Here is a 55787-nt window from a genome sequence, read left to right as displayed (position 1 = left end):
CACTGGCCATCGTCCATGTTCTCCACCACTTCGGCGACGACGCCGGCCTCCAGTTTCAGCCGCGTCCCCACCTTGATCGCCATCACGTCAATCATCGCTACCCTTGCAATCCTTGGACCCGCTCAAAAGAACGTCGTGAGATTCTTGGCCAGCAGGATATTCTGTTCAAGCAATATCTCGCGCCGCGCGATCTTCCAGCCAGTGTCGGTCAGGCGTAGCGCGTCGTTGCGACGGCCGACGAAGATGTAGGTCTCGTACTCGACGCGGTTCTGATAGACGAGGAAGCGGCTGGTGACATCGAGCTCACGGGCTGCATCGATGTCGGGCCGCGCGCCCTTGATCTGCGCATTGCTGACCATATGCGTGATCCGCGACAGCGGCTCCTCAGCATAGTGCACCCCGGTCAGGATCTGCTCGACCCGTTTGGTCAATGTCCATTTGTCCTCGTCGAACCAGCTGATGCCTTCGCCGCGTTTGGTGTTCTCGCGCGCGGCCTGCTGGCCGAACTTCACGTTGCGGCGGATCGGCATGAAATAGCTGATGTCGTCGGTGAGTAGCTCGAGCCAGTCGCGGAAGCGCCGGTCGTCGAGCAAATCGGCCTCGTGGTAGTAGAAATCCTCGACATCGGCCTTCAGCCGGTAGTAGGCCGCCGATCGCTCGATCGCGGCGTTGCCGGCGTGTTGTTGTTGGTCCTGATCCTGAACGGTCGTCGTCATCGCTATCTCCTCATCAGGCATCGCAGGGGTTGTCAGAGCGCCGGCTTGGGCGGGATCGGTCCGCCCTGCTGGGCGAAGCAGCCGACATCGATCACGGTGCCGGACAGCGTTTCGGCTTCCGGCGACAGCAGGAAGGCGACCACATTGGCGATGTCGTCACCGGCGGCGACGCGGCCCGCGGCGGTGCCCGGCGCGCCCTTGCCGAAACGCGCCGCATCGCCGCCGACACGACCGAGGCTCATGCCGCTGACGATGCCGCCGCCGCCGGGAATCACGGTGTTGACGCGAATGCGCTGGTGGAAGAAGTCGTAGGCCATCGCTGCGCTCAGCGCGACAACGCCGCCCTTGCTCGCGCTGTAGACCGCCATGTTCGGCTTGCCCCAGCCGGCGCCGGATCCGATGTTGACGATCGAGCCGCCGCCTTGCGCGATCATGTGCGGGATCGCGGCGCGGCTAGTCAGATACGGTCCTTTCAGATTGACGGCGATGATCCGGTCGAACAGCGCCTCGTCGGTGTCGAGCACTGTGCCGAGCGGGCCGATCGCGGCGTTGTTGACGACGCCGTCGATGCGTCCGAACCGCGCCATCGTGTGGGCGACCACCTTGGCGACATCGCCGGCCCGCGATACGTCGGCTTCCATCAGTTCGGCGGAGAGGCCTTCGCGATCAAGCTCGTCGCGCAGGGCCGGAATGGCGTTCTGCGCGGTACTCGAGACCTGCGCCGCCTCGAGACCGAAGGCGACCACCGCGTGGCCGCGCCGCGCGAGGCCGAGCGTGATCGCGCGGCCGATGCCGAAGGTGCCCCCGCTGACGAGGACGGTTTTTGCGGGCGCGCTCATTCTGCGGCCTGCCGGTTGCCGGCGGGTGATCCGAGCAGTTCGTGCCAGTCGCCGCCCTGCATGTAGGTGGTCCAGCGGCGATAGAAGCCGCGCGCGATCTGCTCAGTGACTTGCGTGGAGACATCGCCGCCGAGCGGATGATCGGTGACGTAGGCGCCCATCGACTGCTGATAGTTGAAGGGATAGCGCCGCGCCACCGTGCCGGTGCTCGCCGCGGTCGCATAGAGCCAGTTCTCCATGTCGTCCTGTTCGGTCATGCCGGCGGGGCCGGAGTAGCGCATGTAGTAGCGGCGCAGATATTCCTTGGCTTCGTTCGGCGCGTCCTTGTCGACCAGGAAGAAGCGCCAGCCTTCGGTCGAGGTCGGGCTGTGCGGATGCCAGGCGCAAAGTCCGCGCGGCTGACGGCCGTGATAGGAGGTGTTGGGGAAGATCGTGCCGACGAACGGCAGCAGCCGCGCCCCTTCGCCGAGCCGCCGCTTGCGCTCCTCGAAACAGTGTCGGAAGTATTTTTCGAGGATCGGGTTGTCGAGGAAGGACTCGATATATTCATTGGCCTCCGGCTGGATCGCGCTGTGCACGCCATGGCCTTCCGGAAAGCTGATCCAGACGTGCTGTGCTTTCTCCAGCTCGTCGTCGCGGCGACCCTTCTTGCCGGCGGCAGCGCTCGGCCCGATGCCGATCAGGTCGACCGAGCGATGGCTCGGGTTGTGATAGGTGTCGCCGAGGAAATTCTCGGCGGCGAATTTCCAGTTGGCGGGGAATACCCATTTGTGGACGCCGATCACCTCGGAGCCGCCCTCGCGGCCGTCGCGGCAGTCGAGCGCCTGGTCGAGATGGATCTTGGCATCGCCGAGATAGGTGATGAAGTCGGGCGCGTCCTTGTCCCAGGTCGCCCAGATTGAGCCCTTGTAGTTGCAGAGCTTCGCCACCGAGACCAGCGAGTTGGCCTCGCGGTCGAGCACCCCGTCATACAGCGTCCGGTGCAGCGGAACGCCCTGCAGCTTGCCGTCGGTGGTGTAGGTCCAGCTGTGATAGGGGCAGGTGAACAACGACGTGTTGCCCTGCTCGTAGCGGCACACCTTCATGCCGCGGTGCCGGCACGAATTGAGAAAGACGTGGATCTCGCCCTTCTTGTCGCGGCAGAGGATGACGGATTCCTCGCCCATCCGCGAGGTGTAGAAGTCGCCGGGATTGGGCACCAGGCTTTCGTGGCCGACCAGCAGCCAGGCGCGGGTGAAGACCTTGTCGAGCTCCTGCCGATAGATATCGGCATCCACGAAGATCTCGCGGCTGATGAAGCCACCCTTGACGTCAACAAGCTGATCGAAATCGTTGCGAAGCGGCATCGGCTCCTCCTTGATCTTGCATGCGCGACCGCGCGTCGCGGCGATAATGGTGCGTCCTACTTGTCGAGCTTGCAGCCGCCCGTTCCCTCCGGGCGGAAGGCCTTGTCGCCGGGGATGGCCGCGATCTTCTGGTAGTAGTCCCAGGGATATTTGCTCTCATCCGGCTTCTTCACGCGGTAGAGCGAGAGGTCGTAGACGACGCGGCCGTCCTTGCGAATGTGCGCGGGGCGGCCGAAGAAATCGACCGGCAGCTTGCGCATCTCGACGTTCACCGCCTTCGCCTCGTCGCTGCCGCCGGCCTCGATCGCCTTCAGATAGTGGCGCACGGCGGCGTAGGTCGCGGCCTGCAATTTGGTCGGTTCACGCTTCTCGATCTCGATGAAGCGCTTGGCGAAGGCGCGGGTGCCGTCGTCATCATCCCAGTAGTATTGGGACGCGATGTACATGCCCTGCGCGTCGCGCAGGCCGATCGAATGGACGTCGGAGATGAAGGTCAGCATGCCGACGATGGTCTGCCCGCCCTGTTGCAGGCCGAATTCGTGGGTCTGCTTCACCGCGTTGACGGTGTCGGCGCCGGTGCCGGCCAGCGCCACCACCTTGGCGCCGGAGCTCTGCGCGGCCAGCAAAAAGGATGAGAAGTCGGTGGTGTTGAAGGGATAGCGCACCGCGCCGATCACCTTGCCGCCCGTATCGGTCACCGCGCGCGAGGCATCCTTCACCATCGCGGTGCCGAATGAGTAATCGACCGCGACGAAGAACCATTCCTTGCCGACGCGGCGGCTCAGCTCGCCGACCAGGCCGGCCGACAGTGCGTAGGTGTCGTCGGCCCAATGCGTGACGACGGGCGAGCATTTGTCGCCGGTCAAATCGGACGTCGCGGCGCCCGAGACCAGCGCGGTGCGGTTGCTCTGCGTTGCAAGGCCGGCGACGGCGAGTCCGACCGAGCTCACGGCGAGATCGGTCACCGCGTCGACATGCTCGACGTCGAACCATTGCCGCGCGATTCCGACCGCGACGTCCGGCTTGTTCTGGTGATCCGCCGAGATGATCTCGATCGGCTTGCCCAGCACCTTGTTGTGAAAATCCTCAGCGGCAAGCTTGGCGGCGGTCACCGAGCCCGGCCCGCCGAGATCGCGGCCGCTGCCGTAGTCACCCAGCACCGCAATCCGCACTACGCCGTCCGAGATGCCTGAGCCGTCGGGTGCGGCGTACGCCAGCGGCGCTGTGAGCCATCAGCGTGGCGATCGCGGCGGCGGCCCATCTGCGCGAGGTGTTTGTCTCCAGCAATTCCAATCCTCCCGTCGATTTTTCGCATGTCATGTCCATCTAGTGGACATTATTCTCATAATTTGCGATACTATCCGCGCGGGCCGCTTGGTCAAGCGCGCTGGATGCAGCGCGCCCCTGCCGATTTTGCGGATGTGGACGGATGGCAAAGAAACCGAAGGCGGAGGTTCTGGACGCGGAGCAGGGGGCGTTAGGCGTGCGGGCCGTCGACCGCGCCATCGCGATCCTGCAATGCTTCACGCCGGATCAGCCGGCGATGAGCGTGATCGAGATCCAGAAGCGGGTCGGGCTAAGCCGGCCGACGCTCTATCGCCTGCTGCAGACGCTGGCGCAGCGCGACCTGATCCAGGCCGAAGGCGACCCGCAGCGTTTCCGGTTGTCGCACGGCGTGATGAAGCTGGCCCATGTCTGGCTGAAGGGTCTCGAGGTGGTCGCGATCGCGCGCCCGGTCGTCGAAGGCCTGCGCGAGGCGACCGGCGAGACCGCAGCGTTGTTCCGCGAGCAGGACGATCGCGGCATCTGCATCCTCGAATGCGAGAGCCGTCACGTGCTCTCGATCAGCCGCGGCGTCGGCCACAGTCTGAGCCTGATCCAGGGATCGACCGGCAAGGCGATGCTGGCCTTCATGGACCCGAAGCGGCAAGCCGCGCTTCTTGCCAGCATTGCAAAGAGCGCAGACCGTGCGCGGCTCGAGGACGCGCTGACCTTTGCGCGGCGCAACGGCTATGCGACCAGCCATGGCGAGATCTTCGCCGGCGCGGTTGCCGTCTCCGCGCCTTGTTTCGATCACCGCGGCGAGGTGGTCGGTTCGGTCGGCCTCTACGGACCGAGCGCGCGCATCGACGAGCGGAAGCTATTGGAATATTCAAAGCTGGTGCGCGAGGCCGGCCGGCAGATTTCGGTTCTGCTGGGCTATCAGGACGGCGCGCCCATCGCATAGGGCTTCAACACCGCATAGAGCATGTCGTGCGTCGGCGTCGGGACGCCGAGCTTGCGGCCGAACTCGACCACCTTGCCGTTCAGCCACGGCAGTTCGAGCCGGTTGCCACGCTCGAGATCGAGCGCCATCGAGGCCTTCATCGCCGGCGGCGCGTGTCCGATGAAGTCGAGCACTTTCGTCAGCGCATCCGGCGGCAGCCTGATGCCGTTGGCGTGCGCGATGGCGATGATCTCCTCGCAAGCCGATACGAAGAGCGGGCGCAAATCGGGATCGTCGCGCAGCTTGCCGATCGGCAGCCTGGTGACCGCGGTCATGCCGGCATTGGTGGCGAGGCCGACGAACTTCATCCAGAGCTCGGTGTTGATCTGCTCGCTCAAGGTCGCGTCGAAGCCGGCCTTCAGGCAGAGATCGAGCAGCGCCTTGCCGCGCGGCGTGATGCGGCCGTCGAGCTCACCGAAGATCATGCGCATGAAGGTGCCGACCTGGTTGATGACGCCAGGCTTGATGATCGAGGCCGAGATCTGTGCCACGCCGCCCATCACCGCGTTGCGTCCCAGAATCGGGACCAGCCTGTCGGGCGCGTCGATGCCGTTCTGCAGCGGGATCACCGCGGTGTCGGGGCCGACCATCGGCCTGATGTGTTGGCCGGCGCTCTCGACGTCCCACAGCTTGACGCAGAACAGCACGATATCGACCGGGCCGACGCTTGCCGGATCGTCGGTCGCCTGGGTCGGGACCAGATGGGTTTCGCCGCGGCCACCCTGAACCTTCAGCCCCTCGCTGCGCATGGCGGCCAAATGAGCGCCGCGCGCGATAAAGGTGACGTCGGCGCCGGCATGCGCGAGCGCCGCACCAAAGCCGCCCCCGACGCCTCCGGCGCCCACCACTGCGATCCGCATGATTGTCTCCTTGTTCGTCGCTTTGGGCTGCAGCCTCGACGATGTCGGCGCAATGCGCAACCCGGTTGCGCAATTGCGCAACCCCGGCCTGTCTGAAAATCGCGTGACCACAGCCTTGTTTGCTACGCCATCTTCCTGCGTTGAACTTGCCTGCCCGAACCGCTAAGCCATCTCGGAAAGTTCGGGAGGGATGCGTGGCGATGACGGAGCCGACGGCGGTCGCGCTTGACAGTGCGACGGTGGCGTTTCGGTTGGCGGATGGACGCGTCTATACCGCGGTCGAACGGGCCAATCTTTCGGTTGATCATGGCGAGTTCGTCGCCATTGTCGGTCCGACCGGATGCGGGAAGTCGACGCTGCTGAACGTCACGGCTGGGCTGCTCAAGCCCGCGGCCGGAACAGCAAGGATCTTCGACAAGCCGCTGAGCGGCCTCAACCGTGATGCCGGCTACCTGTTCCAGGCCGATGCGCTGTTCCCCTGGAAGACCGCGATCGACAATGTCGCGATCGGGCTCGAGATATCAGGCACGCCGCGCGCCGAGGCGCTCGCGCGCGCGCAGAAATGGCTGACCTCGGTCGGGCTCGGCGCCTTCGCCAATCGCTATCCGCACATGCTGTCGGGCGGCCAGCGCAAGCGTGTTGCGCTGGCGCAGGTCCTGATCCGCGATCCGAAGATCCTCCTGATGGACGAGCCGTTCGGTCCGCTGGACGCCCAGACCCGGCAGATCATGGGCAATCTGCTCTTGGAATTGTGGAGCGCCGACCGCAAGGCGGTGCTGTTCGTCACCCACGATCTCGAGGAGGCGATCGCGCTGGCCGATCGCGTCGTGATCATGTCGGCCGGTCCTTCCGCGCGCATCATCGGCGACTGGCGCATCACGCTGCCGCGGCCGCGCGACATCGCCGAGATCCGGATGGAGAAGGATTTCCATGCCCTGCACCGCGAGATCTGGGGCGTGCTGAAGGACGAGGTGATGAAGGGTTATGTCCAGTCGACGCAGGCGGGAGCTGCCTGATGTCGCGCGTCACACTGTTGTCCCTGCAGGTTCTCGTCGCCGTCGTCACGCTGGCGCTGTGGCAGGTCTTTTCCACCGTGTCGGTGTTCGGCAAGGTGCTGTTGCCGCCGTTCTTCTTCTCCAATCCGCTCGACGTCTTCAGCCAAATCGTGAAATGGTTCTCGACCGGGGTGATCTGGAAGCATCTCGCGATTACGCTGTGGGAATCCATCCTCGCCTTCGTGATCGGCTCGGCCGGCGGCATTCTGGTCGGCTTCTGGTTCGCGCGGCAGCCGCGCGTCGCCGCGGTGTTCGATCCCTATGTGAAGATGGTCAACGCGCTGCCGCGCGTGGTGCTGGCGCCGATCTTCGCGCTGTGGTTCGGGCTCGGCGTCTGGTCCAAGGTCGCGCTCGGCGTGACCTTGGTGTTCTTCATCGTGTTCTTCAACGTCTACCAGGGCGTCAAGGAAGTGCCGACCACGGTGCTCGACAATGGCCGCATGCTCGGCATGAACGAGCGGCAGCTGATGCGCCACGTCTACTGGCCGTCGGCGCTGTCCTGGATGTTCTCCTCGCTGCACACCTCGGTCGGCTTTGCCGTGGTCGGCGCGGTGGTCGGCGAATATCTCGGCTCCGCCGCCGGCCTCGGCTACCTGATCCAGCAGGCCGAGGGCGTCTTCGACGTCGCCGGCGTGTTCGCGGGCATGTTCGTGCTGTCCGCCTTCGTCATCCTGATCGACATGGGCGTGACGATGGTCGAGAATCGGCTGCTGGTGTGGCGGCCGACGCCGGTGACGCATGATTAGGGTACTGCCTCGATCAACCCGCGGATATTCTCCGTCACCTCCGGGTCAATCGGATTGTAGACGATCATGCTGAGGTCGGGCCGGCCATCGACCGCGAACGCCGAATATTCGAACTTGACCTGACCCAGGATCGGGTGCCGCAGCTGCTTGACGCCCTCGCCATGGGCTCGCACGTCATTGTCGCGCCACAGCGCCGCGAATTCCGGGCTGAGCCGGCACAACTCGTCGACGAAGGGTTGCACCTCGGCAGCTGCGCCGGCGCGCGCAGCGTCCACCCTGAAGGCGCCGACCACGAAGCGCGCCACGCTGGCCCAGTCATGTTGTGCCGCGCGGACGCGCGGATCGAGGAACATGAAGCGCAGCACGTTGCGCTCGCGCGCCGGCAGCGATCCGTAGTCCGTCAGCATGACGGTCGCGGCCCGGTTCCAGGCGACGATATCCCAGGTTGCGGTGCGTATCACGGCGGGGCGCGGCTCCAGCGCGTCGAGCACGCGCTGCAGCCGGGGGGTGACGCCTTCGCTCTTCTGGTAGCGCACCTCGGGCGTGCGGCCGAGGCCGAGCAGGAACAGATGCTCGCGCTCGACATCGGTCAGCATCAGCGCACGCGCGATGCGGTCGAGCACATCGGCCGAGGGCGCGCCGCCGCGGCCCTGTTCGAGCCAGGTGTACCAGGTCGCGCTGATGTTGGCGCGTTGCGCCACCTCTTCGCGGCGCAGGCCCGGCGTGCGCCGCCGCTCCGGCGGAAAGCCGAACACGGCCGGATCGAGCTTGCTGCGGCGGTCCTTCAGGTAGGCGCCGAGCAGGTTCTCTTGCGCGAGCGGTTCGCTCATCCTGTTAGCTATTATACCATGATAAGGTCACTACTTTAACAGGATAGCGCGCAGGGCCAGATTTGTCTCCAACGAAACCTGGAGACTTCCTCATGCGTGTGTTCGTCACTGGTGCCACCGGATTCATCGGCACGCCCGTCGTCAAGGACCTGATCGCCGCCGGACATCAGGTTCTTGGTGTGGCCCGTTCGGACGAGGGGGCGAACGCGATCTCTGCCATTGGCGCGGAGGTTCTTCGCGGCTCGCTCGAGGACCTTGATAGCTTACGCAAGGGGGCAAGCGCTTCGGATGCTGTCATTCACCTGGGCTTCGTTCACGACTGGTCTAATTTCGCGAAGAGTTGCGAGATCGACCGCCGCGCCATCGAAGCCTTGGGCTCTGTTCTGGCTGGATCGGACAGGCCATTGATCGTAACCGGAGGCTTGGCGGGATTGGCCAAGCCCGGCCAGATCGCGACTGAGGACCAAACGATATCGCCGGATTTCCCATTCCCCCGCGTGTCGGAACAGACGGCCCTGTCGCTGAACGGCGTCCGCGCGTCGGCCATGCGTCTTCCCCAGGTTCACGATCCTGTCAGGCAGGGTCTCATCACCCCCTTGATCGCGGTGTACCGCGAAAAGGGCGCGTGCGCCTATCTCGGCGATGGGCAAAATCGCTGGCCGGCGGCGCATGTTCTCGACGTGGCGCGTCTCTACCGGCTGGCCATCGAAAAGGCTGAGCCGAACGCAAGGTATCACGCCGTCGCGGAAGAGGGGGTCTCGATGCGCGATATTGCCGAAACGATCGGACGGCGGCTGAAGCTGCCGGTCAAATCCATCGCCCCGCAAGAGGCGCAGGCCTTCTTTGGCTGGCTCGGCACGTTCGCGGCATACGACATCGCGGCTTCCAGCGAGCAGACGCGCAGGAAGCTTGGATGGCAGCCGACCGGGCCGGGGTTGATTGCCGATCTCGAACAGCTGATCGATTCCGCGCAGTAAGAAGCAGCGCAGTAGGATGCGTAGGGTGGGATAGCCGAAGGCGTAAGCCACCCTACGCATCTACGCTGCGGCTCAGAGCGGGAAGCACCGCATGTAGGCGGCGAACAATGCTTCGTCGCTGTAGCTCACCAGCTTCGCGGCAATCGCGTCGGCCAGTTCGAGGTCGCGGTTCTGCACGCGCAGCCAGGCCTGGGTATCGGCGGTGATGGTCAGAGCCGCCTCTCCGACATGCCGTCCCGGCACGACCTGGAGATCCTTGCCCTTGATCGCAACGGTCATGTCCAGCGCGCTCGTGCCGGTGAAGCGCAGATGCGTCACGAAATCCAGACCTCGGGCCCTGCCGCGCTGAAATCCGAGCGAGAGCGAAAAGATATAGGCCTGCAGGCTGCCGGTATGGCGGCCAGACGTGACATGCTGAAGCTTTTTGTGCGGAAAGCGCCGCGTCACCGTGTCCTCGGCGTCGGTATCCGGGATCACGTAGACGAACTCGTCCTTGTCGATCAGCGGCTGCACCACATCGGAGAAGTGGGCGTCGCGATCGTGGAGGAAGGGGCCGATCACGTCTTCGCCGGCCGGGCAGGCCGAAATGCAATAGGCCGCCTTGTAGCCAGGCTTGAACGACAGCGATTGCCAGATGTTTAGCGTCTCGGTGCGGGGAACGCGGGCGCGATAATCCCTTGCGTCCTTTGCATCCGCGACCTTCTCCACCCACTGCGAGAAGTTGCCGAGAAAGTCGTGATAGTTGTGGGTGTGGCAGGACAGGAAATCGAAGCCGCCGTCCGGCTTGATGGCGCCGACCGGGCAGGCCGCGACGCACAGTTTGCACTCCAGGCAGGGATTGTAGTCGATCGGGTGGTCATGCGCGTCGACCTCGCATCCGAGCAGGATGGTGCCGAGCAGGACGAAGCTGCCGAATTTCGGGTGGATGACGCTGCGATGGATTCCCATGCGGCCGAGACCGGCTTCCACCGCGATCGGCTTGTGCTGGACCATCATGATCCTGGGCAGGTCCATCTCCATCGGGAACGCGGCAACCGAGTTGCAGGCCGGGATGCCGTGCTCGTCGAGCGCGCGAACGATGGCACGCGCGGTTTCGTTGACGTGATCGTAGGTGCTGTGGAATTCCTCGTTGGCGACCGAGCGCGAGGGCGAGCGCACCGGCTCGCGGTTCATGTGGCAGACGATCGCGAGCAGGGAGCGCGTCCGGCCATAGACCTTGCGAATGAAGTCCCGCTGCGGCGCGATGGCGGCCCGTTCGAACTCGATGATGCCGACATCATCGGCTCCGCATCTGCGCGCGATGTCCTTGATCAGTTCCGATGAAACCGGGACGTCGCGGACCGGTTCGCTGCTGCGAGCGCGCACAGCCCTGACCGTGGGGTGATCGTCCAGGCTCATGGGTCTAGCTTTCTATTAAATGACGATCGTAATACTATGGAGCGAACGAACTTGAGGCAAGTGAATTATCTGTCAAGTGTCATGTCATGGAACCGGCGCTGGCGCGCGCGCGACTTTCGTCATTGCGAGGAACGAAGCGACGAAGCAATCCATGGGTCCGCCTATCCGGAGAGATGGATTGCCTTCGCTTCGCTCGCAATGACGTTGAGGATGGCCGTAATCAATCCAGCAGCTTGGTATCATCCGGCGCCTGCGGCGGCGTCTTGATCGCGATGGCCTTGATGGCGCGGCCGTTCGGCTTGGTGCCGCCATGCGGCGTGCCCTTCGGGATCACGATCAGGTCGCCCGGCTTCACCGTCACTTCCTTGTCGCCGAGCCAGACTGTGCCGGTGCCTTCGAGGACGAACTGCATCTCGTTGGTGTTGGGATGCATGTGCTTCGGCACATTGCCGTCCTGGATAGAGACGGTGGCGCCGTCGGCGGAGACGAACATCTTGGAACGGAAGCCGACCTTGTTGGCGTCGCCGAGCTTGTCACCCTCCATCTCGCCGGTGTGGATGACCCGCGCCGTGATGTTTTCGGCGGCGAGCGCCGGCCGCAGCAAATGGGTGATGCCACAGCTCGCGGCAAAGGCGGTAGCGATCGACAGCGCGGTTGCAATACGATTCATGAAGACCTCCCTTGATGTTTCCCTTGAAGTATTCTTGGTGCTTATGGTTTTGGCGCTTCTTCTGCGTTTTCTTGTATCCGCGATGCTATGCCGCCCCCCCCCCCGCAGGCTTGACCAGCTGTCGGAAAGTCGCCTTCTCAAGGCCTGCCGGCTCCTCTATCTTGCCGGCCAGTCGAACGGAGGACGTCATGAACAAACTGCTTGGCAAGCTTGCCGGAATGCTGCTGGCGCTGACCCTGTCCACGGGCCTTGCCGCGGCGCAAAGCAAGATCACCATCGCGGTCGGGGGCGGCGCTTGCCTGTGCTATCTGCCCACCGTGCTGGCCAAGCAACTCGGCGAATACGACAAGGCCGGGCTCGCGGTCGAACTGGTCGACCTCAAGGGCGGCTCGGATGCGCTCAAGGCCGTGCTCGGCGGCAGCGCCGACGTCGTCTCCGGCTATTTCGACCACTGCGTCAATCTTGCGGCCAAGAAGCAGGAGCTGCAGGCCTTCGTGGTCTATGACCGCTATCCCGGCCTCGTGCTGGTGGTGTCGCCGAAGCACACCGGCGAGATCAACTCGATCAAGGATCTCGCCGGCAAGAAGGTCGGCGTCAGCGCGCCGGGCTCCTCGACCGATTTCTTCCTGAAATATCTCTTGAAGAAGAACGGCCTCGATCCTACGGGCACCGCCGTAATCGGCGTCGGCCTCGGCGCCACTGCGGTGGCCGCGATGGAGCAGGGCCAGATCGACGCCGCCGTGATGCTCGATCCTGCCGTCACCGTGCTGCAGGGCAGCTACAAGGACCTCAAGATCCTCAGCGACACCCGCACCCAGCACGACACGCTTGCGGTGTTTGGCGGCGAATATCCCGGCGGCGCGCTGTATTCGACCGCGGCCTGGGTCAACGGCCACGAGAAGGAGGTGCAGGCGCTGACCAATGCGATCATGGCGACGCTGGCCTGGATCCATTCGCACAGCGCCGAAGACATCATGGCCAAGATGCCCGACGAGCTCGTCGGCAAGGACAAGGCGCAGTATCTCGCGGCCCTGAAGAACACGATCCCGATGTATTCCGAGACCGGCAAGATGGACCCCAAGGGCGCAGAGGCGGTGCTCGCGGTGTTCAGCGAAGGGTCACCCGATGTCGCGAAGGCCGGCATCGACGTCACCAAGACCTACACCAACAAGTTCGTCGACCAGGTCAAGAAGACGACCGGAAACGCGAAGTAAACACGTTCGGATATGCAGTCTCCGCTCATTTGTCGTGTCGCCGCGCTCGACCTTGCCTTGCAGCGGCGTCCCTGGCCGTTTGCGGACGAGCGGCGCGTCGAGATCGACGCGCATTTCGCCGAGCAGCAGCGGCTGAACCCGAACCTGTGGAACGGCCGTGTGCTGCTCGGGCGCGATCCGGTCTTCGCCGGCGAGCGGCTCAGCGCGAGCTATTTCGAGACCGATTTCGCGAGCTTCCTCGCCTGGCGCGACTGGGGCTTTCCGGACAGCGAGGTGTTCAACGGTTTCGGCATGGGGGCGCTGCTCGCCAGCGACGGCGCCTTCGTGTGCGGGGTGATGGGCGAGCAGACCGCGAATGCCGGCCGCATCTATTTCCCGTCAGGGACGCCCGATCTCGACGATATCAGGGGCGACACGGTCGATATCGCCGGAAGCGTGATGCGCGAACTCGAGGAGGAGACGGGATTGTTGCCATCGGATTGCCGCGGCGACGCCGACTGGCACTGCATCTACACCGGGCCTGCGCTTGCGATGATGCGGATCCTGCGCGTCGATATGCCCGGTGACGCGCTGCGGGCGCGGATCGAGGCCAATCTCGCGCGCCAGGCAAATCCCGAGCTTGCGGGCATCCATCTGGTGCGCAGCCGCGCCGATCTCACTCCCGCAATGCCGCGCTTCGTCACCGCATTCATCGAGACGCAGCTGCCGGCCTAGGCAAAGGAATGCGCAATGACCGAGCAAGGCACCGCTGCCGCTGCGTCGACACCGGCAATCGCCGATGGCCCCAACACGATCAAGGTCATCATTTCGGGTGGTTTCGCCACGGTCTACCGCGACGTGCTGCCTGAATTCGAGCGAAGCACGGGCATCGGGGTGGAGACCGGATCGGGCGCGTCGGAGGGCACCGGTCCGAAGACGATCAGGCACCAGCTTGCGAACGGCACCAAAGCGGATGTGGTGATCCTTTCGCGCGAGGGGCTTCGAAGTCTGACCGAAGACGGCCGAATTCGTGCGGGATCGGAAGCCGGACTGGCGACGGCACCTTTGGCCGCGGCGGTTCGAGCAGGCTCTCGCAAGCCGGACATCGGCAATGATGTCGCGCTCAGGAAAGCCTTGATCGACGCCGGCCAGGTGGTGGCGCCGAGCAGCACGAGCGGACAGTACGTCCGCGACAAGGTTTTCCCCAGGCTGAACTTGCCGGACACGGTCAGGCTCACCCTCGAGGCGCGCGGAACCGAAGCGGCCGAAGCGCTGAGAGCAGGCAAGGCAAATCTCTCGATCGGCCCGACCAGCGAACTGGTTCAGGAGGGCGGCATCGAAGTTGTCGGTTTGTTGCCGCCAGATTTCCAGCTGGTCCAGACCTTCACGGCCGCGATCGTCAGCGACGCGCAAGCGCCGGAAGCCGCCAAGCGCCTGATCGATTTTCTTGTCTCGGACAGCGATATCTTGCTCGCGGCCATCAAACGGGCCGGCATGGAACGGCCCCGCGGATAAATTGCCGCTGCCACGCGCGCGCCCGAGCACCGTGCGTCGGCACCGTTCCGCCGAAACTTTGCGCAAGCCTGCGCGGTGCGGACGCAGCCATCGCGCTTGACATCATCGGCCGCTCCCCCTGTGATAGGGCGGCACGACAACAAAAAATGCAGTGCACAATCTCTGGGGAGGGATTCATGCCGGTCAGGAGGGCTGCCCGCTGGCTTGCGGGTCTATCTGTCGCGCTTGCGGCGCTTGGTGTGGCCAATGCAGCGCATGCGCAGGACAAGAAGATCAAGATCGGCGTGATCTTCGATTTGACCGGCCCGCTGGCCGGCGGCGGCTCCGAGCTGCAATACACCGGCGTCAAGATCATGCTCGACCATTACGCCAAGACCGGCGTCGAGGGTTACAAGGTCGAGGCCGTCTATGCCGACGCGCAGAGCAAGCCCGACATCGCGATCAACGAGGCCGTCCGGCTGCTCGAGCAGGAAAAGGTCGACATGGTGATGGGCTTCTTCTCCTCGGCGCAATGCGTGCCGGTGTCGGCGCGGGTCGAGCAGATGAAGAAGTTCATGTGGATCACGACCTGCATTTCCTCCGGCGTGTTCGACGGCAAGAATTACAAATACGTGTTCCGTCCGCAGGCCGCCGGCAACCAGTACGGCATGATGACGACCGACTTCATCGCGCAATACTCCATGTCCAAGTTCGGCAAGGAGCCGAAGGACCTCCGCGTCGCCATCATCCATGAGGACGGCGCCTATGGCGTCGACGTCTCCAAGGGCAATGAGGCCGGCGCCAAGAAGGCCGGCTTCAACATCGTGCTCAAGGAGGGTTATTCGGCGACCGCGCCCGATCTGTCGGCGCTGGTGACCAAGCTGAAGCGCGCCAAGCCCGACGTGATCTTCCACACCGGCTACAATCCGGACATTACCCTGCTGTTCCGCCAGGCCCGCGAGCAGGGATTGAAGTTCGGCGCCATTGTCGGCCATGGCGCGGGCTACGGCGTCTACGAAAAGCTGAAGGAAGGGCTCGGCACCGACGCCAACTATCTCTTCAACACCGACCCGATCTCGATCTGGCTTGCCAACCAGAAGAACATGGATCCCAAGCTGCCGCCGGTCATCAAGATGGTCGGCGAGGAGTTTGACCGGCTGAAGCCCGGCGTGCCGATCCGATCCGCCCATGTCGGCATCGGCGCGGCCAACGCCTATGTGTTCCTCGACGACGTCTTGCCGCGCGCGATCAAGAAGTATGGCGGCGTCGATCCGGATGCGCTGCGCAAGGCCGCGCTCGACGCCGACATTCCCGAGGGCGGCACCATGCTCGGCTATGGCGTGAAGTTCTACGGCGAGGGAGAGCAGTATGCCGGGCAGAACGCGCGCTCGTTCCCGGTGGTGCTGCAATATATCGACGACAAATCCTATGTGGTGTGGCCGAAGAGCCAGATGCAGCGCGAGACCGAGCTGCCGCTGCCGGCCGGCACCACCTACAGCTACAAATAGCTCGCTCGCGAAGGGAACTGCCGTGCTCGCCGTCGAAGGCCTGGTCAAGCGGTTTGGCGGCTTTCGTGCCGTCAACAACGTGTCGTTCCGCGTCGAGCAGGGCGAGATCCTCGGCCTGATCGGCCCGAACGGCTCCGGCAAGAGCACGATCTTCAACATGCTGTCGGGCACCTTGCCGCCGACCTCCGGCTCGATCCTGTTCGACGGCCACGAGATCGCGGGGCTCGCCCCGCACCGGATCATCAACCGTGGCATCGGCCGAACCTTCCAGATCCCGCGGCCGTTCCATCGCCTCAGCATCTTCGAGAACGTCGTGCTCGCCGGCTTCTACGGCCAGGGCCGCCACAGCCGCGGCAAGGCCGAGGAGGCGGCCGAGCGGGCGCTCGCGATGGTCGGGCTGCCGACCGATCGTCACGCCAGCGTCGAGGGCCTGGGCGCCGCCGGGTTGAAGAAGCTCGAGCTCGCCAAGGCGCTCGCCACCGGCCCGAAGCTGTTGCTCGCGGATGAGAGCCTTGGCGGCCTTGACGAGGCCGAGATGGACCAGGCCGCCGACATGCTGCGCCGGATCCGCGACGAGCTCGGCATCACCATCATCTGGGTCGAGCACATCATGGGCGTATTGATGCGCGTGGTCGATCGCGTGATGGTGCTCGATCACGGCGAGAAGATCGCCGAGGGCCTGCCGGCCGATGTCGCCGGCGACGCAAGAGTGATCGAGGTCTATCTCGGCACCGATGCGGATGCGAGCCTCGCAGCCGCGGCCGCAGCCCAGGCGCGGCGCCGGATCGGGGCGTGAGCGCATGCTGGAATTGAAATCGATCGACGCGGGCTATGGCAGCTTCCAGGCGCTGTTCGACGTCAGTCTCGACGTCAAGGCGGGCGAAGCGGTCGGCGTGATCGGCCCGAACGGCGCCGGCAAGACCACCCTGATGCGGGTGATCTCAGGGTTGATCCGCCCGATCAGGGGCACGATCGCGATGGAAGGCGTGAACGTCATCGCGACACCTCCGCATCGCATCGTCAGCCTCGGGATCGCGCATGTGCCGGAAAATCGCCGGTTGTTTCCCCGGCTCACCGTCGCCGACAACCTGAAGATGGGCGCCTACATGCCCGGTGCCCGCGCGCATTACGCCGAGCGGCTGGAGTTCGTGTTCGAGCTGTTTCCGCGCATGAAGGAGCGCCAGCACCAGATGGCCGGCACGATGTCGGGCGGCGAGCAGCAGATGTGCGCGATCGGCCGTGCGCTGATGTCGAACCCGAAACTGCTGCTGCTCGACGAGCCGTCGGCCGGCCTCGCGCCGGTCGTGGTGCAGCAGGTGTTCGAGCTCGTCAAGCGCATCCGCTCAAGCGGGCTGACGGTCCTGATCGTCGAGCAGAACGTGCAGCAGGTGCTGCGCGTGGTCGACCGCGCCTATCTGCTGGAAGCCGGCAGCATCCGCGCCGCCGGGTCAGCGGCGGAGCTCGCGGCGAGCGACACCATCAAGCAGGCATATCTCGGGGTGTGAGGATGATGACAACAGATCGGGCAGACGCGCTCTTACACCTCCCCGTCATCCTGAGGTGCGAGCGTAGCGAGCCTCGAAGGATGAATCGGCCACAGACCGGCCGTGCATCCTTCGAGGCGCGCAAGGGCGCGCACCTCAGGATGACGGTCGAGCTGGTTCAGCTAGACCACGCCTCGGTCTAAGGCAGAGCCACCATGCAATCCTTCCTCGACATCTTCGACATCTACCTGCTGGAGGCCGTCATCAACGGCATCCTGCTCGGCGGCGTGCTGGCGCTGCTTGCGCTCGGGCTCAACCTGATCTTCGGCGTCATCGACGTCACCTGGATCTGCTACGCCGAACTCGTCATGATCGGCATGTACGGCATGTACTATCTCGTGCAGTATTACGGCCTGCCATACTGGGCCGCCGCGCCGTTGGTGATCCTGCTGGTGGCGCTGCTCGGCGCCGCGCTGCATTTCTTCGTGATCGCCCCGCTCCTGACCGCGCCGCCGATCAACCAGCTGCTCGCCACCGGCGGCGTGCTGTTCATCCTGCAGAGCTTTGCCACCGTCGCCTTCGGCATCGACTTCCGCAATCTCGGCATCCGCCTGCCGGTGCTCGCGCTCGGCGAGATGAATTTCAGCTACGCGCGATTGCTGTCGTTCGCTGCCGCGCTGCTCGGCATGATCGGCGTCTATCTGTTCCTGACCCGCACCTTCACCGGCACCGCGATCCGTGCCATCGCGCAGGACCGCCAGATCATGCCGCTGATGGGCGTCGACCCCAAGCGCATCTATCTCGTCACTTCGGCAATCGGCGGCGGGCTTGCCGGCCTCGCCGCCTGCCTCCTGGTGCTGCAATATGACGTGCATCCGTTCGTCGGCCTGTCGTTCGGGCCGATCACCTTCCTGATCTGCGTGCTCGGCGGGCTCGGCAATTTCATCGGCGGCTTCATCGCGGCCTTCGTGTTCGCCGAGATCATCTCGCTCGGCGGCCTGTTCTCCGATCTCGAATGGGGTTACGTGCTGGCCTTTGCCTTCTTCATCGTCATGATGTTCATCCGGCCCGCGGGCCTCCTGGCGAGGCGCTCGTGAACAGGCAAGCCGCCGGCTGGATCATCGCGCTGATCGCGCTCGTCGCGGTGCCCTTTGTGCATCGCGATCCCTATCATCTGCACGTGCTGGTGCTGATCCTGATCTGGTCGTTCGCCTACACCTCGTGGTCGATCATGGGGCGCTTCGGCCTGGTCTCGCTCGGCCATGGCGGCTTCATGGGCATCGGCGCCTATGTCACCGCGCTGCTGTGGAACCATCTCGGCGTGTCGCCCTGGATCGGCATTCCCGTCAGCATGGCGACCGCCGGCGTGCTCGCGCTCGTCGTCGCCTATCCCTGCTTCCGCTTCCGCATCACCGGGCATTATTTCGTGCTGGTGACGCTGGCGCTGTCGGGCATCGTGCTGCAGGTCATCACCGCGACCCGCGACTATACCGGCGGCTCGCTCGGCTACACCCCGCAGCGCGCCCCGAGCGGCAAGGGGCTGCTCGCGCTGCAATTCGACGACAAGACCACCTGGTATCTGATCGCGCTCGCGGTCTGGCTCGCCGGCCTCGTGATCTGGCGCGCGATCGATCGCAGCATGATCCGCCATGCCATGGAGGCAATCTCGGAAGACGAGGATGCCGCCGCCGCCGCGGGCGTCAACGTCACCGCCGAGAAGCTCAAGATCACCCTGATCAGCGCGCTGATGACCGCGCTGTCGGGAGCGCTCTACTGCCAGTACCAGATGTTCATCTCGCCCGACACGGTGAGCGGCATCGCGGTCTCTCTGCAGATGGTATTCGCGGCGATCGTGGGCGGCGTCTATGTCGCGTTGGGACCGACGGTCGGCGCCGTCATCACCATCGTGCTGGCCGAGGTGCTGCGCATCTCTTTCGGCACCAAGGCGGTCGGCTGGGACAATCTGGTCTATGGCGTGCTGCTGGTTCTGTTCATCATCTTCCTGCCCAAGGGCATTCTTGGTAGCGTGATCGACCGGATCAAATCGCCACGCAAGCCGTCGAGAAGCCATGAGCAACAAACCGTCCCCATCGCTCGCCGATGAACTGAAGCCCTTCGTCGCGCCGTTCCGCTTCGACGGGTCGGGCGAATTTCACCTCAAATCGTATCCGACCGCCGAGAAGGGCGGCATCGACAAGGACGCCGGCGGCAAGATCATCGAGGCCAACCGCAAGCGGCTCAACGACTTCCAGGAGAAGCTGTATGCCCAGGACCGCTGGTCGCTGCTGCTGATCTTCCAGGGCATGGATGCCGCCGGCAAGGATTCCGCGATCAAGAGCGTGTTCGAGGGCGTCAATCCGCAGGGCTGCGAGGTTTCCTCCTTCAAGCAGCCTTCGACCAGGGAGCTCGACCACGACTTCATGTGGCGCGCCATGATCGCGCTGCCGGAGCGCGGCCGCATCGGCATCTTCAACCGCTCCTATTACGAGGAGTGCCTGGTGGTGCGGGTGCATCCCGAGGTGCTCGACAAGCAGAAGATTCCGAAGAAGCTGGTGACCAAGAACATCTGGCGCGAGCGCTTCGAGGACATTGCGGCGATCGAGCGCTATCTGTCGCGCAACGGCACCGTGATCCTGAAATTCTTCCTCAACGTCTCCAAGGAGGAGCAACGCCAGCGTTTCCTCGACCGGCTCGAGGAGCCGGCCAAGAACTGGAAGTTCTCGATGGCCGACGTCGCCGAGCGCAAGCTGTGGGCCAAATATCAGGCCGCTTATCAGGACATGATCCATCACACCGCAACCAAAGAGGCGCCCTGGCACATCGTGCCGGCCGACCACAAATGGTTCGCCCGCGTCGTGATCGGCTCGACCATCGTCAACGCCCTCGACGGGCTCGACCTGAAATTCCCCGAAGTCGACAAGGCCGACTTGAGCGAATTCAAGCGCGTCCGCGCGGCGCTGGAGGCGGAAGGCAAGGGCGGGGCGGGCGAGAAGACGTCTGCAAAGAAGTAGGCGCCGCGTCCCATGTTTGTCGCATGCGGATATTCCCAGCGCGTACCGGCCGCTCGCAAGGCAATCTTAATGAATTGACGCAACATGGGGGTATGGCAACCACAGATTTAGCGACAGGCAGTCACAACCCGAACGATGACGCACTGAGGGGCGTGCTATGGGCGCCTGTCCTGCTGTTCCTGGCTGGTTGCTTTGCTGCCTTCCATTGGTCCGGATTCCGGCACGTCGATGTCAATTGGGCCGGCTATGGCGGGATGGCAGCGATCTTGCTCAGCGCCTACCTCGTGACAAAGGGACTGCGAATCCAATTCGTCCAATTGTTCATAAACTGCTGGTCGCAGAATCTGGTGGTTGCGATCGCCGCGACGATGTTGACCTATGCCGCCGCGACAGTCGGCCGTCCCCTGATCGACGACCAATTGCTGCGTGCTGATCAGCTGATCGGATATGATTGGAGAGCTTATGCGGGGTTCTTCGCGGGCTCGGACACGATGGTCCGCTTCGTGAGCGAATTCTATAACTCGATTTTTTATCTGCCCAATGTTGTGATCCTGGCGCTGGCCATCAAGAAGGATGTCAAGACGCTTGAGAAATTCATCCTGGCGGCGATCATATCACTGCTGCTGACGATTGGGATTTTTGCCCTGGTTCCGGCCACCACGGCGTGGACCCATCTGCATCTCAGCGATACCGAGATATCCTCGTTCCGGAATTTGCCGCTGTCGTCCGACGGCTGGATCGATGAGCTGATCCGGATTCGCGAAGGAAGCCTCAGAAGCCTGCGCAATTTCCAGGGCAAGGGACTGATCGCGTTTCCTAGCTTCCATTGCGCGGCAGCCCTGATCCTGATCTGGGCAAGCTGGAACATCCGCTGGCTGCGCATCCCGATGACGCTCGTCAATCTGGGCATGATCCTGGCAACGCCGATCGTCGGCGGTCACTACGTCGCGGACCTGATCGGCGGTCTGGTGATCACGATCGTGTCCGTGATCCTCGCTGGTTGGCTTCACACCTGGATGCTGCGGCACGTGGCTGTGGTCCGGCGAGGAGCATGGGCGATGATACCCGCGGTGCAACGAGCTGAGCCCCGGGCGGAAGTCAGGTGAGGGCGATCGCGCCCCAGCCATGCGATGACGATAGGTCAATCCACCTGACCATCTTTACCCATTGCGGCAGCTTGCCATAATCGTCTAGAAGGCGCACAGCGCGTCCCGGCAACCAACCGTCAATGGTTTTGCCCGAGGATTTTGGCGCTCAACAGGGTCTGGCAATGCTGATTCGCGGCCAAATTGATGGGATTTCAGGGGAGGTGGCCCAGGCTACCGCCGCGATCCCTGCCGCAGCGCCCACCCTGCTTATTGGCGGCCTTCTTCTTACCTGCCCCTGAGGGCCGGCTGGGCGTTTGCGCCTGGGCACTCAGGGGTTTGTACGAGATCACCGAACCCTGATATCGCCCAAGTAATTGCTCAAGGAGCAACATGACGGGCGCAAAGCTCAAAGGAATTTCTGACATGGCCACCGCGAACAAGTCCGAGAAGGACCGCGTCATCATTTTCGACACCACCTTGCGCGACGGCGAGCAGTGCCCCGGCGCCACCATGACCTTCGAGGAGAAGCTCGAGGTCGCCGAACTCCTGGACGACATGGGCGTCGACGTCATCGAGGCCGGCTTCCCGATCACCTCGGAAGGCGATTTCCAGGCGGTCAGCGAGATCGCCCGCCGCTCCAAGAACTCGGTCATCGCGGGCCTGTCCCGTGCCCATCCGGCCGACATCGACCGCTGCGCCGAAGCCGTGAAGTTCGCCCGCCGCGGCCGCGTCCACACCGTGATCGCGACCTCGCCGCTGCACATGCGGGTGAAGTTGAACAAGACCCCCGAGGAAGTCATCGAGACCTCGGTCGCGATGGTCGCCCGCGCCCGCAACCAGATCGACGACGTCGAATGGTCGGCCGAGGACGGCACCCGCAGCGAGATGGACTATCTGTGCCGGATCGTCGAAGCGGTGATCAAGGCCGGTGCCACCACGGTGAACATCCCCGACACCGTCGGCTACACGGTGCCGGAGGAATACACCCACTTCATGCGCACGCTGATCGAGCGCGTGCCGAACTCCGACAAGGCGATCTTCTCGGTGCATTGCCACAACGACCTCGGCATGGCGGTCGCGAACTCGCTGGCCGGCGTCGTCGGTGGCGCGCGGCAGGTCGAGTGCACCGTCAACGGCATCGGCGAGCGCGCCGGCAATGCCGCGCTGGAAGAGATCGTGATGGCGATCAATGTGCGGAACGACAAGTTTCCGTTCTGGAACAAGATCGACACCACGCAGCTCACCCGCGCCTCGAAGGTGGTGTCCGCGGCCACCTCGTTCCCGGTGCAGTACAACAAGGCAATCGTCGGCCGTAACGCGTTCGCGCATGAGAGCGGCATCCATCAGGACGGCGTGCTGAAGGACGCCTCGACCTACGAGATCATGCGGCCCGAGATGGTCGGCCTGAAGCAGTCCTCGCTGGTGCTCGGCAAGCATTCCGGCCGTCACGCCTTCATCCACAAGCTGGAGGAGATGGGCTACAAGCTCGGCGCCAATCAGCTGGAGGATGCCTTTACGCGGATGAAGGCGCTGGCCGACCGCAAGAAGGACATCTACGACGAGGACATCGAGGCGCTGGTCGACCAGGAGATGGCGGCCGCCCACGACCGCATCAAGCTGACCTCGCTGACCGTGATCGCCGGCACCCATGGCCCGCAGCGCGCGACCATGAAGCTCGACGTCGACGGCCAGATCAAGATCGAGGAGGCCGAGGGCAACGGCCCGGTCGACGCCGTCTTCAACTGCATCAAGCGCCTGGTGCCGCACGAGGCCAAGCTGGAGCTCTATCAGGTGCACGCGGTGACCGAAGGCACCGACGCGCAGGCCGAAGTCTCGGTGCGTCTGGCCCATGAAGGTCGCTCGATGACGGCCCGCGCCGCCGATCCGGACACGCTGGTCGCCTCCGCAAAGGCCTATCTCGGCGCGCTGAACAAGATCGTGATGAAGCGCCAGCGCGACGTCCCGGCCAAGGCTGCGGGCTGACGAGCGCGGTCGACCGACAGGTTGAAACGCGGCGCCCTGGCGCCGCGTTTTTCGTTTGGGCGTGCAGATCTAGAGCGAGAGTCCTCCGTCATTGCGAGCGTAGCGAAGCAATCCATCTCTCCGATTCCTGATACATGGATTGCTTCGTCGCTTCGCGCCTCGCAATGACGGCGGTAGTTGGCCAGATTGGAATAAAATTAGACCATTTCGGTTACCGTTGGAATTATTTACCAATATTCCGCTCCATCCCGCATTGCTTTGGAATCTTCCGCGCCATCTCCAGCGCTACGCTGCGTTCTTTCCCGGGGAACGCCGTCCATGCCGATCTCCTCCATCGTGACAGACCTTCCGCGCGCCGCCACGCCGGCGGAGACCGCGCTGACGCGCCGGGTCGACCTGACAACGCTTCGCCTGTTCGTCGCGGTCTGCGACGAACAGAACCTCACCCGCGCCGCGCAGCGCGAGGGGATCGCGGCGTCGGCGGTGTCGAAGCGGATGAACGATTTCGAGCTGGCGTTCGGCGTTACGCTGTTCAAGCGGCTCGCCAAGGGCATGGCGCTGACGCCGGCGGGCGAGGCGCTGCTGCACCACGCCCGGGTGACGCTGCTCAATGTCGAGAAGATCGCGGTCGAGCTGTCGGAATATTCGCAAGGCGTGCGCGGCCATGTCCGCATGCTCGCCAATCTCTCGGCGATCGTGCAATACCTGCCCGAGGATCTCTCCGCCTTCTTCGCCGCGCATGAATTGCTCCGCGTCGATCTGCAGGAGCGGCCGAGCGGGCAGGTGGTGCGCGGCATCGAGGAGGGCGCGGCCGAGATCGGCATCTGCTCGGCCGAGGCCGACAGCCGCGCGCTCGAGGCCTTCCATTATCGCTACGACAATCTGGTGGTGGTGATGCGCGCCGACCATCGGCTGGCCGGCCGCGAGACATTGCTGTTCACCGAGACGCTCGATTTCGACCATATCGGCTTGCACACCGCGAGCTCGATCTATCTGCGCTCGCAATATGCGGCGACGCAAGCCGGCAAGGCGATGCGGCTGCGCATCAATGTGCCCGGCTTCGATGCGGTCTGCCGCATGGTGCAGGCCAATATGGGGCTCGGGCTGATCCCCGGCCGCGCCTTCGAGGTGGTCGGCGCCGGCATGGGCCTTCGCGCGATCCCGCTGCGCGACGATTGGGGACGGCGCGAGCTGAAGATCGTGGTCCGCGACACCGCGCATCTGTCGGCAACCAGCCGTCTGATGCTGGACTATCTGCGGGCGGCGGAGGCGGGGAGCGTGGCGCGGATAGGCGTGGCGCAGGTGCGCTGAGCCGGATATTGCACCAGCCTCACGATCTCCCTGCAGAATCTTCATGCAGCCGGGGCCTTCCGGTTGCCGCTTCGCGGGTTAGGTAGTGGTACGATTCACTGCAGCGGAGTGCCGGCGCGCATGAATCGTGACGCCATTGGCCGTCCAGTGCATGCATCCGGGACGCTACACAGGGCAGGAGTGCGATGATGGCGGACACGATTTCCGGCATTCGAATCCCGGACAGCAAGATCGCGCGGGAGGCCGCCGAGTTGGTGCGGCAATATGAGACCGAGATGTTGTTCAATCACTCGGTCCGCGTGTTTGTGTTCGGCGCGCTCAAGGGCGCCAGGCAAAATCTGAAGTTCGACGCTGAACTGCTTTATGTTGCCGCGCTGTTTCATGATCTCGGCCTTGTCGATCATTTTCATACCGAGACCAAACGGTTTGAAGTCGACGGCGCCGATGCGGCGCGCAAGTTTCTCAGGAGCCACGGCATCGCCGAGCCCAAAGCGGACCTGGTGTGGGAGGCGATCGCCTTGCACACCACGCCCGGCATTCCGCAATACATGCGGCCGGAGATCGCGCTCACCAATGCGGGCGTATTGGTCGATGCCGTCGGCGTCGGATACGATGACTACACCGCCGAGCAGCGCGACGGCGTCCTTGCCGCGTTGCCCCGCGGCGATTTCAAGAACGAGTTCATCGAGGTTCAGACCTGCTCGGCCCTGAAGAAGCCGCAGACCACGTTCGGCACTGTCAATTTCGACTTCGTCGCGGAGCGCGATCCCACATTTCACAGGCCGAACGCCTGCACCCGGATCCGCAACACGCCGTGGCCGAGCTGAGTGGGGCGGCGGACGTTAGAGCGTTTTCGAGCGAAGTGGACGCCGGTTCGCGTGAAGAAAACGCGTCAAAACAAGAATCTAGAGCTTCGGTTCTGATTCAATCAGAACCGATGCTCTATCCGCCGTCGAGCGCGGCGAGGCGGTCGGCTTCCGCGATGTCCTCGACGGTATTGGCATTGAAGAACGGATCCAGCGGCTCGGTCGGCCACTCGACCGTTGCGAGCGGATAGCGCGCGGTCCAGCGGTCGATCTTGCGCACGTCCTCGACGACAAGCGCCTTGCGCAAGTCGTTCCGCAGGCGCACGCTCCAGAGGCCGATGACGGGATGCGTCTGCCCGCCGGATGAAGCGACCGCGAGCTCGGCATTCTGCGCTCGACGCGCTTCTTCGAGGCGCGTGACGAGATCGCGCGGCAGAAACGGACAGTCGCCCGCGGCGCTGAGCACCCATTGCGCATCCGGCCGGTTGGCGGCGGTCCAGTCGAGCGCGGCCAGGATGCCGGCGAGGGGACCGGGATAATCGGCGACATCGTCGGCGACGACCGGAAGGCCGAACGTGGCGAAGCGCGCCGGGTCGCCATTGGCGTTGATGATCAGCCCACTGCATTGCGGAGCGAGACGGTCGATCACCCGCTGCAGAATGGTGCGGCCCGCGATCTTGCGCATCGGCTTGTCGCCGCCGCCCATCCGGCGCGCGAGGCCGCCGGCGAGCAGCACGCCCGGGATGCTAGTCCCCGGAATGTCAGTCATTGTCGGTCTCGCCCTTGCGCTTGTGACGCATCGATTCCTCTTCGACATAGTCGAGGTTCTGGTCGTAGACGATCCGCTCCTCACCGGACAGCGCGATGAAGCGCTTGCCGCGGGCGCGACCGACCAGCGTCAACCCGACCTGCCGCGCCAGATCGACGCCCCATGCCGTGAATCCGGAGCGCGAGACCAGGATCGGGATCCCCATCCGCACCGTCTTGATCACCATCTCCGAGGTCAGCCGCCCTGTGGTGTAGAGAATTTTGTCGGCGGGATCGACATTGTGCCGGTAGATCCAGCCCGCGATCTTGTCGACGGCATTATGCCGGCCGACGTCCTCGGTGTAGCACACCGGCGTCGCCTCCTTGCACAGCACGCAGCCGTGAATGGCGCCGGCTTCCAGATAGAGCGAGGGCATCGTGTTGATGGTGTGCGTCATCCGGTAGAGCCAGGAGGTTCGCAGTTCGGCCTTCGGCAGCGCGACCTTCTCGACGGCTTCGAGCAGGTCGCCGAACGCCGTGCCCTGGGCGCAGCCCGAGGTCTGGGTGCGCTTCTTCAGCTTGGCCTCGAAATTGGTGTGGTGCGCGGTACGCACCACGACGACCTCGAGATCGTCGTCATATTCGACCTCGGTGACGACGTCGTCGTATTTGAGCATGTTCTGGTTCAAGAGGTAGCCGAGCGCGAGGTATTCGGGGTAGTCGTTGATCGTCATCATCGTGACGATCTCCTGCGCGTTGAGGTACAGCGTCAGCGGCCGCTCGACCGGCACCTTGATCTCGGTCCGCGCGCCGGTCTGATCGACGCCGACCACGCGCTCCGTCAGGCGCGGATCGTCCGGATCAGGAACAATGATGGGAGCGGTGGTTTTCTCGGGCACTGCTTGACGTCCAGATGGGTTCACATGGCATCGCAGCTGGGGATATAAGCACGTTCGGAGACTGACTGGCGACTCTCCGCCGCGTCGCGGGAACTGCCATCGATCGGTCCGGCTTTAAGGATAACGCCGCAGTTCGCGATCCGGGTCGAACAAATCTTGTCGATGGCGAGGACTGAGGGAGATCATGGCGCAGCTTTCGGACGACTGCTTCGCATTCGGCGGACCGATGATGTCGGTCGATGAGGCCGTCGCGATCATCGCCGCGCGGGTCAAGCCTGTTGGCGAGACCGAAGCCGTTGCCCTGGTGGATGCGGACGGACGCATCCTGGCCGGCGACATTGTCGCGCCGCTTCCGCTGCCGCCGTTCAAGAATTCCGCCGTCGACGGCTACGCGGTATCCGGCGCGGACCTGCCGGCGAGCGGCGAGCGCGCGTTCCCCGTTGCCGGACGGGTGCAGGCGGGCGCGTCGGCGCAGCCGGCGCAGCCCGGACAAGCGGTGCGGATCTTCACCGGCGCGCCGATGCCCGAAGGCACCGACACCGTGTTCATGCAGGAAGACGTGCGGATCGACGATTCCGGGCGCGTGATCCTGCCGTCCGGCCTGAAGGTCGGCGCCAATGTGCGCCCCAGCGGCGAAGACATTCCGCGCGGCCACGTCGCGCTGGCGGCGGGCCGGCGGCTGCGCCCGCAGGATATCGCGGTAGCCGCGGCCTTCGGGCTCACCACGCTCGATGTGGTGCGTCGGCTTCGCGTCGGGGTGTTCTCGACCGGCGACGAACTAGCCGCGCCCGGCAGCGCGCGCGCCGAAGCGCAACTGTTCGATTCCAACCGTTTCATGCTGATGGCGATGCTGCGGCGGCTCGGTTGCGAGGTCGGCGATCTCGGCATCCTGCGCGACGAGCGGGCCGAGCTCGCCGCGGCGCTCAAGCAGGTCGCGCGGCGCTACGACCTGATCCTGACCACCGGCGGGGTCTCGACCGGCGAAGAGGACCACGTCAGGGCCAGTATCGAACAGGCCGGCTCGCTGGTGCTGTGGCGGATGGCGATCAAGCCCGGCCGCCCGGTGGCGATGGGAATCATCGACGGCACCCCGCTGATCGGCCTGCCCGGCAATCCGGTGGCGAGCTTCGTCACCTTCGTTCATGTCGTGCGGCCGACCGTGCTGGCGCTATCGGGCGCTGTGCCGTCCCCCTTGCTGTCGATGCCGGTGCGGGCGGCCTTCAGCTACAAGAAGAAGAGTGGTCGGCGCGAATATGTCCGCGTCTCGCTGCGACGGGCGACGGACGGTACGCTGGAAGCGAACAAGTTTCCTCGCGAGGGAGCCGGTCTACTGTCGTCGCTGATCGAGACCGATGGACTGGTCGAACTCGGCGAGTCGGTGGTGCGGGTTGAACCTGGCGATGCCGTCGGCTTTCTCGGCTACGCCGACCTGCTGTGAGAGCTGAAACGCGGTCGGGACCGCGCAGCGCGACGGGTGCGCGATAGCAAAATCAGATCGCCCGATAGGCAAACATAAACAATGGCCTACGCGGCAACCCGACGCTGCTAGAGACGTTCTAAAACTGCTTGCCTCTGGCATACCAGAGAATAGAGTTCGTCGAAGCAGTGCAATTCGCGCAAAGCGTGGTTCCCAAGGCGAGGCTTCATGAGTCGAGACGACGTTCACAAGGTTCGTGCGTTCGAGCATCCCGGACAGGGCAGGAAGCGAGCGAAGGCCACGCCCAAGGGACGCCAGATCGACCCCGTGGTCGCCCATGAGATCGAGACGCTGCTCGGCGATCGTCCGAGGCGGCGCGACCTCCTGATCGAGTATCTGCATCTGATCCAGGACAAATACCATCAGATCTCGGCGGCGCATCTTGCCGCGCTCGCCGACGAGATGAAGCTGTCGTTCGCCGAAGTGTTCGAGACCGCCACCTTCTACGCGCATTTCGACATCGTGAAGGAAGGCGAGGCTGACATCGCGCCGCTCACCGTACGTGTCTGCGATTCGCTGACCTGCGCGATGCTCGGCGGCGAACAGCTGTTGAAGGATCTGCAGAACCGCGCCGGCCCCGGCATCCGCGTCGTGCGCGCACCGTGCGTCGGCCGCTGCGACACCGCGCCCGCTGCCGAGGTCGGCCACAACTTCGTCGATCATGCGACCGTCACCAATGTGCTGGCGGCGGCGAAGAGCGGCGACACCCATGTGCACCTTCCGCCATATGTCGACTACGACGCCTATGTGGCGGGCGGCGGATACCGGCTGCTGGCGCGCCTGCGCTCAGGCGAGCTGCCGCGCGAAGACCTGCTGAAGGCGCTCGACGATGCGTCGCTGCGCGGCCTCGGCGGCGCCGGTTTTCCGACCGGCCGCAAGTGGCGCGCGGTGCTCGGCGAACCCGGTCCGCGCTTGATGGCGGTGAACGGCGACGAGGGCGAGCCCGGCACGTTCAAGGACCGCTATTATCTCGAGACCGATCCGCATCGCTTCCTCGAGGGCATGCTGATCGGCGCCCACGTGGTCGAGGCGCCCGAAGTCTACGTCTATATCCGCGACGAGTACCCGGCCTGCCGCGAGATACTCGCCCGCGAGATCGCGAAGCTCCCGCCGGGTGGTCCGACGCTGCATCTGCGGCGCGGCGCCGGTGCCTATATCTGCGGCGAGGAATCCTCGCTGCTGGAATCGATCGAGGGCAAGCGCGGCCTGCCGCGGCACAAGCCGCCATATCCGTTCCAGGTTGGATTGTTCGGCCTGCCGACGCTGATCAACAACATCGAGACGTTGTGGTGGGTGCGCGACATCGTCGAGAAGGGCGCCGATTGGTGGAAGAGCCACGGCCGCAACGAACGCCACGGCCTGCGCAGCTTCTCGGTGTCGGGACGCGTCAAGAATCCCGGCGTCAAGCTCGCTCCCGCCGGCATCACGCTGCGCGAGTTGATCGACGAGTTCTGCGGCGGCATGGCCGATGGCCATACCTTGCAGGCCTATCTGCCGGGCGGTGCATCCGGCGGCATCCTGCCGGCGTCGATGGACGACATCCCGCTCGATTTCGGCACGCTGGAGAAATATGGCTGCTTCATCGGCTCCGCCGCCGTGGTCGTGCTCTCGCAGGCCGATGACGTCAGGGACGCCGCGCTGAACCTGATGAAGTTCTTCGAGGACGAGAGCTGCGGGCAATGCACGCCGTGCCGCGCCGGAACCGAGAAGGCGGCGCTGTTGATGCAGCAGCCGGTCTGGAACAAGGAACTGCTCGACCAATTGAGCCAGGCGATGCGCGATGCGTCGATCTGTGGCCTCGGTCAGGCGGCCTCCAATCCGCTGACCTCTGTGATCAAATATTTTCCGGACGGCTTTCGTCCGCAGCAAGCCGCCGAGTAGGCGCGGCCGAGCAGACGAATTTCGACGAGGATTTGAATGAGCAACAATCAGAACTCAGGCCTGACGATTCAGTTCGAGCTCGACGGCCAGCAGGTCGAGGCGCGGGCCGGCGAGACGATCTGGCAGGTCGCCAAGCGCCAGGGCACCGAGATCCCGCATCTGTGCTATTCGCCCGCGCCGGACTACAGGCCGGACGGCAACTGCCGCGCCTGCATGGTCGAAATCGAAGGCGAGCGCGTGCTGGCGGCGTCCTGCAAGCGGACGCCGACGGTCGGCATGAAGGTGAAGTCGGCCAGCCAGCGCGCCGTCGCGGCGCAGAAGATGGTGATGGAGCTGCTCGTGGCGGACCAGCCGGCGCGCGAGACTTCGCACGATCCGGACTCGAAATTCTGGCACTGGGCCGAGAAGACCGGCGTGACCGAAAGCCGCTTTCCCGCGACTGAACGCTGGCACGCCGACACCAGCCATCCGGCGATGAGGGTCAATCTCGACGCCTGCATCCAGTGCGGCCTCTGCGTGCGGGCGTGCCGCGAGGTGCAGGTCAACGACGTGATCGGCATGGCCTACCGCAACCACGACGCCAAGATCGTGTTCGACTTCGACGATCCGATGGGCGAATCGACCTGCGTCGCCTGCGGCGAGTGCGTGCAGGCCTGTCCGACCGGCGCGCTGATGCCGGCGGTCATGCTCGACGACAAGCAGACCCGCGTCACCTATCCGGACAAGAAAGTGGATTCGCTGTGCCCGTATTGCGGCGTCGGATGCCAGGTCACCTATCAGGTCAAGGACGAGAAGGTGATCTACGCGGAAGGCCGTGATGGTCCCGCCAATCATAACCGGCTCTGCGTCAAGGGCCGCTTCGGCTTCGACTACATCCATCACCCCAATCGCCTGACCAAGCCGCTGGTGCGGCTGCCCGGCGTCAAGAAGGATGCCAACGACCAGGTCGATCCGGCCAATCCTTACACCCATTTCCGCGAGGCATCCTGGGAAGAGGCGCTCGATCTGGCCGCCGCGGGCCTGCGCAAGATCCGCGACGAGAAGGGCGCCAAGGCGCTGGCCGGCTTCGGCTCGGCCAAGGGCTCGAACGAGGAAGCCTATCTGTTCCAGAAGCTGGTGCGCACCGGCTTCGGCTCCAACAATGTCGATCACTGCACGCGGCTGTGTCACGCCTCGTCGGTGGCGGCGCTGTTCGAGGGATTGAGCTCAGGCGCGGTGTCGGCGCCGTTCGCGGCCGCGGCCGACGCCGAGGTGATCTGGGTGATCGGCGCCAATCCGACCGTGAACCATCCGGTCGCCGCCACCTACATCAAGAACGCCGCCAAGCGCGGCGCCAAGCTCTATGTGATGGACCCGCGCCGGCAGACGCTGTCGCGCCACGCCACGCAGCACCTGCAATTCAAACCGGGCAGCGACGTCGCGATGCTGAACGCGATGATCCACACGATCATCACCGAAGGCCTGACCGATGAGCAGTACATCGCCGGCTATACCGAGGGCTATGACGAGCTGAAGGCGAAGATCCAGGAGTTCACGCCGGAGCGCATGTCCCAGATCTGCGGCATTCCGGCGGAGACGCTGCGCGAGGTCGCGCGCGCCTATGCCCGCGCCAAATCGTCGATCATCTTCTGGGGCATGGGCATCAGCCAGCATGTCCACGGCACCGACAATGCGCGCTGCCTGATCGCGCTCGCGCTGATCACCGGCCAGGTCGGCCGCCCCGGCACCGGGCTCCATCCGCTGCGCGGGCAGAACAACGTGCAGGGCGCCTCCGACGCCGGCCTGATCCCGATGTTCCTTCCGGACTACCAGCCGGTCGGCCGCGACGATATGCGCGGCGCCTTCGAGAAACTCTGGGGGCAGGAGCTCGATCCGGTGCGCGGCCTGACCGTGGTCGAGATCATGAATGCGATCCACGCCGGCGAAATCCACGGCATGTATGTCGAGGGCGAGAATCCCGCGATGTCCGATCCCGACCTGCAGCACGCGCGCGAGGCGCTGGCCAAGCTCGATCATCTCGTCGTGCAGGATCTGTTCGTCACAGAGACCGCGTTCCACGCCGACGTCATCCTGCCGGCCTCGGCGTTCGCCGAAAAGTCCGGCTCCTTCACCAATACCGACCGCCGCGTGCAGCTGGCGCGCGAGGTGATCAAGCCGCCGGGCGATGCAAGGCAGGATCTCTGGATCATCCAGGAGATCGGCAAGCGGATGGGACTGCCCTGGAACTATGCGGGGCCGGGCGAGGTCTTCACCGAGATGGCCGAGTTGATGCCGTCACTGAAGAACATCAGCTGGGACCGCCTGGTGCGCGAGGGCGCGGTGACCTATCCGGTCGACGATCCCGACAAGCCCGGCAACGAGATCATCTTCACCACCGGCTTCCCGACCGAAAGCGGCCGCGGCAGGATCGTGCCGGCCAAGGTGATCCCGCCGGACGAACTGCCCGACGACGAGTACCCGATGGTGCTGTCGACCGGCCGCGTGCTCGAACATTGGCACACCGGCTCGATGACGCGCCGTGCCCAGATGCTGGACCAGATCGAGCCCGAAGCGGTCGCGTTCATGACCCCGAAGGACATGCGCAAGAAGGGACTCGCGCCCGGCGACTTCATCCGTCTCGAGACGCGCCGCGGCGCGGTCGAGGTCAAGGTGCGTGCCGACCGCGACGTGCCCGAGAACATGGTCTTCATGCCGTTCTGCTACGCGGAAGCGGCGGCCAACCTGTTGACCAACCCGGCGCTCGACCCGTTCGGCAAGATTCCGGAGTTCAAGTTCTGCGCGGTCCGCGCCGAGAAGATCGATATCCGGACCGCGGCGGAATAGCGGTCCGGGGACGAAGCGCGGAAAGCCGCCCGCCGGCTACTCGCTCGCCCGACACAGCACCGCAAGCACCGTCGATCGACGTCCGCTCAGAGCGTAAGAGCGGGGCGTCGCTGCGGCGTGGACCCATGTCGCCCTTTGCCCCAAAGCGGACCCGTTTGAGAGCCCGGAAGTTGCCATTTCCACGAGAACTCGCGTATGCATGACGTGCAGGATCGCAGTGTGAGAAATTCAGATGACGATGGAGCTGAGGGGCGCGAGAGGCGAGGGATTTGCGACGATTGCCGCTGATGGGCGCGTGCTGGATTCCTGGTTTCTTCAGCTGCGCCTGGTCGCGGAGGCCGACAAGACGGCAACGGTCCCTCTCACGAAGGACGAGGTCAGCAGATCGTTGGGCGAGTCGGCGGACGGATATGCGCGACACGACGACATTCGCAATGTCGACATCGTTCCAATCCGTGCAGAAATTGGCTCCCTTGCATCTGCGCCGACGGACGTGCACGACGCGTATCTTCGACTCCATCTGCTGAGCCACCGGCTCGTCCAGCCGAATTGTCTGAACCTCGAGGGAGTTTTCGGTCTCTTACCTAACGTTGCCTGGACGACCCTCGGTCCCTGTGAGTGCTCCCGTGTACCGGACGCGCGAATGGAGGCACGAAAGCGTGCCCTCGCATTCGAGGTGACAGGCGTGGATAAGTTTCCGCGCATGACCGATTATGTGACGCCAGCGGACGTGAGAATTGCAGATGCGGATCGCGTAAGGCTCGGCGCCCACTTGGCCCCGGGCACAACCGTCATGCATGAAGGCTTTTGCAATTTTAACGCGGGCACGCTCGGTCCCTGCATGGTCGAAGGCCGGATCAGCGCCGGCGTGGTTGTGGGAAGCGGCAGCGACGTTGGTGGCGGAGCGTCGATCATGGGCACTCTGTCCGGAGGAGGGAAAGAGAGGATTACAGTCGGTGAGCGCTGCCTGATCGGAGCCAACGCCGGTATCGGCATTTCATTGGGTGACGATTGTATCGTCGAAGCGGGCTGTTATGTCACGGCAGGCGCGCGCATCCTTTTGGAAGATGGCCGAGTCCTGAAAGCCAAAGAACTCTCGGGCCAGAAGGGCCTGCTTTTTCGTCGGAATTCCCAGAGCGGCGCTCTTGAGGCAACCAAGCGTACGCCAAATTGGGACGGCCTCAACGCGCAACTTCACAGCTAGTGTCCCGAATCCGAAGTTCGCATCATTTGCCGCACCTTCGGAGCGAACTTCGGATTCGATAAGGACACTAGCAAACTTATGATTCTAGTGTGCTTTATGAATGCGAAGTTCGTGAAAGTGGCTGCCGCGAAATCGCACGAACTTCGCATTCAGCACACTAGTCCCCGTCCGTCAGGGGACGATCACCACTCGGATTGCGATCTGTTTGGCGCGATCGCTGTTCACCACCAGTATGGCCACCGCCACGCCTCATAGAGGCGCCACGACGACACCAGGGGCGGGGCGTATGGATCGACCCGGTCGTCTTCAGGGCGATATTGATATCGTGGAACAATATAATAGTCCCACGGAGTTGGCCTTATCACGGGCGTCGGGATAATGACCCTCCTTGGTTCATGAACGACTTGTGCCTTCCGCGCCCGGGCTTCAGCACCAGACGTCCCGAGGTTGCACAGCACGAGGGCCGCTCCGAGAGCGCACGCGACGGTCATTATCTTCATGCATCGGCCTCCTTTGCCTGAGAGTGCAAAAGGACTCAAAGCAAGGCAAGCTAATTCGCTCTCGGCCGGCTTGAATGACTGCTTGTGGACCGTAGCCGACCTTTGCTCAGAAGGGCCGCGCGGAAGCCGGAGCTCGCCCACATGATCGATATGAGTACGCGCCCCGGTTCGGCTCTAACTCGACAGGTCTCAGTAGTCCCAGAACACCGGCACCCAACGGAAGGCGTCACCCTCGACCGCGACATGTCCAACGGACGGGAACGGCATATGCGTGGCAACCAGCAACTCCCGGTTCGCCGCCAGTTCCCGCAACAGACTGATCCGGGCGCGGGCCGCCTCTTCGGGATCGTGTTCGAAGCCATTGTGCCATTCGGGGTGCTCGAACCCGACCGCGAACACGAGGTCACCGGCGAATGTCAGCCGGTCGCCGCCGGACGCCAGACGAACGACGCTGTGGCCGGGAGTGTGGCCGCCGCTGCGACGGACGACCACTCCGGGCGCCACCTCGTGCTCCTCGTCGAACAGCCGCAGCTGGCTCTGGTATTCCTTCCTGAACCGCTTGGCCGTCGCACGAAGCGCGTCGGGGAAACCCGGCGGCATCGAGACGCGGGAGAAATCGGGCGCCTCCCAGAACTTGACCTCGGCAGCCGCCACATGGATCCGCAGGTCCGGACGCAGCCGCTCCTTCACGCCCTCGACGAGCAGCCCGCCAACGTGGTCCATGTGCATGTGGGTCAGCACCACGTCGGTCACGGACCCAAGATCGATGCCGGCCGCCTCCAGTCGCTTGACCGTCTGCCCGGCCTTCGGCAGGTGCAGGTCCGGGTCCGACCCCAGCCCGGCGTCGACGAGGATGGTTTTCCCGCCGCTTCGCACCACGACCACGTTCAGCGCCCAGTCGAACGCGTCCGGCGGCAGGAACATGTCGTCCAGCCAGGCCGCGCGGACGGCCGGCTCGGCATTGTGCGCCAGCATCTTGGTCGGCAGCGGCAGCACCCCGTCGCTGACGACCAGCACGTCGATCTCGCCGATCTTCAGCGCGTAGCGCGATGGCACCAACTCGTTTGGCCCCGGCTGACCGGCGTGCGAGACATTGTCGAGGTTCATGCTTGCTGAGTATTGCGGATCATCTGGTTCATCGTTGAAAACTCCTGCGTTCGATACTGATGTTCGATCCCGGCGGGCCGCATTGTTTCCGCCCGTGGATTGGACATGGTGGTGATCTAACGGATCGGGTGGGGCGCCGCCCCAGAGCGGTTGCCGTCGCTGTAGAGCGATTGCTGCCAACGCATGCGGGCCGCCGCACGCGAGCGCTGGGGACGAAACGGGAGGCAGCAGGCCATCGCCATGCCCCTAGCCACGTGCGACACTTCGGATTGGCGAAGCCGGTTCAACCCAGGACTAATATCTCCTCGTCGAGACCCCGGAATACGAACGTTCGGAGCAATTCATGGCCAAGCATCGGATCTATACAACGAGCTTCGCAAGCGTTTACCCGCTCTATGTCGCGAAAGCGGAGAAGAAGGGACGCACCAAAGCGGAGGTTGATCAGGTGATCTCCTGGTTGACCGGCTACGGTTCGAAGGAGCTGGAAGCTCAGTTGGAAAAACAAACCGACTTCGAAACGTTCTTCGCAAAGGCGCCTGAAATGAATCCTTCGCGGGCCTTGATCAAGGGCATGGTGTGCGGTGTCAGGGTTGAGGAAATCAAAGAGCCGACCATGCGGGAAATTCGTTACCTGGATAAACTGATCGATGAGCTGGCGCGTGGAAAGGCCATGGATAAAATCCTGCGGAGGGAATGACGCCTGATCGACCGGATTCCGTTCGCCGGCGAGGCGACACCGGACGCTGGTGCCTCGCCCGCAATGACGAAAGGACCGCGGAGGGCCGCTACCACTGAGTTGCCCGACGGCGCAAGCCTTCGCAGCAAAAATATTTCGCTTTATCCGAAGCGTGGCTCGGTGTATGGTCTGCCCGTCTCACCCACACGAGGGGCGCTTCGCGGTCGTCACGAACGTGGGTCGAGATGCGGTGGACGCCGATTGCGCAGTTGACGAACATGCATGAGGCGGACGGTGAAGTCGTGTGGTCCTGACGCCCTAGCGGCAGGTGTCTTTTCCGATTGCGCAGTGCGCGTTGCGAAGACGGTGACAACCAAGCCCAGTCTCGCCGGGGAGAGCACGAAGTAAGCCGTAGCCCATCGCGCAGGGAAAGCCGGGTTGTTTCCGGTTACACCTGTGGTCCTACCCCCGAGCTTTCTACCCATTGCTCGGGGCCCATGGGTGCGATCGGCACCCGGCTTTCCCTGCGCCCTCTGCTTGAGGTGAAGGCGGAACAAGATCCAAAGCTCGGACGCAATGCGCCGCGAGACTGCGGAAGCATGAGCCACACGTGGTCCAACACATTCAGTGTCGTCTTGGCGTCAGTGTCGTCATGGCGAAAGCCAGGACCCATTACCCCAAATGAGACTTGTTGTGCGATGCTGGGGCCACGACCTCGTTCACAATCAAATGCAGTGGTAATAGGTCCTGGCTTTCGCCAGGACGACAACGAAGAGTCACATCTGCAAGATTTGCCGCGGCGTATGGATCTCTGTTTTCGCAGGGCGACAGCCGGCAAGAAACACGCGCAGCATTCGCGCCCGGCGAACCCGCCATTGCCAAACCTCGCATTGACCTCATTGCCGTGGCCGGGCACAGCGTGCGGGCGGTGTCATTGAACGGTCGCAAGAGCCGAAGGGGATACCGCCGCATCGAATTTTGCGGTGCAGCAATGGTGCAATCGGCCCCTGCTAAAGGGGCAATGGCAATCGTCTTTGCTTGTCTGTAATGGTGCGACCGGATGTCTCGGGGCCGGTATTCGCGCTCCGCAATTACGCGGGAGGAAACATGCGTAAACTCATATTGGCTGCGGCGTCGATCGCGGCTTTGACCTTTGTCGGGCCTGCGGCGGCGCAGTCGCCGATCGTTCTCAAATTCAGCCACGTGGTGGCCTCGGATACGCCGAAGGGCAAGGCGGCCGACAAGTTCAAGGAACTCGCCGAGAAGTACACCGGCGGCAAGGTGAAGGTCGAGGTCTACCCGAACTCGACGCTTTACAAGGACAAGGAAGAGCTCGAGGCGCTGCAGCTCGGCGCGGTGCAGATGCTGGCGCCGTCGAACTCGAAGTTCGGCCCGATCGGCATCAAGGAATTCGAAGTCTTCGATCTGCCCTACATCCTGCCCGACCTGAAGTCGCTGCGGAAGGTCACCGACGGGCCGCTCGGCGCCCAGCTGCTCAAGAAGCTGGATTCCAAGGGCATGACCGGTCTCGCCTATTGGGACAACGGCTTCAAGCAGATGAGCGCGAACAAGAAGCTGGTCGCGCCCGCCGACTACAAGGGGCTCAAGTTCCGCATCCAGTCGTCGAAGGTGCTGGAAGCCCAGTTCCGCGCGCTCGGCGCGATCCCGCAGGTGATGGCATTCTCCGACGTCTACCAGGCGCTGCAGACCGGCGTGGTCGACGGCCAGGAGAACACCTGGTCGAACATCTACACCCAGAAAATGCATGAGGTGCAGAAGTACGCCACCGTCACCAATCACGGCTACATCGGCTACGTCGTGGTCGTGAACAAGAAGTTCTGGGACGGCCTGCCGGCCGATATCCGCGAGCAGCTCTCCAAGGCAATGAAGGAAGCCACCGAGTTCGGCAACAGCCAGTCGGCCAAGGAAAACGACGACGCGCTCGCCGAGATCAAGAAGGCCGGCAAGACCGAGATCGTCGCGTTGACGCCGGAGCAGGACGAGGCGATGCGCAAGGCGATGATGCCGGTCTACAAGGACGTGGCATCGCGCGTCGGCCAGCCGTTGATCGACGAATTCCTCAAGGAAACCGGCCGCAGCCCGATGAACTAGCTGCGGTGCTTCGCCGCTGAGGCGATGCCAGACGAGCTCCCTCTCCCCGTTCTTGCGGGGAGAGGGTTGGGGTGAGGGGCCTTCTCCGCGAACGCGGCTCCAGATGTGCTCGCGGAAGCTCCCCCTCACCGGAAATTCAAGCTGCGCTTGAATTTCGACCTCTCCCCGCACGCGGGGCGAGGTAGATCGGAGGCAGCTCCGATCGACGGCAACAGTCACGCGGGACTTGAACCGCAAACATAGTGAACGCCGCGGCCGCGTGAGGTCGCGGCCAGGGTGCCGTGGCCGGTTGCCGCATCAGGCCATGACAGGGGAGATCAATGCTGCTTAAAATTCTGGACCGGCTCGAGGAAATCATCATCGCGAGCCTGATGGGGGCCGCGACGCTGCTGACCTTCGTCACGGTCGTGCACCGTTTTCTGGTCGACGTTCCCGTGCTCTATCCGTACCTGTTCGGCATCAATCTCGCCTGGTCGCAGGAACTCTGCATCTACATGTTCATCTGGATGGCGAAGTTCGGCGCCGCCTATGGCGTGCGCGCCGGCGTCCATGTCGGCGTCGACGTCCTGATCAACCGCCTCAACGATTTCTGGCGCAAGCGCACCATCACCTTCGGCCTGCTCGGCGGCGCGCTATTCACCGGGATCGTCGGCACCATGGGTGCCAAATTCGTGTTCGAATTGATGCATACCGACCAGGTCTCGCCGGATCTCGAGATCCCGAGCTGGATCGTCTACGCCTGCATCCCGCTCGGCTCCTATCTGATGTGCTTCCGCTTCCTGCAGGTGTGCTGGAATTACTGGTGGACCGACGACCTGCCGCACCATGACGCCTCCCATGTCGATGGCGTCGAGACCAGCAAGACCGCGCCCGTCGCGCTTGGAGAAGCGTGATGAGCGCCGCACTTATTTTCGGACTGCTGTTTGCCCTGATGCTGACGGGCATGCCGATCTCGATTTCGCTCGGCCTGACCGTGCTCACCTTCCTGTTCACCATGACCGAGGTGCCGATCGAGAGCGTCGGCCTGAAGCTGTTTTCGGGCCTCGACAATTTCGGCATCATGGCGATCCCGTTCTTCATCCTGGCGGGCACCTTCCTGACCCGCGGCGGCGTCGCGCGGCGCATGATCGCGTTCACCACCTCGCTGGTCGGACATCTGCCCGGCGGCCTTGGGCTGGCCGGCGTCGCGGCCTGCGCGATGTTCGCGGCGATCTCGGGCTCGAGCGTCGCAACCGTGGTTGCTATCGGCTCGATCATGATGCCGGCGATGGTCGATCACGGCTATCCGAAGCGGTTCGGCGTCGGCGTGATCTCGACCTCGGGCGCGCTCGGCATCCTGGTGCCGCCCTCGATCATCCTGGTGCTCTACGGCGTCTCCACCAACACCTCGATCGGCGCGCTGTTCATGGCCGGCATCGTGCCGGGCGTCGTGCTCGCGCTGATGCTGGCGGCGGTGACTTTCTTCGTCGCACAGCGCAACGGCTATCCGAAGATGCCACGCGCGACCATCGGCCAGCAGTTCACGGCGTTCCGCGAAAGCATCTGGGGCCTGCTGCTGATCGCGATCGTGCTCGGCGGCATCTATGGCGGCATCTTCACGCCGACCGAAGCGGCCGCGGTCGCCGCGACCTATGCCTTCTTCATCACCGTATTCGTCTACAAGGAGCTGAAGCTCTCCGAGGTGCCGAAGGTGCTGCTGCAGGCGGCGAGCATGAGCTCGATGCTGCTCTACATCATCACCAACGCGGTGCTGTTCTCGTTCCTGATGACGCACGAGCAGATCCCGCAGGAGATGGCGGCCTGGATCATCGACAAGAACTTCTCGGTCTGGATGTTCCTGCTCGTCGTCAACATCATCCTGCTGCTCGCCGGCAATGTGATGGATCCGTCGTCGATCCTCCTGATCATGGCGCCGATCCTGTTTCCGCTGGCGACCAAGCTCGGCGTGCACCCGGTGCATCTCGGCATCCTGATGATCGTCAACACCGAGGTCGGGCTGTGCCACCCGCCGGTCGGGCTCAACCTCTACATTGCGAGCAGTATCGCCAAGATGGGCATCAGCGAGATCACCATCTCGGTGTTGCCATGGCTGTGCGCGATGCTGGTGTTCCTCGGCCTGATCACCTACGTGCCGGAGATCTCGCTGTGGCTGCCGCGCTTGCTCGGCATGATCTAGCGCAAACAACAGACATCCAAAGCGCGACCTCGCGCCTTGGATGTTTCTGCGGTGCAATGAAAGCGGATTACATCTTGGTAACAGAGCTCTCTCTGTCCAATCCGTAAGTTGAAGGCGCGGGCGGGCGGCATCATCTTCGAGCAACCTTCAAAGGAGGTTCGTATGAAGAAAGTTCTGCTCGCCGGCATCGCGGCGCTCACGATTGCCGGTTCGACCGCGGTCTATGCCCAGCATCGTCCCTGGTTCCACGGCCATATGCGGATGAGCCCCGAGGATCGGGCCGCCTTCCTCGACGCGCGGATCGCCGCCGTCCACGCCGGGCTGAAGCTCAACGCCGATCAGGAGAAGCTGTGGCCGCCGGTTGAGGCCGCGGTGCGCGACTTCGCGAAGATGCGGCTCGATCGTGCCAATGCGCGGATGGCCGCCGAGAAGACCGATGCGGACAAGTCGCAGAAGCCGGATGATCCGGTCGCCCGCCTGCGCGAGCGCGCCGGCAACATGGCGGCGACCGCGACGTCGCTGACGAAGATCGCCGATGCCGCCGACCCGCTCTACAAGACGCTCGACGACAACCAGAAGCGGCGGCTGAGCATGCTGACCCATATGGAAGGGCGCGGCTTCGGCGCCGAAGGCTGGCGCCGCCACCGCCTAGAGCGCGGCATGGACCGCTGGGAGCGCGGCGGCCGCGGCTTCGATCACGACCGTTTCGACCGCGACGATGGCCCTGATCAGGAGCGCTCCGGCCGGCTCTGAGCGCCGTCCGCCGGCACCCTCGCCAAGCCTATGAAAGGCCGCCGGATTCCGGCGGCCTTTCGGTTGTCAGAAAGTCGGGAAAACTTGCTTGAGCTTGCTGGACATCGGGGAATCGCTTTGCTAAACGACCGCTCTCTTGCGAGGGTCATTTCCGGACAAGTTCCGGGCGCATAGCTCAGTTGGTAGAGCAGCTGACTCTTAATCAGCGGGTCCCAGGTTCGAGCCCTGGTGCGCCCACCAAGCTTTTCAATAGCTTAGGTTAGCCCTCGTAGTTGTCATTCCGACAAACGGCCGCGTCTATTCCGACAAACCGGCTGCTTTTGTTCGCTTCTCGCGGCGCTTCCGGGTCCCCGAGATCAGCTGTTTACGGGTCCGCTTTGCATAGATCGGCAATTGCCGTGCAGACCTGTGGCGGCCGGCTGCGGCGACAATGTCCTTCACGACGCTGCGCAGGTAGCGGAGGTCCTTGCGCTCAGTATCCACGGTGGCGGAGTACGCGACTTGCGGTGCGCGCGATCGCGCCTGAAGACCAGACCCGAAACCGTGACCTGCTTGATGGCATCGAGCTCGGCCATCAGTTCGGGGAAAAGTGATTCGCCCCGATCATCGAAAAGCGGCCACCAGGCTTCCTCGCCGTTCTTCGGATGCACGATCTTCACGCTATTGGGCCGCTCCTTGGGGCGGTAGTGCGAAATCTCAAAAGCTCCGACGACATGCTCCTCGCGCTGCAACCACTCCGTCAGCCCGTGAGACCGCCAGCTGTCGAAGGCCGGCAGAAGAACGTACTCGGCGCGCTTAACGGCCGCATTGCAGTTCTCACCGAGTGCCTTCGCCTTGACGTGACACCCTTGCGCACGTGCCCACGTTGGAAGCTCGAAGAAGTAGGTCCATCGGCCGTTGCGCAACGGCTTTCGCCTGCAATACCGAGGCAATCTCAGAGCGGTCTTGGGAGGTTTCGTGCTAGCGCCCGAAGAAAGCTTGCGCGAGCGCGACGACTTACAGGCCGACGTTCCGCTGGCTGAGGCAGTATCCCGCCTGCGGCGAGGGCCCGGCCGGGCACCCTTGCGGCCGAAGCATGCGACGGTCGGGGCTTCGGTGGGTGTTGCCCCAAGTAAGCGTTTCGAGCATCTGCGCGATGAGCACCATGCCCAACCTCTCATGACCCAATTCCCTGGCATTCTCCCGCGAGCAAAATCAATCGCATCTGACGGAGCGAATGTTTTGCGCGAAATGCGCAATAAGTCTTGAATACTGCGCGATATGAACATATACGGCCGGCGTTTGCTCGTTTTTATAGCAAAACGCGCAAAATGATCGGAAGTGCGCGGTGTGCGGGAGGACAACAGAAATGCAGGTTCCAATTAAGCGGGCGATCGAGAGCGTGCCGGGCGGGATGATGGTGGTCCCTCTGTTGGTCGGGGCGCTTATTGCCACCTTCTTTCCCGATACCCCGAAGTTTTTTGGCTCCTTCACCGGCGCACTGTTCTCTGGCGCGCTGACAATTCTCGCCGTGTTCTACGTTTGCATGGGCGCGAGCATCGACTTCCGCGCGACCCCCTACATTGTGAAGAAGGGCGGCACCCTGCTGATCGTGAAGGTTGGCGTGGCCGTTGTCCTCGGCCTGATCTTCGGCCGCATTTTGGGAGAGACGCCGGTCGCAGCTGGCATGTTCGCGGGTGTCTCGACGCTCGCGATCGTCGCCGCCATGAACGACACCAATGGCGGTCTCTATATGGCGTTGATGGGCCAATATGGACGTCCGCGTGACGTCGGCGCCTATACCGTCATGTCGCTGGAGAGCGGTCCTTTCCTCACCATGATCACTTTGGGCGTCGCCGGCCTCTCGGCATTTCCATGGCAGACCCTCGTGGGCGCTATCCTGCCTCTGGTGGTGGGTATGATCATCGGCAATCTCGACAGAGAGATGCGCGACTTCCTGAGCCGCGCGGTGCCTGTGATGATCCCGTTCTTCGCCTTCGCGCTCGGCGCCGGCCTCGATCTGTCGAAGGTTTGGCAGGCCGGCCTGCTCGGCCTCGGCATGGGAGTGGCCGTGGTGGTTGTGACCGGCATCCCGCTGTTCCTCGCCGATCGCATCACTGGCGGGAATGGTGTCGCGGGTGTTGCGGCGGCCTCAACGGCCGGTAATGCGGCGGCCGTCCCGGCGATTGTCGCCGCGGCGAATCCAGCCTATGCGGACGCGGCGCGGCCGGCGACTATCCTCGTCGCGGCGTGCGTCGTGGTTACCGCAATCCTCGTGCCGATCGTCACCGCCTGGACAGCCCGCGTTGTTGGTCGCGACGTCGAGGAGCCTGCAGAAGAGAACAACGTGGCTTCTGCCGGCAAGATGACCCCCGCGGCGCGCTCGGTTGTCACTGAGGCAAGTCACTGAGGCAAAGTCACTGAAGCAGGTCGCTGAAGATGGCCCCTAAAGCGTTTTCGAGCGAAGTGGATACCGGTTCGCGTCAAGAAAACGCGTCAAGCCAAAGCTGGCTGATCGTCGCTGACGATCTCACCGGTGCCGCGGACTGTGCGATCGCCTTCGGCAGAAGGGGGCGTGCGGCTGCGGTGACGTGGGGTGAGGTGACCGACGCGTCGGGCTACCAGCTGCCTGTCCTGGCCTACGATGCCGCGAGTCGAGGCCTTTCGGCCGAGGCCGCTGCAGCCCGCCATGCCGATGTGCTGGCGCGCCTTTGCGAAGACGGACGTATTCTTTTCAAGAAGATTGACTCGACGCTGCGGGGGCAACCTGCAGCGGAGACTGCCGCCGCGCTTGCGCATCTCAAGTCACGGTCGGGTCCGGCCCTTGGCGTGTTCGCGCCGGCCTTTCCGGCCACCGGCCGGACCACCATCGACGGGCGTATCCTGGTCAGAGGCCGCCCCCTCGAGGAGGCCGAGGTCTGGCACCGCGACCACACCTACCCGAATGCCGATCTTGTCGACGTTCTCGCGACCGCGGGCGTTCGCGGTGAGAAGGTCAAGCTCGCTGCCGTGCGCGGTGGCGATCTCAAAGCCACGTTCGCGAGGCTCGCTTGGGAGGGCGACGTGGTCGCGGCCTGTGACGCCGAGACTGAACACGATCTGCGTTTGATCGCGGAGGCGAGCCTGCATGCATCGCCCGCAACCTTCTTCATCGGCAGCGCCGGCCTCGCGCATGCGCTGGCCGGCCTCGAAGTCAGCCATGCCGTCGAGCCGCTGCGCATTCCCACGAGCGCATCCGGCACCCTGATCGTGGTGGGCTCGCTCGCCGGCGCATCTCGCGCCGCCGCGCGCGAGCTGGAGGCGACCGGCACCGTGGCGCATTTCCCGGTCGCGCCGGAAACGCTGCTCAACGATGGTGCCGGCCGGGCGGCGCTCGCCGCGGACGTGATGAAACGACTTGCCGGCGGCGGCGATACACTGGTTGAGATCATGATGGATGATCACCCCGACATGTCGCTCGGCCCGCAGCTCGCCAAGGGGCTCGCCGACGCTCTTGAGGCCGTCGCACCCGCGATCGGCGCCTTCGCTGCGACCGGCGGCGAAACCGCCGCGGCGATGCTGTCGCGCTTCGGTGTCAACGGTATCCGTCTTGCCGACGAAATCGAGCCGGGCGTGTCGCTCGGCCTTACTCTTGGCCGATTGTCTGTTCCGATCGCCACCAAAGCGGGCGCGTTCGGTGACGAGAACAGCCTCATCCGCATCAGCGAGCGGCTTCGCGCCGTCCGAACCAGAGGAAGTTTCATATGACTCGTCCGACCATTGCGATCACCATGGGAGATCCGGCCGGTATCGGGCCCGAGGTGATCATGAAGGCGCTGGCGCAGCCGCAGGTGCGGGCGATCTGCAATGCGCTGGTGATCGGCGACTCCAACCGTCTGCGCAAGGCCGGTCAGATCGTCGGCGTGCCGCTTGAAGTCGATGCGTTGAGCGACGCGAAGCAGGCGAATTTTGCGTCGAAGGCCGTGCAGTGCGTTGACCTGAAGCTGGTGCCGGACGATCTGCCGTTCGGCAAGGTGTCGGCGACGGCAGGTGAGGCGGCATATCGCTACATCGAGAAAGCCGTGCAGGTGGTGCAGGCAGGGCTCGCGCAGGGCATCTGCACCGCGCCGCTTTCCAAGGAAGCGCTGCATGCGGCCGGCCACAAATATCCCGGCCATACCGAGCTCCTGGCGCATCTGACCGGCACGCCGGAAGTATCGATGATGCTGGTGTCGCCGAAACTCCGCGTCATTCACGTGACCACGCATATCGGCCTGCTCGATGCGATCGAGAAGATCGAGCCCGGCCTCGTCGAGCGTGTCATCGCACGCGGGCATGACGTGCTGGTGCGCGCCGGCGTCGCCAATCCGAAGATCGGCGTCTGCGCCATCAATCCGCATGCCGGCGAGAACGGGTTGTTCGGTCGCGGCGAGGAAGCCGCGAAGATCGCGCCGGCCGTGGAAGCCTGTCAGCGCAAGGGCTGGGACGTGCACGGCCCCCTGCCTGCCGACACGCTGTTCTTCCTGGCCGGCCGCGGCGACTACGACATGGTGGTCGCGATGTATCACGATCAGGGCCATGGACCCATCAAGGTGCTGGGGCTGGAAGCCGGTGTGAACATCACTGTTGGTCTGCCGGTGATCCGCACCTCGGTCGATCACGGGACCGCCTTCGACATCGCCGGCAAGGGCATCGCCGACGAGCGCAGCCTGATCGAAGCGCTGCGGCAGGCGGTCGATCTCGCGCCGAAGAAGGCGGCTTGAGGGGGCTGCGCGGGCTCCTCAGGATGAGGAGCGAGATGCGCGTTAAGCGCAGACATTGCGCGGCCGATGCATCGTGGTATCCATCGGCCGTGCCGCGAAGCCGATACGGTCGAGCTCGGCTGACGGCAATGAATCCGGGGGCTGAGGTTCGATGTCGATGCGCAGCAAGGAGCGTCACGCTCGTCTGTTGGAAGCACTGAACGCGGGAGAGATCGATGTCGACGATCTCGCGCGGCGCTTCGACGTTTCCGCTTCCACCGTGCGGCGCGACTTGCAGCATCTTTCCAAGAACAATGCCGTGCGCCGCACCTATGGCGGCGCCATTCTCACCGCCCACGCGAACGAGACAACGCTCGAGCAGCGCCTCGCGGTTCAGGGCAAACAGAAGCAGGCGATCGCGCGCGCGGCGATCGATCTGATCGAGGATGGCGACACGCTGATTCTCGATGCCGGCTCGACGGTCGCAGCCTTCGGCCGACTGCTGCAGCATCGGCGGCTGCGCATCATCACCAACAATCTTGCGCTGCTGCCCTTCTTCGCCAAGGCTCCGAGCATAGAGCTTGTGGTGTTGGGCGGCGCGCTGCGCACCACCAGCATGAGCACCATGGGGCCGCTCGCCAATGAGGCGTTGCGGCGCATGACCGCGGACCGCGCCGTCGTGAGCGCCGACGGCGTGGTGAATGGCCGTGGCCTGTGCGAAGCGGATCTCGAACAGGTCGCACTGAAGTCGCTGATGATGCAGCAGTCGAAGGAAGTCATCGTTCTCGCCGACGCCAGCAAGCTCGGCCGCGCCGAACAGATGGCCTGGGCGCCGCTGCCGCCGCGCTGGACTCTGGTGACTGATGTCGGCGCATCTGAGGAGCAGTGCAAGCGTCTCGCCGACGCGGGAGCGCGCGTGATCGTTGCCGGCGTTCGCTGAGCCGGCATCGCAATTTTTCGCGTGATCGGAGAAAAATATCGACCGAGGCGGGGTTGCGGTAAGGAATCGCTGAACCGGGGCGCAATGCCGTCAACTTGAATCGCCATATGCTAGGTGGCGATCACCAAACGAGGTTCGCCATGGCGTGCAAGTCTTGGAGTGGTTCTTGGAACGGCACTTGGATCGGCTCTTGGATCAGCCGGCTTGGCGCGCCGCTCGTCGCTTTTGCTTTGACCGTCGCGCCGTTGGCTTCGCCGGTGCACGCCGTTGAGGACGCTCGCAAGGTGAGCGTGGTGTCGTTCGGCCTTTTCGGCGATCAGGGCGTGTTTAGAAGCGAGGCGACCGGCGCAGCACAGGTCGTAGCGGGTCGTTTCGGGAGCGGCCCAGTCAACGTGCAATTCAATTCGAAGAAAGGCGGAGGTGCAACGATTGAAGGCCTGGCTAAGTCCTTGCAGGCGGCGGCCAATGGGATGGACGCCGAGAATGATGTTCTGTTCTTGATTCTCACCTCGCACGGCTCCCCCGACGGGCTTGCAATCAAAGCCGGGCGGCTTACGCAAACGCTCACGCCGTCCCATCTCGCCGCCATGTTGGCGCGGACCGGCATGCGATACAAGGTGGTGGTCATCTCTGCCTGTTATTCCGGGGTCTTTATCCCTCGTCTCGCGAACCCCGATACGTTGGTCATCACCGCGGCCGATGCCGACCATTCATCGTTCGGCTGTCGGGACAAAGCCAAGTGGACCTACTTCGGCAACGCCTTTTTCAATATCGCACTCCGGCAAGCCAGAAGCCTGAAGAACGCCTTTGTCGTTGCACGCTCGCTCGTCCAGCAGCGAGAACTGCGCGCTCGCTTCGAGCCGTCGAATCCCCTGATGGCAGGCGGCGCAAACGTGCAGCCGTTGCTCATTGCGCGTCCTTGAGGACCGGCCGCGTTTGCGGCCGGCGCCGGTGGGTGCCGTCAACCTCGTCCATGTTGATCTGGTCACCGCATCGCGCCGCATGTCTGCTACGGGCCCCTTAGCGGACTTGATTGGCGTTATGGCTGACTTCCGCTTTGCCGGAGATAGCCGACTTCACCGCCAAAGGGAGAGACTGCTTCTGTCGGTGCCTCTCCGTCGGCCGAAGGCGAGGATCGTGGATGGCACTGTCACGTTCACTCATCAGCAGGTGAGCTTGCCTGACGCCGTTGCGAACTTTGGTGTGAACGAAAACAGCACGTATCTGGTGCGGTTTCTGGTGCGGTCGTCGCGCTGCGGGCAACGAGAACGAAGTAAGTCTATTGATCTCATTGGTGGGCCCGGCAGGACTCGAACCTGCAACCAGACCGTTATGAGCGGTGGGACAATCGTCGCCGCTGTTAAGTTTCCTGCCTTTTCGTCGAATTCGACCACGTTCGCCGCCCTTCGTGCGGGTTGTTATTGGCGCGAAACCGGTACGGATTGTCAGTAGTCGAATCTTGGACCAGGACGTTGCGTTCTGTAGGTGATAACGTGAGAACGCACTCAAGCCCAGCGATCGACGGCAAGCGACCTCCATACGGCAGCGCGCCGGCAGATCGCCGCGGCCGGCCAAGGTCAGCCTCATAATGCAGGCTATGGGAAGGAATCAAAAGCGGTTCATGACAAGCCAGGCGAAACATAACGTGAGTTTCTGGGAGCGTCTAAAGACAGAGGCATCTGCTGAGTGGCGCGCCTACACCGAGCATCCCTTCACGAACGGATTGGCAGACGGCTCGCTCGCCGAACCGGCATTTCGTTATTATCTTGCTCAGGATTACTTGTTCCTCACCGAGTTCGCGCGCGCCTACGCGCTCTCGGTCTACAAATCGCCCAAGCTTGCCGACATGCGTGAAGCAGCGGCCGGTCTTTCGGCCATCCTTGATGTCGAGATGAACCTTCATGTGACACTCTGTGCCGGTTGGGGTCTGTCCCCAAGCGACCTTGAACAGACCCCTCCGGCGGCCGAGATGCTAGCCTATACTCGCTACGTGCTGGATGCTGGAATGCGCGGCGATCTGCTGGCACTCAAGGTGGCGCTGGCCCCATGCGTGATCGGGTACGCGGAGATCGCGAAGCGGCTGGCTGCCCAACCCGATGCGAACGCTGCGACGAACCCCTATCGCGTGTGGATTGCCGAGTACGCTGGTGCGCCATACCAAGAGGTCGCGGCGAAAGCGGGAGCACACTTGGAACGTCTCGCTGATCTCTACGCCACCCCGGCCCGCGAGGCAGAGCTGATTGCGATCTTCAAGGAAGCTACTCGTCTCGAGGCAGACTTCTGGGAGATGGGCTGGCGCGCGGGCCAGCGTGTCGAATAGCGCTTCGGAAACTGTCATGCTTATAACCTGAAGGTCATCGGTTCGAATTTGTTGGCAAAGCTATCCGCAGATTTGGTCTCAATTGGGCTCTCTTTGATGATTTTGGTGGGTCCGGCAGGACTCGAACCTGCAACCAGACCGTTATGAGCGGCAGAATAGCGATCAGCTTCGTCGCCTTTGCCGCGCATTCGGTCGCTTCTGCTCGCGTTTGTTACGTTTTGATGATGTCGCTCCCGCTTTGGTCGCCAGCCAGCGATCAGTCAAAACGTCTCGGTAACCTTGCTCAGGCGAGGGGGACGATCCGGGTCAAATCCGCGCGCGCATGCCGCCTGCTCGATCATCCGGTAGGCCGGAACGAGCATGGTGATCGGGTCGGTGGCGGGGTCATCCTCGACCAACCAAGGCAGCGAGCCATGCGGTCCGCCGCAGAGATGCAGCGCGATCTTTTGCTCACGCAATTCCTCTGCCAGTGCGTCCACCGTGGCCGCCGTTTCATCCATGAGGCGCATCATGACAACTGGCGTGCGCGATGATAGCGCGGCACGTGGCCCATGCTGCAGCTCGGCGGCGCTCAGTCCGATGGAGGGCAGGCGCATGATTTCCGAAAGCTTGAGCGCGATCTCCCTCGCCGAGCCCAGGCCCAGGCCCCGAGCCGCCACAAACACAGCTGATGCCTTGACGAGATCATCGGCAATCTCCGACCAGTCGAGCGCCAGCGCGCGGTGCAGGCGCTCGGGCAGCCGGTCGAGGGCTGACCGCAGCGCACGATCTTGCGCCAGCTCGGCAACCAGTCCGGCACTGGCGGCCATCGAGCCGATCACGGTCTTCGTTGCCGCTACGGAGTGTTCTTGGCCGGCTTCGATCGGAACGACGAATTCCGCTTCGTCAGCCACCGGCGACGACGGCGCATTGACGATGGCAATCGTGCGTGCGCCCGAGGCTCGTGCCGACCTGGTCGCTGCGACGAGATCCGGGCTGCGCCCCGATTGCGAGATTACGATGAACAGCGCATCGCGGAGCATCAAAGGTGTGCGAAATGCCGTGATCACCGAGGGAGCACTTGCTGAAACGGGAAGGCGAAGCCGCGTCTCGACAAGATATCTCAAGAAAACTCCGGCATGCCCGGAGCTTCCCCGACCACACACGACGCACAAAGGGGCGGAGTCAATCCCAATCCGCTGTGCGATGTCGCGCAAGGCGGGTCGGCTGCGAACAATGTTAGCGACAACACCCGCGCTTTCCCCGATTTCGCTCGCCATCGCGGATATCGTCACGGCTCAACCACTCCGCCTCGGCCGCGTCCCGCCGCTCCCTTTGGGAGTCGGTCACCATGCGAGTCACGATTCTTGGCAAGCTCGACAAACACTTGCCGAAGATTGCCGTCACAGTTCTCCAGAACGGTCTTCGCATCAACCCTGTCGACACCGAGCGCCAGAAGGACTGCAATCTTGATGTCTCCCTCGGCCTGCTCGAGCGAGCGTGCCGCGTGCGACGGATTACAGCGCGCGATTTGCGCCACCATGGCCTCGGCGCGCCGCTTCAGCTTGGCATTGGTCGGCGGCATGTTCACCATCATGCCGCGATATACCCGGCCAAGGCGCAGCATGATCCCCGAGGAGATCAGGTTGAGCACGACCTTCTGCGCGGTGCCCGCCTTCATCCGCGTGGAGCCGGCGATCAGCTCTCGGCCGGTCTCGACCAGGATCGGAAACTTTGCCAATGCCAGCAGTGCGGTGCCGGGATTGTTGGCGACACCAATCGTTACTGCATCGAAAGACCCTGCCTGCTGCAGCGCCGCGACCGTGAACGGCGTTGTGCCGCTGGCGGCTACCGCAATCACCACGTCGTGCGGCGTGAGCCGTGCGGCGCTGATCTGCGTGACTGCATCATCGACATCGTCCTCCGCGCCCTCGATGCTGGTGACGAACGCGCTGTCACCGCCGGCAACGACGAAGCGGACGCGCTCGCGGGGCCAAGCGAAGGTCGGCGTCAGCTCGGCGCCGTCCTGGACCGCCACGCGGCCTGACGTGCCCGCGCCGACATATACAATGCGTCCGCGGTCGCCCAGCACCGTCTTGGCCGCTTCGGCTGCCGCAGTGATCGCGGGAAGGGCATGGCCGATCGCGGCGACCGCCGCAAGCTGGCCCTCCCACATCGCTTCCATCGCTGACGTCAGCGACCATGCATCAAGGTCGGTAAATCTGGGATCGACTTCTTCGGTGGCCATATCGGTGATCCAAGCACCATCAAACGCGGAACTTCGAAGCCTGTTCATGGTCAGTTTCTCTCTTGGGCGGGTCCAGCTTGCGCAGGTCGAGCCGCCCACGGGCCACAAGCAGCGCGCCGGCCGCTGCGTCGGCGTCAGGACGCCTCAGGCGAGCGCGCAGGTCAGGCGTTAGCCAGGGCGTAATCGCATCCGCGAGCCCGCCCACCAGCGCGAGCCGGTCAATTCCTTTAGCCAGGAACAGATCAAGCAGATCGCCAATGGCATCGGCCGCGCGTTCGACAATGCGGCGGCCGACCGGATCGCCCTGATTGGCATGCCGCACCACGGTCGGCGCGAACGCGGCGTAGTCGGTGGCCCGGGCTTCTTCAGACCACGCCACGGCCTGATAAGGATCTTGATCGAATGCGCCCAGCACCTCTGCAAGCAATGGTGTCAGCTCGCCGCGGCGATCCGCGGCCCGCAGCGCCAGTCGAACGACCTGCAGGCCAATGTCGGCGCCGCTGCCTTCGTCCGAGACTGGGAAGCCGTAACCGGCGATGCGGATCTCGCTGCCGCCAATCAGGCCGACACCCACCGAGCCCGTGCCGGCCACCACGATGGCCCCGTCCGCGCCGCTATGGGCGCCGACACAGGCAGCTAGGCCATCGCTGATGAAGATAACGGACGCAAAGGGATGCGGGATCTCTTTGAGCGCCGCTTCCGCGCCCCGGCGACCAATGCCGGCGAGGCCAATTCCGGCGTGCATCCGCGCGAAATCCTCGCGCGTCAGTTCGGACTGTGCGGCCGCCGCTTCGGTGGCCTCCATGATGGACCGCCAGGCCCTGTCGAAGCCAATCCGGGTCGTGGCAGGCCCCGAGCTCGCTTCACCGAGTACCCTGCCGTTTTCGTCCTCGATCCGGGCGCGGCAGCGGGTTCCGCCCCCATCGATGCCGAGATAGGTGGTACCTTTTGTTTCCATGAGAAGTTAACGCAAGGATTTAGCTCCGGGTCCCTGAAGCCCGTTGTGTACATATAGGGACCTGTACAGCACGGGACTCGCCTCACGAGTCCGTGATTGCCATTCTCGGATCAGCACTTATGGGCCAAGCTGGGTCTTCCGTGGTTTTCTCGATTGCTGCGCAGCACATCTTTGACGGTGCCGACATGCGCGGGCCGGGGTTGGTCAGGATATCGCAGGGGCGGATCGAAGGCATTACCGAGGAAGCGCGCGCCTCGATCCACCTTCCCCGAGATGCGATACTTGCACCCGGATTCGTCGATGTTCAGGTGAACGGAGGCGGCGGCGTTCTTCTCAACGACCAGCCAACGGAGGCCGGCGTTCGCCGCATCGTCGAGGCGCACCGCAAGGCCGGCACCACGGGCTGTTTGCCAACCCTCATCACCGATCGAAGCGAGGTCATCGAACGATTGGCTGTAGCAGCTCAGGCGTGCCTCGAAATTCCTGGCGTGCTCGGCTTTCATCTGGAAGGTCCGGCCCTCAACAGGTCTCGCAAGGGCATTCATCCGGAAGCCGAGATACGCGTGCCCGATCGGCGCGATCTCGCCGCCATCAAAAGCTTCGGGGACCGCGGTCGCTCCATGGTGACCTTGGCCCCGGAATGCGTGCCCGCGTCCATGATCGATGAATTGATCGGCGCCGGATTGCGTATCGCGGCCGGCCACAGCGACGCCACCGCAGCCGAAATCGGGCAGGCGGTCGATCGCGGTGTCTCGGGGGTGACCCATCTGTTCAATGCCATGTCGCAGTTGAACGCCCGAGAGCCGGGCTTGGTGGGCGCCGCGCTGGGAGATGACCGGTTGTTTGCAGGGATCATCTGCGACGGCATCCACGTTGACCGCGTCGGCTTGCGTGTTGCCTTGCGCTGCAAGGGACGCGATCGATTGATGCTGGTTACCGATGCCATGCCATTGGCGGGCACGAGCGACCGGCAATTCCTGCTACAGGGAAGGGAGATCACGTTGCACGACAATCGCCTGACTGACCGGGATGGCACGCTCGCCGGCGCTCACCTCACCATGATCGAGGCGGTGCGCAACGCTGTTGCGCTCATCGGAATCTCCCTTGTCGATGCTCTTATCATGGCTTCTCGGACGCCCGCGGCATTTCTGGGCCTTGGGTCCGAGCTTGGACGGATCGCGCCCGGATACCGCGCGGATCTTGTCGCCTTTAATCCGAACTTTGAGGTCGTTGGTACATGGATAGGCGGTGTTGGTTCGATGGGCGAGGCGAACAAGGCTTCCGAGCGAGGTTAGATGCGCAACCAGCCCATCGTCGTGCAGAAATATGGTGGTGCCTGCCTTGAAACACCGGCGAAGATTCGCGCGGTTGCGTGCAGTCTCGCCGACCTGCACGGCAGTGGGAAAGGCACCTCTGACCGGGAAAAATGCGCCTTGTCCCTTCATCCTTCCAAGTAAGCTGTTGCAATCGCAGCAAATGCGAACGCCCTCCGAGCGCACCATAATTCCAGAGCGGGGATGCGACGTCGCTGATGGCTTCACACTTGCCGAGCATCCGGCTTGAGAATTGGTGAGAAATTGCGCGAAGTCATTTGCTACCATAAGGCGCGCGTTGCGCTGGTTAGTCAATGTTACTGACGGTAATTCCCCGGAATTGCTGGCGCGCCAAACCGGGTCTGGGATGCCTCATTCAACGCATCCGGTTCTTGCCAAGTCAACGTCCGCCCTGCATTCGCATCGAACATATTTGGAGATGATCATGCGTAGCATAGCCTTGATGATTGCATTCGTGATCTCGTTTACCGCACCGGCGTTAGCTCAAAAAGCCGAGATCGAGGCCATCAATGCGAAGTGGATTGAATTGTTCAACAAGGGCGACTTCTCGGGAGTTGCGTCACTCTACAGCACGGATGCGACCGCATTCCCGCCAGGTACCGCGATGGTTCACGGCCGATCAGCCATCGAGGCAATGTGGAAAAGCATGGCGGAACAAGTTGGCGATCCGAAGCTCGCAACCCTTGACGTTAAGCCCCTTGGTCCAACCGCGGCGCGCGAGATTGGGACGTTCGCCCTCAAGACCAAGGGACCGACACCGAAGGATGTGACTGGAAAGTATGTCGTGGTTTGGGAGAAGGTCGGCGATGATTGGAAGCTGACCACCGACATCTGGAACGACGGCAACTAGGCATCTCTGTTCATAGCTGTGCTTCGCGCTTACGTTGAGTTGGCTATTGCACGGTCGAAGGCGCGCGCGATCGGGGCCCCATGGCATCGCTTGGCAGCGCCCAGCTTTCGCCGGAGCCAATGTGTTAAACTGGCTGAGATGTCTCGCGATCGGTGCTTCCATTTGCAGATGTGCCTTCGCAGGTCTCTGCAATGTGCTACCCTTATCCCTATTGGCCATAGGTATACCATGACAGGTATTGCAGAGTGGCTGGCATCGATCGGTTTGGGAGAGTACGCCGATCGTTTCGCAGAGAACGCTATCGACCTCTCGGTCGTCGGCGATCTCACGGAGCAGGACCTCAAGGACCTCGGCGTCCTGCTTGGGCACCGGCGCAAGATGCTGCGCGCGATTGCGGCACTTGAGGATGATGTCGCTGCATCGGACCAAGCGGCTGCCAAACCAGCGCCGCGAGACAGCGCCGAGCGGCGCCAAATCACGGTCATGTTTTGCGATCTGGTGGGCTCGTCCGCACTTTCGGCC

53 protein-coding genes, 1 tRNA gene and 1 pseudogene (2 of these 55 only partly in view) are annotated in these 55787 nt (G+C 63.7%); 38 read left to right on the top strand and 17 right to left on the bottom strand.

Translation table 11 applies throughout. From position 1 onward, the window contains the following. The 5 genes in view from ACVI1L_RS00805 to ACVI1L_RS00785 are tightly spaced (at most 56 nt apart) and all read right to left on the bottom strand, a layout consistent with a single transcriptional unit that may run on beyond the window. Positions 1 to 95, bottom strand: the 5' end (the start) of a protein-coding gene (locus ACVI1L_RS00805) for a hypothetical protein (protein WP_456782048.1). It extends 100 nt beyond the left edge of the window; 95 of the gene's 195 nt are visible here — the first part of the coding sequence; the start codon lies at positions 93 to 95; its stop codon lies off the left edge, out of view. Positions 96 to 122: 27 nt separating this feature from the next. Then, positions 123 to 716, bottom strand: coding sequence for a 3-phenylpropionate/cinnamic acid dioxygenase subunit beta (locus ACVI1L_RS00800; protein WP_456782047.1), 594 nt, complete (start codon positions 714 to 716; stop codon positions 123 to 125). A gap of 32 nt (positions 717 to 748) precedes the next feature. Continuing rightward, positions 749 to 1555, bottom strand: a complete 807-nt coding sequence (locus tag ACVI1L_RS00795) for an SDR family NAD(P)-dependent oxidoreductase (RefSeq protein WP_076824289.1) — start codon at positions 1553 to 1555, stop codon at positions 749 to 751. Beyond that, entirely contained in the window at positions 1552 to 2901 is a 1350-nt protein-coding gene (locus tag ACVI1L_RS00790) for an aromatic ring-hydroxylating oxygenase subunit alpha (protein ID WP_253589652.1), read from the bottom strand. The genes ACVI1L_RS00795 and ACVI1L_RS00790 overlap by 4 nt, the downstream gene beginning before the upstream one ends. Before the next feature lie 56 nt (positions 2902 to 2957). Next, positions 2958 to 4073, bottom strand: coding sequence for an ABC transporter substrate-binding protein (locus tag ACVI1L_RS00785; protein ID WP_456782046.1), 1116 nt, complete (start codon positions 4071 to 4073; stop codon positions 2958 to 2960). Positions 4074 to 4330: 257 nt separating this feature from the next. Between ACVI1L_RS00785 and ACVI1L_RS00780 the strand changes: the two genes are divergently transcribed. After that, positions 4331 to 5128: an IclR family transcriptional regulator gene (locus ACVI1L_RS00780; RefSeq protein WP_456782045.1), complete on the top strand. Its 798-nt coding sequence runs from the start codon at positions 4331 to 4333 to the stop codon at positions 5126 to 5128. Here ACVI1L_RS00780 and ACVI1L_RS00775 read toward each other — a convergent pair. Further along, positions 5104 to 6027 carry a ketopantoate reductase family protein gene (locus tag ACVI1L_RS00775; RefSeq protein ID WP_057015111.1) on the bottom strand — a complete coding sequence of 308 codons (924 nt, stop codon included), beginning with the start codon at positions 6025 to 6027 and terminating at the stop codon, positions 5104 to 5106. The genes ACVI1L_RS00780 and ACVI1L_RS00775 overlap by 25 nt on opposite strands. Between ACVI1L_RS00775 and ACVI1L_RS00770 the strand changes: the two genes are divergently transcribed. The 3 genes from ACVI1L_RS00770 to ACVI1L_RS00760 are packed head-to-tail and all read left to right on the top strand — an operon-like array spanning position 6026 to position 7828. Then, positions 6026 to 6193: a hypothetical protein gene (locus ACVI1L_RS00770; RefSeq protein WP_168857129.1), complete on the top strand. Its 168-nt coding sequence runs from the start codon at positions 6026 to 6028 to the stop codon at positions 6191 to 6193. The genes ACVI1L_RS00775 and ACVI1L_RS00770 overlap by 2 nt on opposite strands. Before the next feature lie 34 nt (positions 6194 to 6227). Next, positions 6228 to 7043, top strand: a complete 816-nt coding sequence (locus tag ACVI1L_RS00765) for an ABC transporter ATP-binding protein (protein ID WP_057015064.1) — start codon at positions 6228 to 6230, stop codon at positions 7041 to 7043. Then, positions 7043 to 7828 carry an ABC transporter permease gene (locus tag ACVI1L_RS00760; protein ID WP_057015065.1) on the top strand — a complete coding sequence of 262 codons (786 nt, stop codon included), beginning with the start codon at positions 7043 to 7045 and terminating at the stop codon, positions 7826 to 7828. The genes ACVI1L_RS00765 and ACVI1L_RS00760 overlap by 1 nt, the downstream gene beginning before the upstream one ends. Here ACVI1L_RS00760 and ACVI1L_RS00755 read toward each other — a convergent pair. Continuing rightward, entirely contained in the window at positions 7825 to 8658 is an 834-nt protein-coding gene (locus ACVI1L_RS00755) for a helix-turn-helix transcriptional regulator (protein WP_253589655.1), read from the bottom strand. The genes ACVI1L_RS00760 and ACVI1L_RS00755 overlap by 4 nt on opposite strands. Positions 8659 to 8750: 92 nt before the next feature. On the opposite strand from ACVI1L_RS00755, the gene ACVI1L_RS00750 reads away from it, so the two are divergent. After that, positions 8751 to 9635, top strand: a complete 885-nt coding sequence (locus ACVI1L_RS00750; protein ID WP_253589656.1) for an SDR family oxidoreductase — start codon at positions 8751 to 8753, stop codon at positions 9633 to 9635. A 72-nt stretch (positions 9636 to 9707) separates the two neighbouring features. Here the strand turns inward: ACVI1L_RS00750 and ACVI1L_RS00745 are convergent, their stop codons facing one another. After that, the gene (locus ACVI1L_RS00745; protein ID WP_057015068.1) at positions 9708 to 11033 is read right to left on the bottom strand and encodes a 4Fe-4S binding protein; all 1326 of its coding nucleotides are present in this window, start codon (positions 11031 to 11033) and stop codon (positions 9708 to 9710) included. A gap of 220 nt (positions 11034 to 11253) precedes the next feature. Next, positions 11254 to 11703, bottom strand: a complete 450-nt coding sequence (locus ACVI1L_RS00740; protein ID WP_253639119.1) for a cupin domain-containing protein — start codon at positions 11701 to 11703, stop codon at positions 11254 to 11256. A 188-nt stretch (positions 11704 to 11891) separates the two neighbouring features. Between ACVI1L_RS00740 and ACVI1L_RS00735 the strand changes: the two genes are divergently transcribed. The 13 genes from ACVI1L_RS00735 (at position 11892) to ACVI1L_RS00675 (ending at position 25602) form a co-directional block, all read left to right on the top strand. Continuing rightward, complete coding sequence (locus ACVI1L_RS00735; RefSeq protein ID WP_229190068.1) at positions 11892 to 12917, top strand: ABC transporter substrate-binding protein; 1026 nt, start codon at positions 11892 to 11894, stop codon at positions 12915 to 12917. 12 nt (positions 12918 to 12929) lie between these two features. After that, positions 12930 to 13631 (top strand): NUDIX hydrolase, encoded by a 702-nt coding sequence (locus ACVI1L_RS00730; RefSeq protein WP_456782044.1) that lies wholly within the window; start codon positions 12930 to 12932, stop codon positions 13629 to 13631. Between the two features lie 15 nt (positions 13632 to 13646). After that, a complete protein-coding gene (locus ACVI1L_RS00725; protein ID WP_456782043.1) occupies positions 13647 to 14411 on the top strand; it encodes a substrate-binding domain-containing protein in 765 nt (254 codons plus the stop codon). A 176-nt stretch (positions 14412 to 14587) separates the two neighbouring features. Further along, complete coding sequence (locus tag ACVI1L_RS00720) at positions 14588 to 15898, top strand: ABC transporter substrate-binding protein (RefSeq protein ID WP_253625885.1); 1311 nt, start codon at positions 14588 to 14590, stop codon at positions 15896 to 15898. A gap of 22 nt (positions 15899 to 15920) precedes the next feature. Then, complete coding sequence (locus tag ACVI1L_RS00715) at positions 15921 to 16694, top strand: ABC transporter ATP-binding protein (RefSeq protein WP_050385458.1); 774 nt, start codon at positions 15921 to 15923, stop codon at positions 16692 to 16694. A 4-nt stretch (positions 16695 to 16698) separates the two neighbouring features. After that, positions 16699 to 17403 (top strand): ABC transporter ATP-binding protein, encoded by a 705-nt coding sequence (locus ACVI1L_RS00710; protein ID WP_092090331.1) that lies wholly within the window; start codon positions 16699 to 16701, stop codon positions 17401 to 17403. Between the two features lie 194 nt (positions 17404 to 17597). Beyond that, on the top strand, positions 17598 to 18479 hold the full coding sequence (locus tag ACVI1L_RS00705) for a branched-chain amino acid ABC transporter permease (protein WP_057015074.1): 882 nt from the start codon (positions 17598 to 17600) through the stop codon (positions 18477 to 18479). Beyond that, a complete protein-coding gene (locus tag ACVI1L_RS00700; protein WP_168857143.1) occupies positions 18476 to 19486 on the top strand; it encodes an ABC transporter permease subunit in 1011 nt (336 codons plus the stop codon). The genes ACVI1L_RS00705 and ACVI1L_RS00700 overlap by 4 nt, the downstream gene beginning before the upstream one ends. Beyond that, positions 19452 to 20393, top strand: coding sequence for a polyphosphate kinase 2 family protein (locus ACVI1L_RS00695; protein WP_168857142.1), 942 nt, complete (start codon positions 19452 to 19454; stop codon positions 20391 to 20393). The genes ACVI1L_RS00700 and ACVI1L_RS00695 overlap by 35 nt, the downstream gene beginning before the upstream one ends. Positions 20394 to 20485: 92 nt before the next feature. After that, positions 20486 to 21499, top strand: a complete 1014-nt coding sequence (locus ACVI1L_RS00690) for a phosphatase PAP2 family protein (RefSeq protein ID WP_456782042.1) — start codon at positions 20486 to 20488, stop codon at positions 21497 to 21499. 405 nt (positions 21500 to 21904) lie between these two features. Then, on the top strand, positions 21905 to 23464 hold the full coding sequence (locus ACVI1L_RS00685; RefSeq protein WP_038383406.1) for a 2-isopropylmalate synthase: 1560 nt from the start codon (positions 21905 to 21907) through the stop codon (positions 23462 to 23464). A 318-nt stretch (positions 23465 to 23782) separates the two neighbouring features. After that, complete coding sequence (locus tag ACVI1L_RS00680; RefSeq protein ID WP_057015078.1) at positions 23783 to 24775, top strand: LysR family transcriptional regulator; 993 nt, start codon at positions 23783 to 23785, stop codon at positions 24773 to 24775. 188 nt (positions 24776 to 24963) lie between these two features. Next, positions 24964 to 25602 (top strand): HD domain-containing protein, encoded by a 639-nt coding sequence (locus tag ACVI1L_RS00675; RefSeq protein WP_157348181.1) that lies wholly within the window; start codon positions 24964 to 24966, stop codon positions 25600 to 25602. A 115-nt stretch (positions 25603 to 25717) separates the two neighbouring features. Here ACVI1L_RS00675 and mobA read toward each other — a convergent pair whose 3' ends face one another. Together mobA and ACVI1L_RS00665 are read right to left on the bottom strand one after the other, a co-directional pair. Beyond that, on the bottom strand, positions 25718 to 26350 hold the full coding sequence (gene mobA, locus ACVI1L_RS00670) for a molybdenum cofactor guanylyltransferase MobA (RefSeq protein ID WP_456782041.1): 633 nt from the start codon (positions 26348 to 26350) through the stop codon (positions 25718 to 25720). Beyond that, a complete protein-coding gene (locus tag ACVI1L_RS00665; protein ID WP_082653657.1) occupies positions 26343 to 27227 on the bottom strand; it encodes a formate dehydrogenase accessory sulfurtransferase FdhD in 885 nt (294 codons plus the stop codon). Before ACVI1L_RS00665 ends, mobA begins: the two co-directional genes overlap by 8 nt. 184 nt (positions 27228 to 27411) lie before the next feature. Here ACVI1L_RS00665 and ACVI1L_RS00660 point away from each other — a divergent pair, with 184 nt between their 5' ends. The 4 genes from ACVI1L_RS00660 (at position 27412) to dapD (ending at position 34612) form a co-directional block, all read left to right on the top strand. Beyond that, positions 27412 to 28665: a molybdopterin molybdotransferase MoeA gene (locus tag ACVI1L_RS00660; RefSeq protein WP_456782040.1), complete on the top strand. Its 1254-nt coding sequence runs from the start codon at positions 27412 to 27414 to the stop codon at positions 28663 to 28665. 207 nt (positions 28666 to 28872) lie between these two features. Continuing rightward, complete coding sequence (locus ACVI1L_RS00655; protein WP_456782039.1) at positions 28873 to 30585, top strand: NADH-ubiquinone oxidoreductase-F iron-sulfur binding region domain-containing protein; 1713 nt, start codon at positions 28873 to 28875, stop codon at positions 30583 to 30585. A gap of 36 nt (positions 30586 to 30621) precedes the next feature. Further along, a complete protein-coding gene (fdhF, locus tag ACVI1L_RS00650) occupies positions 30622 to 33408 on the top strand; it encodes a formate dehydrogenase subunit alpha (RefSeq protein ID WP_456782038.1) in 2787 nt (928 codons plus the stop codon). Between the two features lie 232 nt (positions 33409 to 33640). Beyond that, entirely contained in the window at positions 33641 to 34612 is a 972-nt protein-coding gene (dapD, locus tag ACVI1L_RS00645) for a 2,3,4,5-tetrahydropyridine-2,6-dicarboxylate N-succinyltransferase (RefSeq protein ID WP_057015083.1), read from the top strand. 689 nt (positions 34613 to 35301) lie between these two features. Here the strand turns inward: dapD and ACVI1L_RS00640 are convergent. Beyond that, positions 35302 to 36251, bottom strand: a pseudogene (locus ACVI1L_RS00640) (MBL fold metallo-hydrolase). Between the two features lie 311 nt (positions 36252 to 36562). Here ACVI1L_RS00640 and ACVI1L_RS00635 point away from each other — a divergent pair. The 6 genes from ACVI1L_RS00635 (at position 36563) to ACVI1L_RS00610 (ending at position 42176) form a co-directional block, all read left to right on the top strand. Then, on the top strand, positions 36563 to 36916 hold the full coding sequence (locus ACVI1L_RS00635) for a DUF2200 domain-containing protein (protein WP_057020632.1): 354 nt from the start codon (positions 36563 to 36565) through the stop codon (positions 36914 to 36916). A 1086-nt stretch (positions 36917 to 38002) separates the two neighbouring features. Beyond that, positions 38003 to 39007: a TRAP transporter substrate-binding protein gene (locus ACVI1L_RS00630; RefSeq protein ID WP_028342401.1), complete on the top strand. Its 1005-nt coding sequence runs from the start codon at positions 38003 to 38005 to the stop codon at positions 39005 to 39007. Between the two features lie 320 nt (positions 39008 to 39327). Then, on the top strand, positions 39328 to 39900 hold the full coding sequence (locus ACVI1L_RS00625) for a TRAP transporter small permease (protein WP_057020631.1): 573 nt from the start codon (positions 39328 to 39330) through the stop codon (positions 39898 to 39900). Further along, positions 39900 to 41183: a TRAP transporter large permease gene (locus tag ACVI1L_RS00620; RefSeq protein WP_076834271.1), complete on the top strand. Its 1284-nt coding sequence runs from the start codon at positions 39900 to 39902 to the stop codon at positions 41181 to 41183. Before ACVI1L_RS00625 ends, ACVI1L_RS00620 begins: the two co-directional genes overlap by 1 nt. Positions 41184 to 41345: 162 nt before the next feature. Beyond that, complete coding sequence (locus tag ACVI1L_RS00615; RefSeq protein WP_028332421.1) at positions 41346 to 41936, top strand: Spy/CpxP family protein refolding chaperone; 591 nt, start codon at positions 41346 to 41348, stop codon at positions 41934 to 41936. 164 nt (positions 41937 to 42100) lie between these two features. Next, positions 42101 to 42176: transfer RNA gene (locus tag ACVI1L_RS00610), tRNA-Lys, on the top strand. Between the two features lie 197 nt (positions 42177 to 42373). Here ACVI1L_RS00610 and ACVI1L_RS00605 read toward each other — a convergent pair. Then, positions 42374 to 42841, bottom strand: coding sequence for a hypothetical protein (locus tag ACVI1L_RS00605; protein ID WP_076834270.1), 468 nt, complete (start codon positions 42839 to 42841; stop codon positions 42374 to 42376). A 443-nt stretch (positions 42842 to 43284) separates the two neighbouring features. Between ACVI1L_RS00605 and ACVI1L_RS00600 the strand changes: the two genes are divergently transcribed. The 6 genes from ACVI1L_RS00600 to tenA all read left to right on the top strand — a co-directional run bounded on the left by ACVI1L_RS00600 (position 43285) and on the right by tenA (position 49896). Beyond that, positions 43285 to 44325, top strand: coding sequence for a 2-keto-3-deoxygluconate permease (locus ACVI1L_RS00600; RefSeq protein WP_092090551.1), 1041 nt, complete (start codon positions 43285 to 43287; stop codon positions 44323 to 44325). Between the two features lie 29 nt (positions 44326 to 44354). Continuing rightward, positions 44355 to 45662 (top strand): four-carbon acid sugar kinase family protein, encoded by a 1308-nt coding sequence (locus tag ACVI1L_RS00595; protein WP_168857131.1) that lies wholly within the window; start codon positions 44355 to 44357, stop codon positions 45660 to 45662. Beyond that, positions 45659 to 46657: a 4-hydroxythreonine-4-phosphate dehydrogenase PdxA gene (gene pdxA, locus ACVI1L_RS00590; protein WP_057020626.1), complete on the top strand. Its 999-nt coding sequence runs from the start codon at positions 45659 to 45661 to the stop codon at positions 46655 to 46657. Before ACVI1L_RS00595 ends, pdxA begins: the two co-directional genes overlap by 4 nt. Before the next feature lie 151 nt (positions 46658 to 46808). Beyond that, positions 46809 to 47576, top strand: coding sequence for a DeoR/GlpR family DNA-binding transcription regulator (locus ACVI1L_RS00585; protein WP_057020625.1), 768 nt, complete (start codon positions 46809 to 46811; stop codon positions 47574 to 47576). A gap of 140 nt (positions 47577 to 47716) precedes the next feature. Next, on the top strand, positions 47717 to 48499 hold the full coding sequence (locus ACVI1L_RS00580; RefSeq protein ID WP_244559000.1) for a C13 family peptidase: 783 nt from the start codon (positions 47717 to 47719) through the stop codon (positions 48497 to 48499). 722 nt (positions 48500 to 49221) lie between these two features. Next, complete coding sequence (tenA, locus tag ACVI1L_RS00575; RefSeq protein ID WP_229188777.1) at positions 49222 to 49896, top strand: thiaminase II; 675 nt, start codon at positions 49222 to 49224, stop codon at positions 49894 to 49896. A 20-nt stretch (positions 49897 to 49916) separates the two neighbouring features. Here the strand turns inward: tenA and ACVI1L_RS00570 are convergent, their stop codons facing one another. The 4 genes from ACVI1L_RS00570 to ACVI1L_RS00555 form a co-directional block, all read right to left on the bottom strand. After that, entirely contained in the window at positions 49917 to 50084 is a 168-nt protein-coding gene (locus ACVI1L_RS00570; protein WP_156436544.1) for a hypothetical protein, read from the bottom strand. Between the two features lie 72 nt (positions 50085 to 50156). Beyond that, on the bottom strand, positions 50157 to 51155 hold the full coding sequence (locus tag ACVI1L_RS00565; protein WP_456782037.1) for an SIS domain-containing protein: 999 nt from the start codon (positions 51153 to 51155) through the stop codon (positions 50157 to 50159). Between the two features lie 11 nt (positions 51156 to 51166). Further along, positions 51167 to 52123: an N-acetylmuramic acid 6-phosphate etherase gene (locus tag ACVI1L_RS00560; protein WP_253639278.1), complete on the bottom strand. Its 957-nt coding sequence runs from the start codon at positions 52121 to 52123 to the stop codon at positions 51167 to 51169. A gap of 19 nt (positions 52124 to 52142) precedes the next feature. Further along, on the bottom strand, positions 52143 to 53081 hold the full coding sequence (locus ACVI1L_RS00555; RefSeq protein ID WP_456782036.1) for a BadF/BadG/BcrA/BcrD ATPase family protein: 939 nt from the start codon (positions 53079 to 53081) through the stop codon (positions 52143 to 52145). A gap of 119 nt (positions 53082 to 53200) precedes the next feature. Here ACVI1L_RS00555 and nagA point away from each other — a divergent pair, with 119 nt between their 5' ends. From nagA to ACVI1L_RS00535, 4 genes are all read left to right on the top strand, one after another. Beyond that, positions 53201 to 54376, top strand: a complete 1176-nt coding sequence (gene nagA / locus ACVI1L_RS00550; protein ID WP_456785495.1) for an N-acetylglucosamine-6-phosphate deacetylase — start codon at positions 53201 to 53203, stop codon at positions 54374 to 54376. Next, on the top strand, positions 54377 to 54538 hold the full coding sequence (locus ACVI1L_RS00545; RefSeq protein WP_456782035.1) for a hypothetical protein: 162 nt from the start codon (positions 54377 to 54379) through the stop codon (positions 54536 to 54538). It begins immediately after the preceding gene. 301 nt (positions 54539 to 54839) lie between these two features. Further along, positions 54840 to 55265, top strand: a complete 426-nt coding sequence (locus ACVI1L_RS00540; RefSeq protein ID WP_076834300.1) for a YybH family protein — start codon at positions 54840 to 54842, stop codon at positions 55263 to 55265. 228 nt (positions 55266 to 55493) lie between these two features. Further along, positions 55494 to 55787, top strand: the 5' end (the start) of a protein-coding gene (locus tag ACVI1L_RS00535) for an AAA family ATPase (protein ID WP_456782034.1). 3066 nt of this gene lie beyond the right edge of the window; the window shows 294 of its 3360 coding nt (coding positions 1-294); the start codon lies at positions 55494 to 55496; the stop codon falls past the right edge of the window.

This window comes from Bradyrhizobium sp. USDA 4516 (genome assembly GCF_054055915.1).
Note: the sequence above shows the minus strand (reverse complement) of the source record. Positions and strands in the feature narration are given on the sequence as shown.

Excerpts from the sequence above, each read along its gene's own strand:
- ACVI1L_RS00800 (WP_456782047.1), bottom strand. The coding sequence starts at position 716 with ATGACGACGACCGTTCAGGATCAGGACCAACAACAACACGCCGGCAAC.
- ACVI1L_RS00600 (WP_092090551.1), top strand. The coding sequence starts at position 43,285 with ATGCAGGTTCCAATTAAGCGGGCGATCGAGAGCGTGCCGGGCGGGATG.
- ACVI1L_RS00580 (WP_244559000.1), top strand. The coding sequence starts at position 47,717 with ATGGCGTGCAAGTCTTGGAGTGGTTCTTGGAACGGCACTTGGATCGGC.
- mobA (WP_456782041.1), bottom strand. The coding sequence starts at position 26,350 with ATGACTGACATTCCGGGGACTAGCATCCCGGGCGTGCTGCTCGCCGGC.
- nagA (WP_456785495.1), top strand. The coding sequence starts at position 53,201 with ATGGGCCAAGCTGGGTCTTCCGTGGTTTTCTCGATTGCTGCGCAGCAC.
- ACVI1L_RS00745 (WP_057015068.1), bottom strand. The coding sequence starts at position 11,033 with ATGAGCCTGGACGATCACCCCACGGTCAGGGCTGTGCGCGCTCGCAGC.
- ACVI1L_RS00780 (WP_456782045.1), top strand. The coding sequence starts at position 4,331 with ATGGCAAAGAAACCGAAGGCGGAGGTTCTGGACGCGGAGCAGGGGGCG.
- ACVI1L_RS00615 (WP_028332421.1), top strand. The coding sequence starts at position 41,346 with ATGAAGAAAGTTCTGCTCGCCGGCATCGCGGCGCTCACGATTGCCGGT.
- ACVI1L_RS00695 (WP_168857142.1), top strand. The coding sequence starts at position 19,452 with ATGAGCAACAAACCGTCCCCATCGCTCGCCGATGAACTGAAGCCCTTC.
- ACVI1L_RS00740 (WP_253639119.1), bottom strand. The coding sequence starts at position 11,703 with ATGAATCGTATTGCAACCGCGCTGTCGATCGCTACCGCCTTTGCCGCG.
- ACVI1L_RS00635 (WP_057020632.1), top strand. The coding sequence starts at position 36,563 with ATGGCCAAGCATCGGATCTATACAACGAGCTTCGCAAGCGTTTACCCG.
- ACVI1L_RS00570 (WP_156436544.1), bottom strand. The coding sequence starts at position 50,084 with ATGCGCGGCAAAGGCGACGAAGCTGATCGCTATTCTGCCGCTCATAAC.
- ACVI1L_RS00620 (WP_076834271.1), top strand. The coding sequence starts at position 39,900 with ATGAGCGCCGCACTTATTTTCGGACTGCTGTTTGCCCTGATGCTGACG.
- ACVI1L_RS00660 (WP_456782040.1), top strand. The coding sequence starts at position 27,412 with ATGGCGCAGCTTTCGGACGACTGCTTCGCATTCGGCGGACCGATGATG.
- ACVI1L_RS00690 (WP_456782042.1), top strand. The coding sequence starts at position 20,486 with ATGGCAACCACAGATTTAGCGACAGGCAGTCACAACCCGAACGATGAC.
- ACVI1L_RS00765 (WP_057015064.1), top strand. The coding sequence starts at position 6,228 with ATGACGGAGCCGACGGCGGTCGCGCTTGACAGTGCGACGGTGGCGTTT.
- ACVI1L_RS00555 (WP_456782036.1), bottom strand. The coding sequence starts at position 53,081 with ATGGAAACAAAAGGTACCACCTATCTCGGCATCGATGGGGGCGGAACC.
- ACVI1L_RS00795 (WP_076824289.1), bottom strand. The coding sequence starts at position 1,555 with ATGAGCGCGCCCGCAAAAACCGTCCTCGTCAGCGGGGGCACCTTCGGC.
- fdhF (WP_456782038.1), top strand. The coding sequence starts at position 30,622 with ATGAGCAACAATCAGAACTCAGGCCTGACGATTCAGTTCGAGCTCGAC.
- ACVI1L_RS00630 (WP_028342401.1), top strand. The coding sequence starts at position 38,003 with ATGCGTAAACTCATATTGGCTGCGGCGTCGATCGCGGCTTTGACCTTT.
- ACVI1L_RS00770 (WP_168857129.1), top strand. The coding sequence starts at position 6,026 with ATGATTGTCTCCTTGTTCGTCGCTTTGGGCTGCAGCCTCGACGATGTC.
- pdxA (WP_057020626.1), top strand. The coding sequence starts at position 45,659 with ATGACTCGTCCGACCATTGCGATCACCATGGGAGATCCGGCCGGTATC.
- ACVI1L_RS00775 (WP_057015111.1), bottom strand. The coding sequence starts at position 6,027 with ATGCGGATCGCAGTGGTGGGCGCCGGAGGCGTCGGGGGCGGCTTTGGT.
- ACVI1L_RS00685 (WP_038383406.1), top strand. The coding sequence starts at position 21,905 with ATGGCCACCGCGAACAAGTCCGAGAAGGACCGCGTCATCATTTTCGAC.
- ACVI1L_RS00560 (WP_253639278.1), bottom strand. The coding sequence starts at position 52,123 with ATGGCCACCGAAGAAGTCGATCCCAGATTTACCGACCTTGATGCATGG.
- ACVI1L_RS00705 (WP_057015074.1), top strand. The coding sequence starts at position 17,598 with ATGCAATCCTTCCTCGACATCTTCGACATCTACCTGCTGGAGGCCGTC.
- ACVI1L_RS00730 (WP_456782044.1), top strand. The coding sequence starts at position 12,930 with ATGCAGTCTCCGCTCATTTGTCGTGTCGCCGCGCTCGACCTTGCCTTG.
- ACVI1L_RS00655 (WP_456782039.1), top strand. The coding sequence starts at position 28,873 with ATGAGTCGAGACGACGTTCACAAGGTTCGTGCGTTCGAGCATCCCGGA.
- ACVI1L_RS00675 (WP_157348181.1), top strand. The coding sequence starts at position 24,964 with ATGGCGGACACGATTTCCGGCATTCGAATCCCGGACAGCAAGATCGCG.
- ACVI1L_RS00760 (WP_057015065.1), top strand. The coding sequence starts at position 7,043 with ATGTCGCGCGTCACACTGTTGTCCCTGCAGGTTCTCGTCGCCGTCGTC.
- ACVI1L_RS00750 (WP_253589656.1), top strand. The coding sequence starts at position 8,751 with ATGCGTGTGTTCGTCACTGGTGCCACCGGATTCATCGGCACGCCCGTC.
- ACVI1L_RS00725 (WP_456782043.1), top strand. The coding sequence starts at position 13,647 with ATGACCGAGCAAGGCACCGCTGCCGCTGCGTCGACACCGGCAATCGCC.
- ACVI1L_RS00735 (WP_229190068.1), top strand. The coding sequence starts at position 11,892 with ATGAACAAACTGCTTGGCAAGCTTGCCGGAATGCTGCTGGCGCTGACC.
- ACVI1L_RS00540 (WP_076834300.1), top strand. The coding sequence starts at position 54,840 with ATGCGTAGCATAGCCTTGATGATTGCATTCGTGATCTCGTTTACCGCA.
- ACVI1L_RS00710 (WP_092090331.1), top strand. The coding sequence starts at position 16,699 with ATGCTGGAATTGAAATCGATCGACGCGGGCTATGGCAGCTTCCAGGCG.
- ACVI1L_RS00595 (WP_168857131.1), top strand. The coding sequence starts at position 44,355 with ATGGCCCCTAAAGCGTTTTCGAGCGAAGTGGATACCGGTTCGCGTCAA.
- ACVI1L_RS00720 (WP_253625885.1), top strand. The coding sequence starts at position 14,588 with ATGCCGGTCAGGAGGGCTGCCCGCTGGCTTGCGGGTCTATCTGTCGCG.
- dapD (WP_057015083.1), top strand. The coding sequence starts at position 33,641 with ATGACGATGGAGCTGAGGGGCGCGAGAGGCGAGGGATTTGCGACGATT.
- ACVI1L_RS00585 (WP_057020625.1), top strand. The coding sequence starts at position 46,809 with ATGTCGATGCGCAGCAAGGAGCGTCACGCTCGTCTGTTGGAAGCACTG.
- ACVI1L_RS00755 (WP_253589655.1), bottom strand. The coding sequence starts at position 8,658 with ATGAGCGAACCGCTCGCGCAAGAGAACCTGCTCGGCGCCTACCTGAAG.
- ACVI1L_RS00545 (WP_456782035.1), top strand. The coding sequence starts at position 54,377 with ATGCGCAACCAGCCCATCGTCGTGCAGAAATATGGTGGTGCCTGCCTT.
- ACVI1L_RS00790 (WP_253589652.1), bottom strand. The coding sequence starts at position 2,901 with ATGCCGCTTCGCAACGATTTCGATCAGCTTGTTGACGTCAAGGGTGGC.
- ACVI1L_RS00565 (WP_456782037.1), bottom strand. The coding sequence starts at position 51,155 with ATGGCGAGCGAAATCGGGGAAAGCGCGGGTGTTGTCGCTAACATTGTT.
- ACVI1L_RS00625 (WP_057020631.1), top strand. The coding sequence starts at position 39,328 with ATGCTGCTTAAAATTCTGGACCGGCTCGAGGAAATCATCATCGCGAGC.
- ACVI1L_RS00680 (WP_057015078.1), top strand. The coding sequence starts at position 23,783 with ATGCCGATCTCCTCCATCGTGACAGACCTTCCGCGCGCCGCCACGCCG.